Raw genomic sequence first — 57671 nt, 5'->3', positions numbered from 1 at the left:
GAAATCGTTGAATTCGCGTGCGGAATTCCGAACCTGCTCAAGACCGATTTCACCGATCAGGTCAGCAGCGGCATCGACGCCTGGAATCTACGGCAGCCGCTCGGTGTAGCCGTGGGTGTCACGCCGTTCAATTTCCCGATGGTGGTGCCATGCTGGATGTTTGTCATGGCGGCTGTGTGCGGCAACACGTTCGTACTCAAGCCCTCCGAGCGCACGCCGTCGGCATCGATTCGGCTTGCCGAGCTGTTCATCGAGGCGGGCGTGCCCAAAGGCGTATTCAATGTCGTGCATGGCGACAAGGTCGCCGTGGATGCGCTGATCGAGCACCCCGATGTGGCTGCGGTATCTGTTGTCGGCTCGACGCCGGTCGCCGAATACATCTACAGCGAAAGCGCAAAGCACGGCAAGCGCGTGCAGGCGCTGGGCAGTGCGAAGAACCATCTGGTCGTGATGCCCGACGCCAATCTCGATCAAGCCGTCGACGCGCTGATCGCCTCGGCGTATGGGTCAGCCGGCGAGCGCTGTATGGCGACTTCGGTCGCGGTGGCGGTAGGACGGATTGCCGATGAGCTGATCGAGCGCCTCGCGCCGCGCGTGCGCTCGCTCAGGATCGGCGGTGGCATGGAGCCCGATCTGGACATGGGGCCGCTCATCACCGCCGCGCATCGCACCAAGGTGTCAGGCTATATCGATGCGGGTGTCGCGGCGGGTGCCAAGCTTGTCGTTGATGGTCGCGGCTATACCGTGCCCCGCCATGAAGCGGGCTTCTTTCTCGGTGGCTCGCTCTTCGACGACGTATCGCGTGATATGAGCATCTATCGAGAAGAGATTTTCGGGCCGGTGCTGTCGGTTGTACGCGTGCCTGATCTCGCCAGTGCGATAGCGCTCGTCAATGCGCACGAACTGGGGAACTGTGTGTCGGTTTTCACATCCGATGGCGGCACGGCGCGGGCCTTCTCCCGGCAGATCAAGGCCGGCATGGTGGGCATCAACCTGCCGAGCCCGGTGCCGGTGGCGTGGCATTCGTTCGGAGGCTGGAAGCGATCGTTGTTCGGCGACCATCACGCGTACGGCCAGGAATCCGTACGCTTTTACACGCGCTACAAGAGCGTCATGCAGCGCTGGCCCAACTAACCGGCTAACCGGGTCAGGGCCTCTGACAGATACGGCGCCTTGGCTGCCGCAAATAAAGCGTCAGAGACATTTTGTTTCGGCCGCAAATGACGAAGGCGGCCGCAGCCGCCTTCGCATTGCAACGGATGACGCAGATCAGGCAGCGATTGCCTCAGCCATGTCGGGCACGACGTCGTCGCCGCACACATCACGCCATAGGTAATACATCGTTCCGAACATCACCATGAACATCCCCAGCATCAAGGCGATATAGAGCGGAACCAGCAGCACGAGTACCAGCCATGCGCCGACGAGCTTGCCGAGCAGGGTAAGCAGACCGGCCACGAGCAGGAAGGCAACTATCACGCCAATCCAGGCAAAGATGGCGCTGACTGCAAACACGAGCAGCGGCAGCACGTTCTTCACCGCGCCGATCAGGCCGTCGCCGATGGCGCCGAACACGTTGCTACGACCCAGGGCGATCTGGCCAAGGCTGATCGCGTAGAAACCCATGATCAAAAGGCCGAGCACCATGGATAGTGCGACTACGGTCCCGAAGCCGTTAGGCAACGCCGGCGGCGGTTGGTGGCTCGCTTGTGCAGCCAGTGCTTGTATATACCAGTCGGCAGTGCCGCCTCCCGTTGTCGCCACGAAGATCAATCCAATGATGGTGACGTAGACCACAGCCACCGCCAGTCCGTAGCCGATAAGGCGCAATGCTTCGCCTTGTCGGTAGGGCTTGAAGACGTCGAGTGCGCGGGTCGGTAGTCCACGCTCGGCGGCATCGACCAGCTGCAGATAGCCCGCGTAAAGCGGCACGAGCAGCAGACTGATCAGCATGGAGATCGCCATGATCGCGCCGAAGGTTACTGGGCTCGGCGGTGTGCCAGAGCTTGCCGCGTAAAACTGCATCGGTAGTGAGATCAGCGCCGGCAACAGGCACGCCACCACCAGGAAAGCCGCCCCTCCGAGCAACGGCTTCGGATGGCGGTAGCCCACGCTAAAGCCCTTCTTCAGCCAGCCGAAGCCGGCTGCCGGTCCATTGGATCGTGTCGTCATGTGTCGCTTCCCCGATGATCGGCGCCCCCGCGCCGTGAGGTCCCAGCATAGCGGGTAGCTGCCAGTGCTATCCATGTGCGCGAATTCTGGAGTATCGACAGCGTTACGACGCAGCGACCCTTCGGCTGACTCAGTGTGTTGCGACGCCAAGCGTCTTGCGGAAGAAAGCTAGAGCACTGGCGTTGATCCTCTGGTGCTCGGCGACGCGATCGACGCCCTGTGGATCCGTGCAAATGTCCCGTGCGTCCTTGGTGAGTTGCGGCGAGCATGGCGAGAGAAAAACGTAATGCCCCGCCTTGGGAATCATCGTGATGCCGGCGAGTGTCTTGATCAGGGGTGCAATGTGCAAAACGTTTTCCTGTGGCAGCAGCACCTGATCGTCTTGACCGTAATAGAGAAAAACCGGGTAATCGACGTGGGAGAGACCGACCTTGTCGAAAACCAGGCTCAATGGCGCCATGACGAAGGCGGCTTTCACGCGCGGATCGTCGGGCTTGCCCCAGTGATCAACGTTTGCTTGCAGCGCAGCGAGCGCCGCTGTCGCAGTCCCTTGGGATTGGAGTTTCTCCAGCAATCCGCAGTCCGGATCCTGGGGATGTCGTTTGCAATAGCCTACGTAGAGATCGAAGCGGGGTACCGCACCGACAACCATCAGCGCGGCATAGCCGCCCGCGGAAAAGCCGGCGACACCGATCCGGTTCGGATCAATCAGTGTCTTCCAGCGCGGATTGTTCAGCAGCTCGCTGATCGCGGCCTTCAGCTGGATAGGCCTGCCGTCCAGTACGGCTGCCGTTCCGACGCCGCTGGTGTCGTGGAAATTGTCCTTGGGGTGTTCCAGCGTCGCGACTACAAACCCGTGGCTCGCCAGGTAAACCGCGAGATCGTGATGGCCGAGGTCCGTCCCGCCATGGCCGTGCGAAATCACTACCAACGGCTTGGCGCTGGCGATTGGCGGTGCATCGGGCGTGGCATCCACTTCATATGGCCCGCGCGAAATGATCGTGGAAGGTTGCGAGGACGGATAGAACACGTAGCCGGGCGTGATACCGCCGTTGACCGGATCGTGAATCGTGATCGCTTGAAATCCGACACCGGTTACGGCCTGGGCGATGGCGACAACCGGCGCGAGGAGCAGTGCCAAAAAGAGCACGCGACTTACCAGCGAACAGCGTGAATGAAGATTCATGCGCTCTACCTGCCACGACGGGAGGCAAAATTGTAAACAGTAAGCGCGCCTTTATGGCGATTGGACGCTTACGGCCTGGCCGCGCGATGTGCCTTGCCGATGACAGCTACGGAGCACCTTGGTAGAGGTTGCGATCGGCAGCTCGTGGTGTAAGTGGTCTGTCGACTTCGCACGCCATTACTCCTGGCGAGCCTGCAGTTTTACGGTATCAATGCCATGTGCGCTTGCCGCCGGCGCTGGCGGGGTTCATCTCGACGCTCAAGGTGAAGGTGCGTTGTTCGTCCGGTCGCATGGCGCCGACGCCCACCAGCTTGCGCGCGATTTCCTCGCCGCGTTCGTTGCGGATGGTCAGCACCATGGAGTATTCCCAGGCGCCGCTGTCGGCGGGGTTGCGGAAGCTGCCTTCCACGCGCAGTGGCGTGGAAGCGGGCGCCGTCGTCGCGCTGGTCGGCTCGCTGAAGCGCAGCTTGTGGCGACAGGCGGGACACACGCCCGCACTTTCCAGGATGGTCTCCCGGCAGTGCGGACAAGTGCGCGTCGCCCCGGCCGTGCCCGGGGGAGTGGTGCTCACGAAACTGTGCCGTTGTGCCCGTTGGTCCTGTGGGCGTTGTTGCCGTCCTTGGTTTCGTCCCAGCCGAACTCGGCTTGGCCGCGCATGCGCGAACCCGCCGCCACGCTGAGTGATCCGGCCTTCAGGTCGCCGGTGAGTGCGCCGGTTTGCAGCAGTTCCACATGCACCGCGGATTCGATGTTGCCAATCAGTTCGCCGGCGATGGTGACCTTCTCGGCGCGCACGCTGCCGGTCACTTTGGCGTTGGGTTCGATGGTGAGGTCGCCGCGCACGTTGACGTCGCCCTTGAAGCTGCCGGCGATGCGCACATGGCCCGCACCTTCAATCTTGCCTTCGATGGTGATATCGGGCGCGATCAGCGATTCAGTCTTGGGCTTGCCCGGTGCGGATGTGACGGGTGCAGGCGTGGAATTGAAGGCGGGCTGCTGCACCGGCGTTTGCACTTCGGGCTTTGCTTCAGGGACGGCACGTGGCGTCAGGTCCATGGTTTCGCGCGTTTCGGTGGGGGTTTTGACGGGTTCTTTCCACAGGGCCATGGGGGCGCTCCGCTTCGCTCAGGGGGAAGCTGACCGTACCCCCAAACGCTCGAGATGAAAACCGTGTCAAATCAGAGTGGTTCAGGTTGGATCGGCAGAATTAACGTCAAGTTCTCAAAAATGATCAACAAAGGGAAGGAGGGCGCTTTTTACTCGCTCTCTTTGGCACGACGCGGGCCAGCGGTCTCTAGCCTTTGAGCGTGGAGGATGCAGTCATTCCGACATTGGCGGCAGGCCGTCCGATCGTGTAGAAAAGCGCACCGTGACCCCAGTTTCGCTGCGTTTCCGGAGAGCTGCCGATGAAGCTCGTTTCGCTGAAGTCCCTGACCGCGGGTGTGAGGGCCGCAACGGTTCTCATGTTGTGTCTGCTCCTGTCGGCATTCGCTGGCCCAGGGGCCGCACAGACAAAGGACGGCGACCGCAAAGGCGATTGCCGCATCGGGATTTACCAGCTGCGTGACGGCAGCGATGTCGACATCGGTTTGACCGACGGCGATCACCTGCGCTGGCGGCGCAAGGACGGTACGACCGGCGTGCTGACTGAAACGTCCAACGGGCAATGGATGAGCACGCTGGGCTGGACCACCCGCTCCGATGGCAAGCATGTGTCCTTCTCCGAATGCACCACGGGACAGATCGTTTTCGATGGTGTGCCAGGTCAGCGGATTGCACTCGACGTGACCGACACCGTGTTTCAAGGCGCCGGTGTGCGCCTGGCTGGCCGTCTGGTGATGCCCAAGGGTAAGGGCAGGGTGCCGATCGTGGTGTTGGTGCACGGGTCGGAGGATTTTTCGGCGCGCGATTTCTACGCGCTACAACGGCAACTGCCCACCGAAGGCATCGGGGTGTTCGTCTATGACAAGCGCGGCACCGGCGCTTCCAGCGGACGGTATTCGCAGAGCTACCTGCTACTGGCCGATGATGCGATCGCCGCGATGCACGAAGCGAAACGTCTCGCCGGAGACCGTGCTGGCAGGGTCGGCTATCAAGGGGGCAGCCAGGCAGGGTGGGTGGTACCGCTTGCCGCGAAGATCGAACCGGTGGACTTCGTCATCGTGGGCTTCGGCCTCGCCGTTTCACCGCTCGAAGAAGACCGCGAGGCGATTGCGCTGGATATGACGCGCCAAGGTTATGGCGCGGACGTGATGGCCAAGGCGATGAAGATCGCCGACGCCACCGCCAACATCATGCGCAGCGATTTCCGCGAAGGCTACGATCAGTTGGCTGCGCTACGTGCCCAATACGCGAGCGAACCCTGGTACAAGCATCTACACGGCGACTTCAGTTTTTATTTGCTCGACAACCCGGAAGCCGTCGTGCGTGAGAAAGGTCCCGCTCTGCTGGCCCACGTGCCGGCGGACTACGATCCGATGCCGGTGCTGCGTAACCTCGACACACCGCAACTATGGATACTTGGCGAGGACGACACCGAAGCCCCAAGTGCAGAAACGGCGCGACTCCTGTGCGGCTTGATCGGGCAAGGCCGGCCGATCACGCTGGTGATGTTTCCGCACGCCGACCACGGCATCTACGAGTACGAGACCGGTGCCGATGGCATGCGCTTGTCCACACGTAATCCGGACGGCTATTTCGCGATGATGCGCGATTTCATTCGCAATGGGCAGCTCGGAAATCACTACGGCGGCAGCACGATAATTAAAAACAACAAGAGTAGCTAAAGCTTCACCAAGGGCAGTGCAGTACGTATCCCGGTGTGACCGCGCAGCGCTGACACTCCTGCCGACGAATCAGTGAGCGAGCGCAAGGACGAGTCGCACCATTAGTCGTAGCCCAGAAGTTTCGGGCGAAAAAAAAGCCGGTCGCAAGTCCGGTTTTTTCATGGCTGTCAGGGCATCTTGAGGTCCGATCAATCAGCCTGCCGGTTATCCTTCGTGGCATGCATGCGTCGCACGCGCACCGTGCTACCTCCCCCGTAGGTCACGACATACGTGGAACCTTCATGCGTCTGCTTCGCCACCAGCACGGGGTCGGCCTGGATGGCTTTCTGCAGAGCGTCTTGGTGATATGCCGCCAAATCGCCACTCGGAATCAGCATCAGCGGGGGGCTGATTTGCTGAAAGCTGGTGAAGTGGCCGCCGCATTTCGTTGTATTGGGGTCGAACTTGAACCAGCCCTGGCCACAGCTCTGCCCGGATACATCCGGCAAACGCTTCAGCCAGAGGAAGTACTTGTTCTCATGAGTAATCCAGACGCGGTTGTGTCTCGTATTGTCCCCTCCGATGTCGTCAGCGCTCCAGAATCGAACCAGCGAAGCCTCGTGACAATCCGCGGATGCACACTCCTGCAATATCAGGTATTCGTTGTCCTGAAGATGGACAGGCTCGATGCTCAGGATGTCGTCCTTCACCAGCGCTTGCGCGGGAAACACCACGGATGGCATGCGTGGATCGAGCTTGAAATCGCCCGAAATCAGGTAGCCGCCGTGCTGGGACGAAAACGGTGGTGCAACGACGTTTACGGCAGGCAGAGTTGTTTGTGCCGAAGCGGCAAGACTCGCCAAGACCAAACCACTCGAGATCAGCGCGTGTTTCATCGAGCCTCCCAACCATAGGTGAAATGGGTCCTTCCTATGGATCACTGTACGGCATAAACCCCATGATCGGCTCAGCCCTGAGTTGCCGCCGTGCGGCATTTCGAAGAGAGGCGCAATGCCCGTTCTCCAAACAGGGGATGGGCGACAGGTAGGCCTTTGGTCATTTGGCCTGGACCAGCCAAGGCAATTGACGGAATTTCCCCAGCTTGAATGCTTTCCCTCACGTCCTACTCCTATGCTGAACCTGCTGGTGTCAAGTCCGCCATGGATTGCGACTTCAGCTGCTCATTTCAGATGAGACTGCGGCCCTGATTGCGTCTTTACGCTAACAGCAATTCCGTCTGAACCCGGCGCAGAAGCCAGCAAGAATCAGCGCAGCGGTTCTGCCGCCGTGTCACCTTTGCATGGGATGGGCTGGCCATCGTTGCCGATGACTTGGGTAAAGCTCGAGCCGCTGTGGTTGATGACGATGCCACCCTCGCACTGCTGGTTCCCGTCCAGCCGGTAGGTCGCCTGCACTCGTAGATCTTCCTGTTGCTGCCGGTTGGCGCGTATGACCTGCGCGGCCTGATACTGCCGAGCCTGCTCATCCACTTGCTGGTATGTGTTGGACAGGTCCTCACGCTGCTGCTTCAGATCGGCCGCCAGCTGTGCCTGGTATTGCTGTGCTTGAGCTTTGGCCTGTTGTGCCTCCCGCATGGCGGTGCGAGCGGAATCGCGTGTGATCTCATCGGCCTGGCGCGCTGCGAAGTACTGGGAAAGTCCATTCCAGGCAAACACTGCGACGACCAAGCCCGCTACCGCGGCACCGATTTTCCAGGACAACGGCATAGCCATTCGATCCAGTCCCCCAGCATGATTGTGGAAAGTCCCCAGCGTCCCCACCCCGACGCAACCCTGTCGCGAGTCGGTTGGCAGAGTCTAGCTGTGAATAGGGGGCAGGGACGATTCCGGACTCCGGCCGACGCTCGGTTTAGCCACCGATGCCTCTGGCAATCTGTGGCCTCAGACGCAGGCCACTGCTGCGGCAGACATCAATGTGCGAAAAGAGCCTCATGCGTCCACCGTGGAAGGTGACGCGGAGGTCGCGCAGGCACCCGCCAGCGGGGACATCGAAGGTCATCGAGGTCGGGCCGCCCTGCAGCGGCTGACCAAGGGCGATGTCGTGGAAGGCGTCGCCGTCGGCAGGCGCGATGGCGAGCGCGGTGATGCTGTCGAAGGTGGCGTTCACCAGATCGAAGTGCCGGGTGGAGGCGAGCCCTGAGTCAGCGTAGGCGGCGCGGGCCGATGGAACGAGCAGGTTGCCAAGCGCGATGGCAAACATGGCGATGAGGGCGGTGGCGCGGGTCGGGTTCATGGCTGTGCTCCGGCTGGGATGAGGTGCCGCCGGGTGCTCGCGCACACGGTCGGCACCGTGATATGGCCGGATGAGGGGCGACCTGCGAAAGCGATTCGGGACGAATCGTCGTAGCGCGGTGGCGAATCGTAGCTGCGTCGCGAATTGCTTTTCAGCGCCGTGCACTACGCCTACGATGGCCACTCCAACCTACGGGACATCCCGCGATGATGGTTCGCCTCGGCAATACGCAGATCGGTCTGTTCCGCTATCTCGGACTTTGGGGGGGCGTGGTATTGGTGTTTGCGCTGCAGGCGTTCATGCACGACGCGTTGAGCGGACATACCTGGTCAGCCTTCGATTACCTGCGCTGGTCGATCATCCAGTGGTACACCTGGGCGGCCTTGGCGCCGTTGGTGTTCCGGCTGGCCGCGAAGTATCCGATCCAGTCGCCGGTGCGCGTACGCGGTCTGGGTATGCAATTGCCGGCGAGTGTTTGCGTGACTCTGCTGGCCATTTTCATCGGCGCGTTTGTGTCGACGGCGTTCGAACCCAGTTCGTTTAGTGAGCAGCTCGGGCAATTTCTCGGCCAGCATTTCGCCACCGGCTTGCTGGCCTACTGGTCGCTGTTCACGATTCAGCAAGCCATGCAGTTTCATGCTGAAAAGACGCGCCGCGAGATTGAGGCGAGCCAGTTGGCGACCGAGCTTGCGCAGTCACGGTTGCGTGCACTGAAGTCGCAGCTACAGCCACATTTCCTGTTCAACACACTGCACGCGATCGCAACGTTGCTGGACGAGGACACCTTGTCGGCCGAAGACATGCTGCTGCGCCTGAGCGAGCTGCTGCGAGCATTTCTCGAGGACTACGACGGCCAGGAAATCAGCTTGCGGCGCGAGCTCGTGCTGCTGGATCTTTACCTCGGCATCCAGCGCATACGCTTCAAGGATCGCCTCACCACGCAGATCTACATTGCCCCGGACACGCTGGATTGCGCTGTACCGAGCCTGATCCTGCAGCCGATCGTGGAGAACGCCATAACCCACGGGATCAGCAAGCGCATAGGTGTGGACTGCATAGAAATCGAAAGCCGGCGCGAGGGCGACACCCTGTGCATCGATGTGCGCAACCGGAACAGCACACTGGAGGCTGGGCCTGCATCTGCGCCGGGGCATGGGATCGGGCTGTCGAATACCGAGCTGCGCCTGCGTGAACTGTATGGCAGCGTTGCTCAGGTGCGTCTGGATATGATCTGGCCGGATGGTGTGATCTGTCGGATTCGCCTGCCGTTCCGCGAGATCGAGGAAGCTGACGATGCGCCTGAGGTCGCTTCCGCGTGAGCATCGCCACGCTGGTCGTGGACGACGAGCCGATCGCGCGGCGTGCCATCGTGCGCCTGCTGCGCGACGATCCCGACATCGAGTTGCTGGCCGAGTGCGGTGATGGCGTGTCGGCGGTCGAGGCGATACGCAGCCAGTCGCCGGACCTGGTCTTTCTCGATATCCAGATGCCGGCCCTCAGTGGCATGGACGTGGTGGCGACGATTGGCGCGGAGCGCATGCCGGCGACCGTGTTTGTTACCGCCTTTGAGCAATACGCAGTGCGGGCGTTCGAGGCGAACGCGGTGGACTACCTAGTGAAGCCGTTCAGCCGGGAGCGTTTCGCGGACACGCTGCGACGAGTGAAAGCGCGGCTATCGAACGGCGAGGGCGTGGGCGGGGCGGCGTCAGTGCGGATCCTGCAGGCACTGGATGCCTTGCGCCAGCGCGACGACTACATCCAGCGCATTCCCGTGCGCATCGATGAGCACATCAGCTTTATCGACGTCGACGACGTGGTGTGGATCAAGGCCAGCGGCAATACCGTGCAGATCCACCTGGCCAACGGCGTCCACGAAATGCGCGAGACCATGAGTGCGATCTCCGCGCGTCTGGATCCGCGGCATTTCGCACGCGTCCATCGCTCGGCCATCATCAACGTACGCCGGATCCAGGCCATCCATCCATGGTTCAACGGCCACCATGTCGTCACGATGGATACCGGCCAGAAGTTGCGCATGAGCCGCTACCAGCACGAAACGTTTCTGAGGCTTGTTTCGGCACGTGGCGGGAAAACGGCGGAGTAGCAGACAAGGGAAAACTGAGGTTTTTTTATTCGAGATGACCGGTTTGCGTGGCGTGCTGCTGGAAGCGGCGTCGGATGCCCATAGGACAAAAGGCAAGTGCACTCTGACTGCGGTTTTGGCAAAGTAGTGGGAGTCACGAGCTACTTGCTCGATCTACCTGCCGGAGTCCCCCATGTCCCTTGCCTCTCTCGCTGGTTCGCCGGCCGGCACGCGCCGCACGCTTGCGCGTCTTGTCGTTGCCATATCACTGGCCCTCACTGCGGGTGCGGCATGCGCGCAGGAGGTGCGCGGCTCCCAGGCGCCGCCGCAGGACACGCCGTATCCGGGCACGATCGCGATTCATGTCGATGCTGGCGACCCTTCGCAGGGGATCTTTCAGGTGCACGAGACGATTCCGGTTGAAGCGGGCGCATTGACGTTGCTGTACCCGCAGTGGATTCCCGGCAACCATTCGCCGAGCGGTCCGATCGCCATGCTCGCGGGCGTGAAGCTCAGCGCTGGCGGCAAGCCGTTGGAGTGGACGCGTGACAAGTACGATGTGTATGCGTTTCATGTCGACGTGCCTGCGGGTGTCTCCAGCATCGACGCGGACTTCCAGTACCTGTCCGGTCGCACCGACGAGGGCTCGATCGAGATGACCGACAGCATGTTGGATCTCTCATGGAGCGAGATGTCGCTGTATCCGGCCGGGCACTATGCACGCGCCATCACGTTCGCACCCAGCGTAACGTTGCCGAAGGGCTGGCAGTTCGGCACCGCTCTGGAGCAGGCCTCGCAATCGGGCGATACCACCACGTTCAAGCCGGTGCCGTACAACACGCTGGTCGATTCGCCGATCTACGCGGGTCGCTACTTCAAGCGCGTCGATCTCAATCCCGGCGGCAAGGCGCCGGTGCATCTGGACATCGTCGCCGACGCGCCGAAGGATCTGGAGATGACGCCGCAGCAATTGCAGGTGCACCGCGCGCTGGTGACGCAAGCGGTCGCGCTCTTTGGCTCGCATCACTATGACCACTACGACTTCCTGTTTTCGCTGTCCGATCAATTGAGCGAGAACGGATTGGAGCACCATCAATCCAGCGAGGACGGTCTGGGTGCCGACTACTTCACTGACTGGAGCGACGGTGCGCCCGATCGCGATTTGCTGGCCCACGAGTACACGCATTCATGGAACGGCAAGTTCCGTCGTCCAGCCGATCTGTGGACGCCGAACTTCAACGTGCCGATGGGCGATTCGCTGCTGTGGGTGTACGAGGGACAGACGCAGTATTGGGGTTATGTGCTGACCGCGCGCGCCGGTATGTGGACGCCGCAGGAGTTCCGCGATGCGCTGGCCATGACCGCGGCCGACTATGACCGTAATCGTGTTGGCTTCGACTGGCGCACGATCCAGGACACCACCAACGATCCGACTGTCGCAGAACGCGCGGCCCTGCCGTATCGCAGCTGGCAGATGAGCGAGGAGTACTACAGCGCCGGGCAGATGCTGTGGCTGGCAGTGGACGGACGGATCCGCACACTGACGCACGACAGCAAGTCGCTGGATGATTTTGCGCGCGCGTTCTTCGGCGTCGACAACGGCAGCTTCGTCACCAAGACCTACACCTTAGACGACGTGGTGGCAGCGTTGAACGGCGTGGTGAAAGACGACTGGTCGACCTTCCTGCGCTCGCGCGTCGATGCGCACAAGCCGCCGCTGGATGGCCTCGAAGGGACTGGCTGGAAGCTGGTCTACACCGATCAGGAAAGTGCGTACCAGAAGCAGTACGACAGCCAGACGGAATCGGCCCGCCATCTCTACAACTTCACCTGGTCGATCGGCCTGACCATGAACAAGAAAGGCGAGATCAATGACGTGCGCTGGAAGGGCCCGGCATTCAAGGCCAGCATTAGCACCGGCGCGACGCTGGTCGCGGTGGACGGCCACGCATACACGAGCGACGTACTGCAGGATGCAATCACTGCGGCCAAGGGCGGCAACTCGCCGATCCAGCTGTTGCTGAAGTACCAGGGTGGATACAAGACCGTGTCGGTGGATTACCACGACGGTCTGCAGTATCCGCATCTGGTGCGTATCGAGGGCACGCCGGATTATCTGAGCCAGATCATCGCGGCGCGCAAGTAGGCCAAGTCGTTCGTGCGATCAGGACAGGTGTGCAGAGGGCGCTTCTTCGAAGAAGTGCCCTCTGCGTATTCGCACGTAGGTCGGGTTGAGCGCAGCGATGCCCAACAAGACTCCCCGACAACGGAACCGTTGGGCATCGCTTTGCTCACCCCAACCTACGAGGTTCTCGGCGGAGACTGGCGGTGGTGCGGAAGCCGGTTAGACTTCCCTTTCTTCATGTGTCTGATTCCCAGGCCAGTGCACTCTGACTCCGAATTTGGCAAAGTGGGCGAATCCTTGGTCCGTTCACCGGAGTCCCCCATGTCACTCGCCCCTCTCGCTGGCCTACCGGCTGGCACGCACCGCGCGCTTGCACGTCTTGTCGTCGCCATATCCCTGGCTCTCGCCGTAGGCGGCGTATGCGCGCAGGACGTTCGAGCCGATCAGGTGCCGCCGCCGCAGGACACGCCGTATCCCGGCACGATCGCGATTCACGTCGACGCCAGCGATACATCCCAGGGCATCTTTCGCGTGCAGGAGACGATTCCGGTCCAGGCAGGTGCGTTGACGCTGCTGTACCCGCAGTGGATTCCCGGTGCCCACTCGCCGATCGGCCCGGTCGCCATGCTCGCCGGTCTCAAGCTCAGTGCCAACGGCAAGGCGCTGAAGTGGAAGCGCGACGAGTACAACGTGTACGCGTTCCATCTCGACGTGCCCGCGGGAGTCTCCACGGTCGATGCGACATTCCAGTACCTGTCGAGCCGCGCCGACAACGGTGGGTTCGAGATCACCGACCGCATGATGGACATGGAATGGAGCAACGTGGCGTTGTATCCGGCCGGCTATTTTTCGCGCGGCATCACTTTCGCGCCCAGTGTGACGATGGCGCATGGCTGGCAGTTCGGCACCGCGCTTGAGACGGCTTCGCAATCGGGTGACACCACCACCTTCAAGCCGGTGACGTTCAACAACCTGGTCGATTCGCCGATCTACGCCGGCCAGTACTTCAAGCGGGTCGATCTGAATCCGGGCGGTGACGCGCCGGTGCATCTGGACATCGTCGCCGACGCACCCAAGTACCTGGAGATGACGCCCGAGCAGTTGAGCGTGCATCGCGCGCTGGTGACGCAGGCGGTAAAGCTGTTCGGCTCGCACCATTACGATCACTACGACTTCCTGTTCTCGTTGTCGGATCAGTTGGGTGCCAACGGGACGGAGCACCACCAGTCCAGCGAAGACGGCATGGGCCCTGACTACTTCACCGCCTGGAAGGACGCCGCGCCCGGCCGCGACCTGCTGGCGCATGAGTACACGCATTCCTGGAACGGAAAGTTCCGGCGTCCGGCCGATCTTTGGACTCCCAACTTCAACGTGCCGATGGGTGACTCGTTGCTGTGGGTGTATGAGGGACAGACGCAGTACTGGGGTTACGTGCTGACCGCGCGCGCCGGCATGTGGACAGCGCAGGATTTCCGCGATGCGCTGGCCATGACCGCCGCCAACTACGAGCGCAACCGCCAAGGCTTCCAGTGGCGCACGCTCGAAGACACCACCAATGATGCGACCGCCGCGCACCGTTCGAGCCTGCCGTATCGCAGCTGGCAGATGAGTGAGGATTACTACAGCGGCGGGCAGATGATGTGGCTTGAAGTGGATGCCAAGCTGCGCGCGCTGACGCATGACAGCAAGTCGCTGGATGATTTCGCGAAAGCGTTCTTCGGCGTCGACAATGGCAGCTACGTGACCAAGACCTACACCTTTGACGACGTGGTGGCGGCGCTGGACGGCGTGGCCAAATACGACTGGGCAAGCTTCCTGCGCGCACGCGTCGACACGCTCAATCCGCCGCTGCAGAACGGCCTCGCGGCCACGGGGTGGAAGCTGGTCTACACCGATCAGGAAAGCGCGTACGAGAAGCAGTACAACAGCAGACCAGAACCCTCCCGACACCTGTACAACTTCGCCTGGTCGATCGGTCTGACCATGACCGACAAGGGCCAGGTCAACGATGTGCGCTGGGACGGCCCGGCATTCAAGGCTGGCGTCAGCACTGGCGCCACCCTGGTCGCGGTGAACGGGCAGACCTATTCGAATGATGTGCTGAAGGCTGCGATAACGGCCGCCAAGGCCGGCAAGTCGCCGATTCAGCTGATGCTGAAGTACCAGGGCGGATTCAAGACCGTGGCGGTGGATTACCACGATGGCCTGCAATACCCGCATCTGGTGCGCATCGAGGGTACGCCGGATTACCTCAGCCAGATCATCGCAGCGCGCAAGTAACGAGGCTCGGCGGCGCGGTCACGATAACGATGCAGAGGGCGCTTTTCGAAGAAGCGCCCTCTGCATTTTGCGGGTCCTCGTCGGACCGGGTTACTTGCCGGCGCTGCCCTGTGGCTCGAGCGCCTTCACGGCATCGAGCGTCTCCTGCACGTGTTTCTCGGGGCTGAGGCTCGAATAGACATATGTGATTTTCCCCGACGGGGCGATCACGTACGAGGTACGGTCCGACCAGCCGGGCTTCAGCAACAGCAGCGCGTCATAGTCCTTGGCAATCTTCGCGCCCTCGTCGGCAGCGACCGGGAACTTGCCGCTGCAGTGGTCGGCCTCCTTCGAGAAAGCCGCCAGCTCGGAGAGATGGCCGGCGGTGACGCCGATCACGGTGGCATGCTGCGCCTTGAACTGGTCGATGGCCTCCGAGAACAGGTGCGCCTCGATGTTGCAGCCCGAGGTGTGCGGAGCGGGGAAGAAGTAGACCACCACCGGACCTTGCTTCAGGGCGTCCGCGAGCTTGAACGTGAATGGCTGGCCAGCGAGATAGGCTGGCGCGGAAAAGTCGGGCGCCTGTGTGCCTACTTTCAGCGCGGCGAATGCCGGCGAGGCGAAGGCGGCGGTACCGACGAGGGTGATGGCTGCAAACTTCAGCAATGACTTCATGGGCGTGGTTCCTGGGATGACCGGTCGATCAGCAGGTTTATACGCCAGAAGTGGATAGACGGATGCCACAATCGTAAAATGGCCCAACACACGGCTCAGCGCCGTGTCGCCAATACGCCGTCCAGCGCAAGCTGCGCCTTGAAACCAGCCTTCTCCAGCCGTTTTTCCACCTCGCGCGGAACATCGCGGCCGCTGGTGAGTTTGTTTGGGCTGCCGGTGTAGTGGAACAGGCGCCCGCCCCGGCGCAGCACGCGCGCCAGCTGCTCGTAGAACACCTGCGAGTAAAGTTCGCCGGCGATACCGAAGCGTGGTGGGTCGTGCAGCAGCGCGTCCACCGACGCGTCGGTGACCTGCGCTATCGCCTGTGACACGTCAGCATGGGAAAGCTGCAGGCGGCCGCCGTTGGCGGGCGCGTCCGGATCCGGCGACCACGGGTTGAGCGTGCGCAGCCACAGCACGTCGGCGTTCTTCTCGAGCGAGTGGATGTGCGCTGCACCCGCTTCCAGACAGCATGCCGCGAAGTAGCCCAGACCGCCGCAGGTATCGAACACGACCTTGCCGCGCGGGTCGATCAGCGCCACCTTGCGGCGAGCATCTTCGAACGGCGACTCCTTCGATGTGGGCAGCATCTTGATGCCGTCGATCTCGAAGGTGGGCGCGCCCCACTCGGTCGGCACCAGCTTGATCAGCGAACCCGAATAGCGAGACACCGGCGCAAACTCTTCGCCGTCCCAGACATAGATCGTGCGGTCTTTCAGTTTGTGCGGGTACGGATAGCGCTGGCCACGCCACTGCCAGATGTCCGTCTCCAGCGACGCGTTGCCGTTTGAGCGCCCCAGGTCCAGCGAGCCGGTCCATTCGCCTGCACCGGCGTCGTGTGCGGCCTGCAACGCCTCGGCGATGGGCTGCGTGAGCAGGGGGCCGGAATAGTGCGACACGGGGGCAATCTCCTGGGGAAGCGGGCATTGAACCGCGGCCGCTTGCCGCAATGCAACGAAGGGCGGCATCGTAACGCACTGGGGTAACAGAACGCGGCCAGGGGTCATCAAGCCCTTTTCGGTATCCATCCAGCTTACTCGGCGCGACACCCCTTTTTCGCGCAACGGCACAGGCCTATGCTGTGGGGACTGCGGCGAATGCCGCGTTGCTCCGGAGTTGTGCCATGACGAAGACGTTCATTCGGTGGGTACCGACGCTCCTGCTGGCGATTGCGCTGCCGATGGTCGCGCGAGCGGCAGATTCCGACAGTGGGGTATCAAAGCAGGTGGGTACGGCCAGCGCGCACGCCGGCATGGCGCTCGGCGCTGCGGATCTGAAGTTGGCGCATACGCATCTGCACCATGTCATCAACTGTCTGGTCGGCCCATCCGGCAAGGAGTTCGACGCGCAGGAAGAAGACCCCTGCAAAGGTATGGGCCAGGGAGCCATCGTCGATGCCAAGGGCGATGCGGCCAGTGAGTCCCGGTTGCACGCCGCGTTGGCCCAGGCCGAGCATGGTGTGAAGACCACGACGCTGGACGACGCGCACGCGGACGCACAGAAGGTCATGACGACGCTGCAAACGAAATAGTGGGGAGAGTCGGACCGAGGTAGTTAAGTCATCGGCCTCAGCAGTCGAGGCTGACGTGAGACGGGCCGCGACGCCAAGCCATGGACGAAAGGGAAGCTCGGCGCCCGGCCTCACTACCTCATTTCTTCGCATCTTTCGACGGTAAACGTCGAGAGCCCGCATGTGTTTGTGTCGCGGCGGGGCAGTCCTACGCCGATCTGGAAGCGCGCCCCCGTGCTTGTTCAACGAACTGCGCGGTGGCTTCCTTCTCCTCGCCAACGACGATTTGCAGCGCAACTGCAAGGCACCGGTGGGGCGCGCGGATCACTGGGCTGTATCTATAGAGTTGGTGGCGCCCACCGGGTGTCCATCGACGTCCACGCCCATCAGCTGGATGACATCGCACGATGTCATTTATGTCCGTGCGCCACGGTGCGCCGCAAAAAAACACATCAATCGCCATCTCATTGAAGATGCCCGAGAACAATTTTTCAGAATTGTCTCAGAGCCTTTCCGTGTGCCACTAGGCAATCTTGATCGCTCGCATGGATGTCCTCCTCGCGATAGACGGACGCGGCCTCCCTCGATAGCAAACGCATCGCCATAACTCCACGCAAACGGGGTGAATGCGATGAGCGGCAGCGGGCTATCGGGCAGCGCCGCAGTACGACACAACCCTGAGAAGCACTCATCTCCAGTCAAGGAATTCGACAATGAAGAAGACCCTTATTTCTGCAGCCCTCGTCGCCGTCATGGGCGTGGCAGCGTTCACCCCCAAGATCGCCGCCGCCGCCGATGGCACCATTACCTTCAACGGCAAGGTGACTGCCCAGACCTGCACCATCAACGGTAACGGCACCGCCTCCAATAACTTCGCCGTCACGCTGCCGACCGTGTCCGCAAGTGCGCTCTCGGCGACAGGTGCAGTCGCCGGTCGCACGCAGTTCAACATCGCGCTCTCTGCCTGTACGCCTGGCACCGGCAACGTGGTCACCAATTTCGAGCCGGGCCCGACGGTAGCTGCCGACGGTAACCTGACCAACCAGGCCACCGGCGGCGCCAGCAATGTGGAATTCCAGCTGCTGAATCCGGACCTGTCCGCCATCGTTGCGGGTGCGCCGGGCGCAACCCAGAACTCCAAGCCGGTTGGCCTGGTCGCGGGTGCTGCCACCTTGGCGTACTACAGCCAGTACTTCGCCACCGCGGCCGTCACGGCCGGCGGCGCGACCTCGACGGTGCAGTACGACATTACCTATCCGTAATGGATGGGCGGGACAGGCCTGACTCGTTTCAGGCCTTTCACCGCGGGGCCATGGATGGTCCCCAATCAATTAACCCGTATAGGCGTCCCCTCGACGGTGGATGAGCGGCACGCCTGTTCGCCACTAGCGGTGATTGTGTGGCGCGTCGCCGAATCGTAGCGAGCAGTGGCAATGAACTTCACAGGCAAAAAATCCGTTCTTGGTGTCTTGATGACTGCTGGCCTGATGCTGGCGACCCTGGTTAGTCCCATGCTGTGCCGCGCATCGGTGGTTATTTCCGGTACGCGTGTGATCTATCCGGCAGCGGAGAGCGAAGTCACCATCAAGCTGAGTAACGAAGGCGCCTCGCCGGCACTGACTCAGGTGTGGGTCGACAACGGTGACGCCAAAGCTTCACCGACATCGGCTGCCGTACCTTTCATAGTCACGCCGCCGTTGTCACGCATTGATCCGCACAAGGCACAGACGCTACGTATTCTCTACACCGGCGAATCGCTACCCCAGGACAAAGAGTCGGTCTTCTGGCTTGACGTGCTGGAGATTCCGCCAAAGGCAACCGGCGCCGACGCGGACGCCAACATGTTGCAACTCGCGTTTCGCTCGCGCATCAAACTGTTTTTTCGCCCCGGCAAACTGCAGGGCTCTGTGACAGAGGCGCCCGGCCAACTCGCGTGGCATGAGTCCAGCGAAGGTGGCAAGCCCGCCGTTTCCGTCACCAACCCGAGTGCCTATTACGTCACGGTGGCATCGTTTGATCTAGTCGACAACGCCGGCTTGGTGCTCGCCAAATCCGTCGACACCGACATGGTGGCCCCTGGTCAGAGCAAGGTGTTTCCCCTCTCCGCTGAGGTGAAGCGAACAGGAATTAAGGTTCGCTTCAACACCATCAACGATTACGGCGGCGAAGACCGCCACGAAGCCGTAGTGCAGTAAAGCCGCGCATCCCAGACCCCTCCACCCGTCGATCTACGAACCCGGGCGCTAGCCAGATCTCTCCTTGTGCAGGTGAGGCGCGGCAGCGACAGCGGTAAGCGCTTCGCAAATTCCTTACGGCGTGCCATGCCGTTTGATTCTCAGGGCACGGAAGTATGAATACCAAACATCCGGTGATCGCTGCATTGCGCCTAACTCCCCTGAGCGCTGTGCTGCTTGCACTTCTAGCGCATTCGCCCTTGGCTGCAGCCGCTTCTGCTGCGCCAGCGTCAGCGACGGCGGATGCCTCTGCAGGGCCGGCCGACGTGCAGTTCAACAGTCAGTTCCTGCACGGGCAGGACAGTACGCCAGCCGACATCAGTCGCTTCAATAAAGGCAACGTCGCGCTACCAGGTAGCTACCGCGCTGACTTGTACGTCAATGAGATCTGGCTGGGACGCGCCGAGATCACCTTGCGAGACACCGGCGACGGCACCGTGCAAGCCTGCTTCAACCATGACCTGCTCGAACGTGCCGGCGTTGATCTGTCGAAGTTGAGCGCCGAAGCCCAAGCAGCGCTGGCCGATGGCGCGTCGGGCAGCGCCTGCCACAGCCTGCCCGAGTGGGTGCCGGACGCCACCGCCACGTTCGACAACGGCGAGCAGCGGCTTGATGTCAGCGTTCCGCAAATTGCGCTCAATCGACAGGCTCGCGGCTATGTCGACCCCAAGTACTGGGACAATGGCCTGCCAGCCGTCACGTTGCAGTACAGCGGCAATATCTACCATTCCGACACGGTAGGCCATGCGTCCACACAGGCCTATATGGGTCTCCTTGCGGGTATCAATGTCGATGTGTGGCGTTTGCGTTACCAGAGCAACGTCACTCACGACCCGCTCGGCACGCATTACCAGAACATCCAGACGTATGTGCAGCGCACTCTCGCGCCGATCAAAAGCCAGCTAACCATCGGCGATACCTTTACCGACGGGCGCATCTTCGACAGCTATGGCATTCGCGGCGTCAATCTCGCCAGCGACGATCGCATGTACCCGGAATCCCAACGGGGCTATGCGCCCACTGTTCGCGGCATCGCCAACACAAACGCCAAGGTGCAGATTCGCCAGAACGGCAACATCATCTACGAAACCACGGTGGCGCCCGGCGCGTTCGAGATCAACGACCTCTACCCCACCGGTTACGGCGGCGACCTGGACGTGATCGTCACCGAGGCCGATGGCAGCGTGCATACTTCCGCGGTGCCGTATGCCTCGACGGTGGATGCTTTGCGTCCCGGCATGATGCGCTACGAGGCTGTAGCAGGCGAGTACAACAACGGCGCGCCCGGCAACGTCACGCCGTTCGTATCGCAGTTCACCCTGCAGCGCGGCCTTACCAATACGGTGACCGCTTACGGCGGCGTCATTCTCGCCGACCACTATGACTCGATACTTTTGGGCGCCGCCCTCAACACGCGGGCGGGCGCCTTCGGTTTGGACGTCTCGCAGGCAAACTCCCGCTTTCTGGACGAGCCCAACCGCAACGGCCACAGCGTGCGCCTGAGTTACTCCAAACTGGTGTCACCGACCAACACGAACATTTCGGTAGCCGCCTATCGCTATTCGTCCAGCGGTTATCTCAGCCTTCAGGACGCGGTTGCGCTGCGCGATGCAAGCTGGTTGCAGCAGCGCTCGCTGCCCAGCCAGTTCGGTTTACAGCCTGGGGAACAGGTCCTGCCCGGGCAAGTACCCAACTGGGCAGACCAGGTGATTGCGCTACAGCAGATGGGGGCACTCTACGGTACCCAGAAATCCCGCCTGCAGCTAAACATCAACCAGAACCTTGGCAACAGGTTCGGCTCGCTCTACGTCGCCGGCACCGCACAGAACTACTGGAACCGACGGGGCATCAACACTCAGTACCAGGCGGGCTACAACAACCAGTTCAAGTCCATTACTTATGGCTTGTCGATATCGCGCCAGTACGACATCACCTATAGCCGCTGGGACACCGTCTTGATGGCGAACGTCAATATACCGTTCGGTACGAGCCTGCATGCACCACGTTCCATGACGAGCTACCAGCATGATGCGCAATCGGGTGCCGATAGCATTCAGGAATCGGTAACCGGTGTCCTGGGCGCCGACAACGCATTCAGCTATGGCATCACCGCCGGCCGCTACGGCGCCGCCAACGGCAGTGGCAGCGGCAGCAGCAACAGCGGCGGTGCCAACGTCAGCTATCAGGCACCGTTCGCCACCGTTAGCGCCACGGCCAGCAAAGGAACCAGCTACGAGCAGCAGGGAGCTGGCATCACCGGCGGCATCGTGGCCTATGGTGAAGGTGTGTCGTTCACGCCCATCCTGGGTGAAACCATCGGCATTGTTGAGGCGAAGGATGCGGCCGGTGCGCGCCTCACCAATGCGAGCGGGTTGCGCGTGGACGGCACAGGCCATGCCGTGGTGGCCAATCTGGTGCCTTTCTCCGACAACGTGATCGAAATTGATCCCAAGGGTTTGCCGATTGGCGAGGAATTCAAGTCCACGACACAGCACATAGCGCCCACGGCAGGTGCTGTGGTGAGGGTGCATTTCGAGACGGATAACACCGGCCGCAGCGCCATTCTGCATGCGACACGCCCGGATGGTCAGCCGCTGCCGTTTGGTGCGGATGTCACAGACGGCGAGGGCAGCAGTATGGGCACGGTGGCCCAGGGTAACCGCGTCATTGTTCGGGGCCTGAAGGCGGACAGCGGCGAGCTTGTCGTGAAGTGGGGCGGAGCAACGAGCGAATCGTGTCGGCTGAGCTACAGCCTGCCTCCCGCGGATAAAGCCGTGGGCAGCATGGCGCGCCAAATGGTCGAAGCAGTGTGTCGCTGAGCATCACAGCGCGTGGCGCGTGCTTCAACGGACGGCACAAATAATTTACTGGGTCTGGTGACTTTATATGATCACGAATCAACGGCGGGTGCCTCGAATTCGCACTCCACCTTTCTATCGCGTACTGATGCAGTTCGTGATAGTCATCGGTGCCATCGTGTATGTGCCACATGCCAGGGCAACGTGCACGTTCACTACGCCATACACGCAACAGAACGCGGTTCTGGCCCTCCCCGGTAACATTACCGTGCCAAGAAATGCGGCAGTGGGAACAGTGCTGGCCACAGCGCAGGTTCCTGCAGGGGGCCCCACGACGAGTTCGGGTAGTTTTGCCAGTTGCACGTCACCGGGTAATGCGTACTGGTACTTCAACGGAAGCACGGCAGCCGCATCACCTTCCAACACGGCAAACACCAACATTGCCGGAATTGGTCTGCGTTTCTTTTTTCTGAACAACAACGGCCTGAGCTTTCAATTCTATCCGTCAAGTTATGGCCCATCGGGCGCATACGCGGGGCAATGGAACTGGTATACCGCCGGCAATGCATTCTTTGGTGTGCAGGTCGTGGTCACTGGTCCGGTTAGCGGCGGGCAGCTCAATGGGGCTGTGAATGCAACCATTACCCTCGATAGCCTACTCGTTACCAGCATCACGACAACGCCTTTCACCGTGACGGTGCTGAGTTGCATCACTCCGAACGTGACGGTGCCCATGGGCACGCACAACAAGTCTGAGCTGAAGGGTGTGGGGACAGGCACTGCTGCCGTTTCGTTCAATCTCAGTCTCAATAGCTGCCCGGCGGGAATGAACAACATCAAGTATGAGATCGATCCGGCAACGACCGTGGTGGGCAGTGCCACCAATGGCGTCGTAACGCTCGACGCTACCTCGACGGCTAGTGGAGTGGGTGTGCAGCTGCAAAATAACGCGGGTACCGCATTTCCCCTGGGGTCCCAGCAAACATTTAGTGGCTACAAGTCAACGACTGGCGGCAACTACACGATTCCTCTGAAGGCGCGCTACTACCAGACCGGCGCGACGGTAGGGCCGGGCACGGCCAATACGTCGATGACGTTTACCATGAACTATCAGTAGCGGGCTCGCGACCGCGGCTTTGACCGGCGCTGACTTGTTCGAACAAGAGCCGAGGGGCGTGCCCCTCGGCTTTCATTCCTGTGCGACTTCAACGTGCATCGATCGTGGTACTTAGTTTGACTCGGTGAACTGAATCGACGGTGTCGTTCCGCTCGAGGCGGTGCAGCTGCCCAGGTTCAGGTTGTTGGTTTCTCCGGTTGAGCCGGAATTCGCGGCGCACGTCGGTTTCGTGGTGCTTCCGTCACTTACCGCAACGTTGACCTTGATCGTCGAGCCGGAGTTGAACACCGCTTCCGATCCGCCCGCATTGCCAACGACATTGAACTCCGATTCGTCCCAGGCATTCGCCAGATCAAGCACGCTGTCCTTCGCACTGATTGTGTAGGCGGTGCTTCCATTGGTGAAGACCACCTTGTCGTTGCCACTGGCTGTGGCACTTCCCGAGAGCTTCAGATTCGCAAGCTGGGTAATCGGTACATCCGGTGCTGTGACGGCGGAACTGTTCTTGTAGCAATCACCGGCACCGTCGCTGCCAAATCCGCTCGGGCAGCTGTTACCGTAGCCGAGCAGCCAATACTGCATGAAAACGGCTGCCTGCCCCTGGGTCTGATAATCCGGGGAATAAATGAATTGCTGCCAGACCGTACAGCCCGAGTGGCTTTTGCAGGCTGCGGTGGTTGCGTTGTAGTTCGAATTGACCTGCAGCGTGTATTCATTCGGACCAAGGATGCCGCCGTCGCCGAACGCTGGAACACCTACGCTTTTTTCAGACGTGACACCCGTGACCGACGGAAAAGTTCCGACTGTGCTGCTGATCAGCCCGGAAACCTTGATGGCGTAGTCATCGCCATTGCCGGTGGTTTGCGAAGCGCCGGCCGTCTTGTTGACGCGTCGTGGCAGAGGATGGACGCGCGGTTGCACAACGGTGCAGTTGACCTGCTTCCACATGATGCTGGGATACGAGGCTTGAAAGCAGCCTTCCGTGGGTGTCTCGACACGTGCCATGTCTGAGCGCCAACTCTCCATGGCCTGCGCTTTTGCTTGATCGACGACCTCATCGACGGCGGGAGCGGCAAAAGCCGCAGGGAGCCACGCTGCACCAACGAGACTTGCAACGATGGCGATCCTGACCAAATGACGCGTGCCAAAAGCCTTATTCGACTGCATATTTTTCTCCAGTGGAAGCAATATGTTGTGGTCCCCGAACCTGGATTATCCAAGTCCATCGGCATACCCAAAACAAAAAACTGGATTCCCCGTCCTTGGTCGCTGTGCAATGGCGACTCCTCACGCTAGCACTATCGAGGCCCCTGGATAGCTGTAACTTATTCCGGGTTTTTCCGTATAAATGATCAAATGAATAGTCATTAGTGTGACCGGGGTCATTGAATCGCACTGACTGGCTCTTGCAACGTCAGTTGCGCAATACTCAAGACATGAACAGCTTCATACCAAGCCTTTGCTGCTTGTTGTTGATCGCAGGGGCACACGCCGCCGATATGCAGGCGCCTGCGGCGCGGACCATCGTGCTGGTGCGGCACGGCTATTACGTGCCGGATCCAGCCTTTGGCGATCAGCCGGGGCCGCATCTGGCGCCGATCGGCGTTGCGCAGGCGCAGTTGGTGGGTGCGCGCCTGGCAGGTCTGCCGACGCGTTTCGACGCAATGTATGTCAGCCCGGTGCAACGTGCGCGCGATACGGCGGCGATCATTGCCGCTGATTTCCCGGGGCGCCATTTCGAGGTGGTCAACGACCTCGCCGAATGCACGCCACCCACTCGACGGGCTGAGGTAATGGCCCATGAAAAGCCGCAAGATCTGTCGGCCTGTCAAGCTCAGCTCGACCGGGTCTTCGTCCATTACTTCAAACATGCCATGGGCAGCGAGCGCACTGACCTGTTCGTCTGCCACGGCAACGTGATCCGCTACCTGGTCACGCGCGCGCTCGGCGTCGACCCCAAGGCGTGGCTGGAAATGTCGGTCGGCAATGCCAGCATCACCGAGATCCGTGTCGAGGCCAACGGCAGCTTCAAGGTCATCTCCGTTGGGGATGTCGGCCATCTGCCGCCCAGCATGCATACGGGGGCAACCGGCGACAGCGAACGCAGCCTGGCTATCCCTCTGTTGCCCGAGCATTGATTTCTTTGCCCTGAAAATGGACGCTCGCCGATAACCCTGGGCGATAGGGCCGCTGCAATTCCCGATCGCAGTCGCCGAGCGCGCCCGGTGCGGTCAAGGCCAAAGCCGATAAGGTGCACTCTAATAACCCTTATCCCGCTCGTGGTGCCTGCGAACCCCCAAAGGGGGCTAGGGCAGGAGGCGCTTTTCAACAGCGAAGCAGGCCATCCAGCAGCTTCGGGTTTCTTGAGGGGCAAGGGCGCTGGGTTATTCGCTTCGCACACCCCTCCGGGGCCGCTCTTCGAGCGTTCTACGCACTTTGCGCTTGTCCTTTCTTCGCAGGAATGACGAGCAAAGAGCGGCTTTTCTACGTTCCCTGTGGCTCTGGTCGCGTTGCCCTGCACGTAACCTTGAGCCGCTCCGATTCGAAATGCATCGGTGGAGGCTGGAGTTCGCCTTGCGGACCCCAATCTATGCACGATCCCATCCCATCGGATGATGTTGTCGGCCGGGATTTAATGACCGTTTCACAGCGGTACCGTTGCCTGAAGCAGGAGTAGCCCATGAACACGTACAGCAAGAACCCAGATGCCATTGCGAAGCTCTCGCCGGAGCAATATCGCGTTACCCAGCAGAGCGCCACCGAGCGGCCCGGGACCGGTGAATATCTGGACAACGAGGAGCCGGGCATCTACGTCGACATCGTGTCGGGTGAGCCGCTGTTTGCTTCGTCTGACAAATTCGAATCAGGCTGCGGTTGGCCGAGTTTTACCAAGCCGATCGAACCGGCCAATGTGAACGAATTGAAAGACGGCACACACGGCATGATCCGCACCGAGGTGCGTTCGGCGCACGGTGACAGCCATCTCGGACACGTTTTCCCTGACGGTCCGCGGGATCGTGGCGGGCTGCGCTACTGCATCAACTCGGCATCGCTGCGCTTCATCCACCGCGATGCCATGGAGGCCGAGGGTTACGGGGCTTATCTGAATCAGGTGGAGGATGTGCGATGAGCAACGAACGTGCAGTGTTGGCGGGCGGCTGCTTCTGGGGCGTGCAGGATCTGCTGCGCCGGTATCCCGGCGTGATCTCCACCCGTGTGGGCTACACCGGCGGCGACGTGCCCAACGCGACTTACCGCCATCACGGCAGCCATGCGGAGGGCATCGAAATCATCTTCGATCCTTCGAAGTTGAGCTATCGCTCGCTGCTGGAATTCTTCTTCCAGATCCACGATCCGTCCACCCTGAACCAGCAGGGTAACGATCGTGGAAGCGCGTATCGCTCGGCGATTTTCTATACCTCCGAGGAACAGAAGGAGATTGCCGAAGACACCATCGCCGACGTCGATGCCTCAGGCCTGTGGCCCGGCAAGGTAGTGACGGAAGTGGCGCCGGCCGGCGACTTCTGGGAAGCCGAGCCCGAGCATCAGGACTATCTTGAGCACTATCCGAGCGGCTATACCTGCCACTTCGTCCGACCCGGCTGGAAGCTGCCTCATCGTGTAACGGGGGGGTAATTGCCGGCGGCTAGCGGGTTTCTGCTATGAACAGAACAGTTGCCGAGACGTACTCTTTCGCGCCCGGCTCGTCATATTTCGGCTTGCAGATGGGTCGCTTGGATAAGTCGCATTAATTCTTGTAAAGCGGAATGGGTGGTCCCATCGTGGGGTCGAAAGTCACATAGGCGGCTAGATCCGCGGTTGCCTGTCCGAATTCGAATTGCTGAGGACGGCCATGCTTGGGTGACCATCGGTAAATGCGTAACGTGCATTGATTGGCAACGATCATAAACGCGGCGAAGTATCGCTGGCCATACTTTGGCAAAAAGCTGATGCCTGCCGAGCAGAACCCCTCACGTCCGTAAGGCCTGCCCTGATATTTCCTGTAAAGAGAAATACGCTGATTCGTGGGCACCTGAATCACGTCGTTGAATGGTGGAAGCTCATGGCAATCATGGGGGGCTTGGCACATAACCAGCGCCTCTTTTGCCATTTCTGGCGACAGCCTGACGTCGGCCAGTGGCACGTCCGGTGCAGGTTTGTAGACGGAAAATTCAGCGCAGGCGGCTAGTGAAACGATCAGCGCGACGAGTGCAGATACCTGGGTGAGTCGTTTCATGACCCAAGTCCAACGCGAAGCCCTGTTTCCGGGAAATTGAAACGCACGAGTACCTGGACGCACCATGGCGACCATGATCGACCATTCTTTAGCCACAGAAACTCCCCTTGGTATCGTCACTCCTTTGCACAGCGCGCATGGTTGCGCAAATCACGCAACGCATTGGGTCGGTTCATGACGATTGGATTCCCCTGGGAAGTAATCATGCATGCCCACTGTCTTTGCGTCTAGGGTGAGAGCGCTCGAAGGTTTTCAGTGGCCATTCGATCTTCGGGCATACTGGAGTGGCTCTTGAGGCCAGTGGGTTCGAAGACATTGCTTCTGGCAGAAAGTGTCTGCGCTCCGATTGCGACCATCAACCAAAAACAAGTCGGTCGATTCATGCCGAGAGGTGACCCCTGATCATCGAAGACACCATGGACCGGTTGCTGGCCCCATGCATCGTTGGGCGCAGCAGCTCGCACTTCACCCGTCTCGTGCGCATGTTCGCACTGGAGCTTGGTGTGGCCTGCGAGTTCGCTCCGGTCTACGATCTGTCATCGCTGGACGCACGCGACTACGCCGGAAATCCCGCGCTCAAGCTGCCCGTGCTGAAGATGGGAGATGTGACGATCTTCGGTGCCGAGAACATCTGCCGCGCGCTTGCAGAACTCACATCGGAGCATCGACGCATCATCTGGCCGGAGGATGGGCGCGGCGTGCAGGCGCGCAATGCGCAGGAGCTCGTCTGGCATGCCATGCAGGCGCAGGTGCAGCTTGGTTTTGGTACGCAGATCGCGAAGCTGCCGGTGGACAGCGTCTACTTCGTGAAGGCCGCTGCCGGGATGCGGAACGCGCTGGAATGGCTTGATGAAAAGGTGAACGAGGTCATCGACGATATGCCGCCGCATGACATCAGCTTGCTGGAGGCATCGTTGTTTTGCCTCATCGAGCATGTGGAATTTCGGGCGACGATTTCTCTGGCGCCGTATGGCCGTCTGACGGCGTTCGCACTCGCCTTCGGCCAACGGGCATCGGCGCAGCAAACGCCGTTCGTGTTTGATTTGCCGCCCGCTGGCTAAAAGTTGGTGTGAACAGAACGCTGCCATTATTCCGGCGAAGGTCGGAATTCAGTGCTTTGGCGCCTTCTCGAAAACATTGGGCTATTCGCTTCGCGCGCCCCTCCGGGGCCACTCTTCGAGCGTTCAGCCCATCCGCCTTTCGCCGGAATCGCCTGCTCAGAGTATCCGTGGAGGCCGCTTGACGCACCACAGTTCTGGATCAGCACGAGGTGCCGAGACAGAACGCGGTTCACGCTTATGGGTAAGCCAGGCGGTTCTGATCGCCTTCAAGGTCGCTCAATGCCATGACGCCGCCGTCTCCTTTGCAAAATCCCGGTATGAGCGCGGCGCGTGGCCCAGGATGCCGGTCATGATTTCTATGGCACCGGGCGTCGGCAGCATGCCGTCGCTGTGGAAGCGCGCCAGCATCAGGCGGAGGTCGTAGGCGGACCACGATGGCGCGCGACTCGCCATGTTTTTCTCGAAGCCGGGCAGGTCGTTGCCGGCGTAGTTCACGGGTTTGCCCAGCGTGGTTGACCAGATCCCAGCGGCGTCCCGGCCGGTGAGCGTGTCGGGACCAACCAGCTCGATTACTTCGCGTGGCAGCGGCGTGCTGGCCTGCTGGCGGCGCAGCAGCGAAGCTACTGCGATCTCGGCGACGTCGCGTGTATCGACCATCGCCACGCCGAGGTCGCCGATCGGCATCGGGTAGACGCCGTGTTGCAGCAGCACGTCCTTCATCATCACGTCGTTCTGCATGAAGTAGGACGGCCGCAGCACGGTGGCCGGCAGGTTGAGCTGTTCGATCGCGCGCTCCACCGTGTACTTGCCGCTGAAATGCGGCACGTCGGTGAACAAATCGCTGTTGTGCACCGAGAAATAGACGATGCGCTGGATGCCGGCCTCGCGCGCCAGCCCCAGCGTGATCAGCGCCTGGGTGACTTCATCGGTGACCGCGGCGTTAAGCAGGAACAGCGTGTCGACGCCTTTCAGTGCTGCGCGCATCGACTCAACGTCGGTCATTTCGCCGACGACCGCGCGCACACCTTTCGGGAAGTTCGCTTTGTCGGGGTTGCGGGTGAGGCCATGCACGGTCGCGCCTCGCGCGACCAGACCGTTGACGACCTGGCTGCCGATGGCGCCGGTGCTACCCGTGACGAGAATGCTCATGTCGTTACTCCTTCATCTTGGTGGGAACAGGTTTCGGTGCAGTGCCCAGTTAATTTGGCCGTTTCACCAAGGGAACGAAAGCCGTAGAATCGGGACTGGTCGTCTCAGATATGGAACACCTATGGACCTGGAAGCACTCGCCGACTTCAACGCGGTGGCCAGCCACGGTGGCTTTGGTCGAGCCAGTCGGGCCACGGGTCGCCCCAAGGCTTCGCTGTCACGCCGCGTGCGGCAGCTGGAGGATTCGCTGGGCATGCTGCTGATCGAGCGGGGCGCACACACGTTGCGGCTGACCGAAGAAGGCGCCGCACTGCACGAGCAGACCGCCGCGCTGCTCGGCCGCATCGACGACATCAAGGAAGCGCTGATGGGCGATGTCGGGTTGCCGCACGGCAGGCTACGGGTGAACGCACCGGTGCTTTTCGCGCAACGCGGGCTGGGCCGCATCGCAGCGCGATACGCGGCCACGTTTCCCAAAGTGCAACTGGAAATCACCGCCGACGACCGCTTCATCGATCCATTGGTGGAGGGCTACGACCTGGTCATCCGCGCCAACCCGAAACCCACCACCGAGTTGGCCGGTCGCTGCTTTCTGCGCGATGAGCTGATCGTCGCCGCACATCCGTCGATCGTCAGGCCGGAACCGGGCAGCGATGCCGAGCCGGTGCCGGCGGTGTTACTTCTGGGCACGCCCGAAGACGCACCGTGGAACCTGATCCATGCTGGAGGTGTGATGACCCTGCGCATCCGGCCGGCGCTGCGCCTGTCGTCGATGACGATGGTGCTGGACGCCGCGCTCGATGGTGCTGGTGCCGCGATGATGCCGCGCTCGCTGGTGCAGGCCGACGTGGATGCCGGGCGCCTCACGGTGTGGGGCACGGCTGCACAACGCAGCATCGAAGTGTGGGCTCTGTATCCGCCACACCGTCACGTCAGTCGAAAAGTATCCGCCTTCATCCGCATGCTCACCGAGCAGTTCGTCGATGGCTCACCGGATGGTTTTCAGTCGCTGGAGCGGTCAAAGATCTGAGTAATGGACGCCCGTTTCATCGGAGGCGTGGACGTCCATCCCTGCGCTAAGCAAAGCGAGGGTCAGGTCGTAGTTTTGGAAACTTTGCGTTGTGCTCGTGCCCGTGCAATCTGCTCCACACGACTCACGAGGTGCCGCGTCCCCGCGGTTTGATGTAGCGCAGCTGCTCCATCATCTGTTCGTGCCGTTCTCGCCGCTGTTGATCCTGCGCTGCGAGCAACATCTGTCGCCGGGTCATGTGCACCGGGGGCTGTTCGGAGGCTTCCTTCGGTCGATGGACGATGTGGGCGATGACGCCCGGCCATGTGCTCACATGCCATATCGAATGGGAGCGGGATACGTCTTGGTTGTTCATGGCGAAGACCTCGACCACAGATCAGGAGCTGTCAGGGAGCCGAACTATTGCTGGATGGACGATCAGGCTGCACTCTCGACTGTTAGCCGGGTGTGACGTCCAGGATATGGAATCCGAAAAGCACGAACAGCGAAAAGCCAGGGCGCAACTGGCTGAGGCTCCATGGCTGAGCTGACCCTGTTTTGGCTTGCGCCAGCCTGTACGGAGGACAAAGATTTTCGTCGAATCTGACATCGCTGAAGCGCATAGTGCGGTTTCTTGCGCGCCACCGACCTTCTTGGTCGACCCTGTCGATCCAGTCCATTCCCGTTCGTCGTTTCCAGGAACAGCCGCCCGGCATCAGCCGCGACGCATCCTCACCAACGCAGGAGCCACCATCATGCAGTTCATTCCGTATCTCGACTTTGACGGCCAGTGCCGTGAAGCGTTCGACTTCTATGCCACAGTCTTCAACGGCAAGATCACCATGCGCATGACATTCGGCGAATCGCCCATGGCCAGTGAGGTGCCGCCCGAGGCGCACGATCGTGTCATGCATTCACAACTGGACTGTGCCGGCGGCATCCTGATGGGCGCCGATGGGCCGCCGCACAGTGTATCCAGAAGGAGCTGCGTAAGTCTTCCGATCGACACGCCCGCCGAAGCCGAGCGCATCTTCAGCGCGCTGGCGGAAGGTGGCGAAGTGCAGATGCCGATCCAGGAAACGTTTTGGGCCACACGCTTCGGCATGCTGACGGATCGCTACGGCAAGGCATGGATGGTCAACTGCGCGAAGCCCGCATGAAGGTTTTTGTTTCCACGGCGAACGTTTGAGCATGAATCGCCATCGCGCGCGGAAATAAGTTCTGACGAACATGTCGATCCTGGCAGCTCCCATTCGTTGCATCGGTAGCCGCGGGGTCTTCAGGATGCGCAATCGTCCGGCGCCCGGTCCGGAACAACCACTTCAGGAGTAAGTCGATGCGATTCCTTTCAATGGTCAGGATCAACGAGAACAGCGGTCTTCAGCCTAGCGAGAAGCTGATGAGCGATATGGGCAAGTTGCTGGAAGAAGTGAAACAGGCCGGAGTGATGCTCGACACCGCGGGACTCAAGCCGACCTCGGAAGGCGTGCGCGTACGGCTTGCTCACGGAAAGATCAGCGTGATCGACGGCCCGTTCACCGAGACAAAGGAAGTGATCGGCGGTTACGCGATGATGGAAACGAAGTCGATGGAAGAGGCCATCCATTGGACCAAACGCTTTCTGATGGTCCACGGCGACGAATGGGACATCAGTTGCGAAGTGCGCCAGCTGGACGAACACCGCTAGAGCGTGGATGCGGCCATGGAGACAGCTGCCTTCGTATGGCTCGCGCCATAGCTGCAATGTAGCGCTGGCATTGAAATCGGATGCGACTGGCTGGCTGGATTCAACCAGGTTGATCAGGTCGGTGGCCATGCAGGCCGCCGGCCTGATCAACAGATGCATCAGCCGGGGTACTGGAGTTTCGGATACCAGTCAGTACCACGTCCTTCGGGGGTGGCGTCGAGGATGGTCCACAGCGGCATCAGGTCGGGTGCGCCGCGCGCATCCTGGCCGGGATCGGCGGAGTCGAAGCCCATCTCACCGCTCCAGAAATGGCGGATGGTCCCGTCGCGGCGGGTGAATACGGTGAATGCGGCGTCATCGCCACCGTCCCTACCGATGCCGTGGTAGTCGCGGCTGAAGTTGCCGTTCGTATCGGAATACAAGTTGAGGTCGCGCCAGCCGCGTTCCTTCTTGAACGCGACGAGGCGATCGATCGGCGAGCGTGCGACCACGGCCAGCGCGACGCGCTGCCCGACGTCGCGTGCTTCGCCATCCCATGCACTCAGCAGCGACGTGCACATCGGGCAGGGACGCTCGCGCTGTGGGCCGAACATGTAGCTGTAGACGACAAGGGTCTGCTTGTCGCCGAACAGGCCGGCTAGATCGAGCGGCCCGTGTTCACCTTCGAACCGGTAGTCGCCAGTTACCTCGCCGCCGGGTGGAAGTGCGCGACGTTGTTCAGCAACGCGTTCGATGTGCCGACGCAGTTCGATTTCCTCGATGAACAGCGCATTGCGCGCGCGGCGGTAGTCGTCACTTTCATTCGGGAATCGCATGTCATTGCGCTGTGCAAATTCGGCGGCGGGAACGAGGGTAGGGGCGTGCGTCATGGTCGGACTCCTTTGGGCGGCAGATCAATCGCGATTGGGTGCGCCTAGTGGGAAAAGCGAACGATAAGGCCGTGCTTCGTCAACAGCGCGTGCAAACGATGGGCGTGCCAGCAGCCGTTGCCGGTAGGCGATCACGTGCGGGAACGATGAGTCGATGCGATGCGTCCAGTCGGCATAGAACAGGAAGGGCGCTGCGCCGCAATCGGCGAGGGTGAAGCTGTCACCGGCCGCCCATTCGCGCCCGGCCATGTGATCGTCGAGCCAGCCGTAGGCGATGTCGAGCATCGCGCGTGCATCGGAGACGCCGCGCGGGTCGCGCTCTGCTTCTGGCCGCAGGCTGTCGACCACGATCTTCTGCTGCGGTGTCGAGACGTAGTTGTCGAAGAAGCGGTCCATGCTGCGAACCTCGAGCGCGGCGCGGGCATCCTTGGGCAGCAGTGGCACCGGCCCCGGGTGGTACAGGTCGAGGTACTCGATGATGATGCTCGCCTCGGTGACCGTGCGGCCGGCGTCCACCAGTACGGGAAAGCGCTTCAGCGGCCACAGCGCTGCCAGCTCTTCCCACATCTGCGGTTGCTCGTGCGACAGCAGGCACCATTCGAACGGCGTGTCGTTTTCGTACAGCGCGACCAGGGCCTTCTGGCAGTAGGAGGAGAGCGGGTGTGCGTATAGCTTCAAGGTCATCGTGCGGCTCCGTCGAGGTGGTGGGGCTTTTCCTAATGACGAACGAGACGAGGCGAAATAGACAGCCACCCTCGACGTACTGCCGAAGGGTCTCGTTGCTGCGACCTGCCTGGCGGAGCTGAAGCGCGCGACCGCACTATTGCGATAATCTCCGCAGGCCACCCGGAATGCTGCACCAGCCAGCGGCAAGGCACAACGACCTGACAAGGAAGGATCTTCATGCTTTCTCGCACGTTAAGGATCACGGCCGTGACACTGCTGGTCATCGCCGTTGCAGGGGCACTTTTCATCAACGCGGTCGCCGGCAAGGCGCTTACCATCGCCACCAACTCGGTGAGTCGTTCGCTTTGTGATGCGGCCTTCCTGTCGCACGTTGACCCCGACCGCATGTTTGCGCAAGAGCAGTTGCCGAATATGCGCAGCATTGGATGGGCGCTGCACTATCACGTGGATCATGAGAAACAGGAGGTGCGCAGTGCGGTGCTTGGCGCCTATGGCGCGCGTGCTGTCTATCGTGAGGGTCTTGGATGCGTGCTGGTGCATGGGGATGCTGCGCTGCCCGAGTCGGCGGGTTTCAAGGCCCAGCCCATGACCAGTGCCTTCGCCGAACCGGTGGTGGTTCCCACTGATCCGAGATTGCGTCAGGCGCTCGACCGCGCGTTTGCCGAGCCCGACCCGGCACAGCCGCGACTGACCAAGGGCATCGTCGTGCTGCACGACGGCAAGATCATTGCGGAACGCTATGCGTCGGGTTACGGGCCCGACACCCTCATCTGGGGTCACTCGCTATCGAAGTCGATCACCAACGCGTTGATCGGCATCCTGGTGAGGCAGGGCAAGCTACGCCTGGATCAGACCGCTCCCGTGGCCGCGTGGGCGTCACTGGACGATCCGCATCACGCGATGACTATCGACCAGCTTCTGCGCATGGATAGTGGCCTGCCATTCGATGAAACCGACGGCCCGGTCAATCCCATGTCGCGCATGTTTTTCCTGGAGAACGACATGGCCCGCTATGCGGCGACAGTGCCGCTGGTGCATGCGCCAGGCACAGCTTGGGCTTATAGCAACGTCGGCTATGTGTTGCTTGCCCGCATCGCGGCCGATGCGGCAGGCGACGGCGGTGCGGTGGACGCGGAGCGCTTCGTGCGTGATCAACTGTTTGCACCGCTGGGTATGCGCAGTGCCGTTTTCGAAACCGATCTTGCCGGCACGCCCGTCGGCTCAAGCCATGTCTACGCATCGGCACGCGACTTTGCTCGATTCGGGCAGCTTTATCTCGACGATGGCGTGGTCAACGGACGTCGCATCCTGCCCGAAGGTTGGGTGGCCTACAGTCACTCGCAAACCCTCAAGACCGGCTATGGAGCAGGTTTCTGGACCAATCTGGTGAACGAAGGCAGCGTGCCTGTGTGGGGTGCGCCGTGGGGCATCCCGCAAGCGCCGAAAGACATGTTCTACGCCCGCGGCGCCATGGGCCAGTACGTCATCATCGTGCCGTCGGAGCATCTGGTGATCGCGCGCCTGGGTATCAGCCAGCACGGCGGCACCGGCATCGGCGATCTTATTGCCGCGGTCATCAGCGCACTTCATCACCCGACACAGCAGTGATCGAAAATTCCGGTGACGTACCGAACATCGGTTTGATCGAGCGCGTTCCAACGACCACTGCTGACACGATGGTGTCAGCAGTCCATGGCCAGACTTCGCACAACCTTGCCGCCGAGTATGAGCATGTCTTCATCGAGCATCACCCTGTACGCCAGTCGCGCCGGTTTCGGTATAACCGACACCAGCCCGTTCGTGATCAAGACCGAAGTGCAGTTGAAGATGGCTGGCTTGGCCTATGACCGGGCATCAGCCATTCCACCGCAGGCGCCGAATGGCAAGCTGCCTTTCATCAACGATCACGATGAAGTGGTGAGCGACTCCACCTTTATCCGCGCGCATATCGAGCAGAAATACGAAGTGGATCTGGACGAGGGTCTGGATACGCGTAAGCGTGCGGAATCCTGGGCGATCGAGCGGTTGCTCGAAGATCATCTCTACTTCGCCATGGTCTGGTTCCGCTGGATCGACCCCGAAAATTTCGCCAAGGGACCGGCGCATTTCGCCGACAGCGCGCCCGAAGCGGATCGCGCGCAACTGCGTCATGACTTGCAGGCACGCAAGGCCGTCGAGCTACATGCGCAGGGGCTGGGCCGAAAGACGCCCCCGCAAATCGCCGAGCTGGGAAAGCGCTCGATCGATGCACTGTCGCAGTTGCTCGGCGACAAGTCCTACTTCATGGGTGATTCGCCCAGCGGCGTCGACGCTACCGCTTTCGGAGTGCTCGCCGCGGTACTGACGCCGTTCTTCGACACACCGCTACGCCAGGCAGCGGAAAGGCATCCGAATCTTGCCGCCTACGTCGATCGCATGATGCGCCGTTATTACCCCGAGCATGCGTGGAATCCATAACGGCCAGTGAAAGCAGCCGGTTTCTCAACACCCTGTGAAAAGTCCCGCTCATAGTGAGAATGTTCTCTCAGCGAGCCATCCATAGCGACGTGAACGGTCAGTTCCGTTTTGCTGATGAAGCAGGCGCCGGCTGCGAGCGCATCAGCGCTCTCTGGATGAACTGGTGCACGTCGTCTTTCGACACCAGGCCGCGGTGCCTGGTGTCGATGGCATCGAAGTTCTTGACGATGAAGGGGACGTGCCCGGCCTTGGCTTCATCCTTGCTGAGCAGGCCGTCGTGATTCGCATCGGCGGCGTCGAAATTGATATCCAGTGTTCGAACGCTTTCGGTGATACCAGAGAGCCCACTCTGTGCGATGGCTGGCATCGGCAAGACAGCGTAAGCCGCGAATGCAAGTGCAATGAGGATTACACGAGGCATGACATTCTCCGCAGGGAACCTGATCCTACGATAGCCCATCCCCTCATGAAATGGCTGGTTCCTGTAGCGCCAACGGGTTGACGCCGGCCGGGTCGCGCGCGAGCAGCACGGCTGCCGCGAAATTCCAGATCAGTTGTGCCAGCAGCACGCTGAGCAGGGAGGTCATGCTCATATTCGTTGCTGAACCGAATATCAGGGCGACGACCAGTGTGCTCGACAGCATGCCGACGACACCAGCCACCTGGTTGAATCCTTGTTCCCGCACAAGTGCGATGGACCATGCCAGCGTCCCGACGGCTTGCAGGATCCAGCCCAGCTTTGCCATGTCATTGAGCGCCACGCCAGCATAGTGAATCAGGTTGTACGCGAAGGCGACGCGTTCGGGAGCGGCGTGGATAGCATCTACCGCTATGTGTGTGACGATGAAGCCATCCGTGATCGTTGCGCCGATCATGGCGGCGCAGCCGATAAGGTAGGTCGTCAGACCGAGCAGTATCAGTGGTCGGCGTAGACCCAGTCGTCGTGCGAGGGTCGCATAGCCGAACGCGAAAGCGCACACGCTGGCGATAGCCACGGCATGTACGACCTCTTTCAACAGCTGCAGTCTGGCGATGCCCTGCAGAATCTCCAGCGGATTGCTGCCGCCGCCGCTGTGATCTAGCGCGACGAAGAGGGTCGAGATGACGGCGGCGGAAGCGATGACAATACCCGCGGTGCGGGTGCGTTGGATGGGTTGGTCGGTGAAGGTTGCGGCATCCTGGAGCATGGGAATCATTCCTCTGCGGTCGTGCACGGCGGGTGTCGTCATGCTGGCCGACACGCTAGCGACCGCGTCTTTGGGGAATGTCTTGGCAGGGTAAAGATTTGCAAGCGGTACGTTGGAGTCGCTGCAGGCAGAACGGTGATGCAATCCTGCTTCTACATAAAACTTTACATGGCGCTTGTCAGGCCTGAACTTGCGCACGCCACGCTGCATCTGACCGCGCATCAACCACGCGGCGATCCCAACACTTCCCATGCAGGTGGCAGCTATGAAAAGCACAAAAACAATGGCGTTGTCCGCAACTTCATCCCGTGGCCCGAACTGGAAAGCAATCGCGTTGCGAAGCTTCGCGTTGACCGCCGCGATCGCCGTGGGTACGACGGCGGTGTATCTGACGGCGGTACCGTCTGCGCGTGCAACCACCACGAACTCCACTACCGAAGCCAGCGGCTCCTTTTTTCAGCAGATGCATGGTGGTGCGCATTCGCATGAAGAGATGCACGCGCATTTCGACAAAGTACTGACCGAAGCCGGAGCCAGTGATGCGCAGAAGCAGCAGATCCAAGCCATCATGAAGCAGGCGATGGATACCGAGCATGCCGACATGCAGAACTACCACGCATCCGTTGGGCGCTTGAAGACGCTGCTCACCGCCAATCCGATCGACGATGCGGCTGTTGCAACGCTGCGTGCCGAACAGGATCGTCTGGCGCTGGCAGCCAGTCGCGGCCTGTCGGACACCGCGGTCGCGGTTGCCCGGGTGCTGACACCCTCGCAGCGTGTGAAACTAGGGGCGGAGATTGACCAGATGATGGACTCGCACATGGCGCATCATCACGCCATGTGATGTCTCGCTCTATGATTCGCAGCTGCCCTCATGCCGTGATGGCAGCTGCATTCGCCAACCAGTGAGCCGACCGGTGTCCCAACGCATCCTGATCATCGACGACGACGAACGCCTTTGCGGGATGCTGGAACAGTATCTTTCGCAAAGCGGCTACCAGGTGACCTCCCGGCATACCGCCAGCGACGGGTTGGCCGAACAGCGGCGCTCGATGCCAGACGCGATCATCCTCGACCTGATGCTGCCCGATGCGAACGGCCTGGACGTATGCACCCAGCTGCGCGAATCCAGTGGCGTGCCCATCATCATGCTTACTGCACGGGGCGAGGCCACCGATCGTGTGGTCGGCCTGGAGCTGGGCGCAGACGACTACCTGCCCAAACCGTTCGATCCGCGCGAACTGCTCGCCAGACTGCGCACTGTTCTGCGTCGAGGCACGGCCCTGATCAACCCGATCCTGCGCTTCGGTCGACTGGAGATCGACCGGGAAGCGCGCCAGGTTCGGCTGGATGGGGAGTGCCGCAACCTGACCGGTTACCAATTCGACATCCTGCTGGCGCTGGCTGAACGTGCTGGTCGCGTGGTCAGTCGAAACCAGTTGCTGGATTGTGTGGCGGGTCGCGCGATGGACGCGTTTGACCGCACCATCGACGTGCATATTTCCAATATTCGCGCCGCGATCGAGGATCATCCCAAGCAACCCAAGCGGATCCTCACGCTGCGCGGTGTCGGCTATCTGTTCACCCGCGTGCAGGACGATGAGGCGTCGCTGTGATCCAGCGTCTATACATGCGGATCTATCTGACCACGCTTGCGTCTTTGGCGGTGGTGGTCATCCTCAGCGCGCTGCTATGGCAATTTACGGCCGAGCGATCGGCCGACGCGGACCACGACCGTTTCATGGGGGCGCTGGTCAGCAGAGCACTCCCGCCAGACGACGATGCCGCTACGCTGCAGACGTCGCTGGCCGCGCTGGTGGTTCCCCCGACTGAGGGTCTCGCGCTGTATGACCGTCATGGAGTGCGCCTGGCCGGCGCGGGCAATCAGACCGGGATCAATGGCCCGGCCATGACCGCGCCGACCATGCCAATCCACGCCAATGCCATATTGCGGATCATCCGGCTCGACGATGGCCGTGTGGTCGTCGCCCGCATGCATACGTCTTCGCTGAATCTTCATCTCGGCGGACTTGCGTTGCTCGCCTTGATTGCGCTCGCCGTTGCGCTGGGCACCTATCCGGTGGTGCGTCGTCTGACTCGGCGACTCGAGGAGCTGGCCGGCGATGTGGATCGCTTCGGCGGCGGCGACTTGGCGGTACGTTCCCCGGTTTCCGGTCAGGATGAAGTGTCGGGCCTGGCCACCAGTTTCAACGCGATGGCCGACCGTGTCGCAAAACTGCTCGAGGCGCACAGCCGCATGCTGGTCAACGCCTCGCATGAATTGCGCTCGCCACTGGCGCGCGTGCGACTTGCGCTGGAGCTTTACGAGACCGCGCCGCGTGCTGAGTTGTTGCAGGGCATGCGCCAGGATTGCGCAGAAATCAGCGAACAGATCGAGGAGATTCTGCTGGCCAGCAAACTGGAAACGGTAGATATCGCGCTGCCAAGGGATACGCTGGATCTCGCCGTGTTGGTGGCGGAAGAGTGCTCGCGACTCGATATCGCATTCGAGATCGTTCCCGCCGAAGTTCGCGGCGACGGGCGGCTATTGCGACGGCTGATACGCAACCTGCTCGAAAATGCCTTGAAATATGGTGGCCACGGCGTGGATGCGCGTCTTGCCCTGGACAATCAAGGCAACCGCATCCTGCAGGTGAGCGATCGCGGGCCGGGCATCACCGAAGCCGAGCGCGAACGCATTTTCGAGCCGTTCTATCGCCCCGCAAACACGGCAGAGACCGGCAATGGCTGGGGGCTTGGACTGGCGCTGGTCAGGCAGATCGCCAGTCACCATCACGGCAGTATCAGCTGTTTGCCGCGAATAGACGGTGGCTGCGTCTTCGAACTGATGTTGCCTTTACCCGGCGAAGCGAGCTGAATCATCGTCTCCGGCGAAAGCAAATCAGTGCTTTTGTGGCGAAGGTTTGAGATCGCGCAACTTCACGCTGTCGAGCAGATCCAGCCCCTTTCGGTCGATCCTGACCAGCGCCTGATTGCGGAAGCGGGCCAGCAGGCGGCTGACGGTTTCTGTTGCCAGCCCCAGATGGTTGCCGATGTCGGCGCGTGACATGGGTAACGGCAGGCGCTCCGTCGGCAGACCAAGCGCTGCTCGGCGATCGCGCAGATCGATCAGGAACCTGGCCATGCGTTCTTCTGCTGGATGGTCGCCACTATAAAGTTGAGATTGGCGGAGCTGACGGCTCAGCACCTGCATCAGATGCCATTGCACGTCGGTCTGGCGATGGGCGAGTTGGCGGATGGCGGCGAACGGAAACTTGCAGAACCGGGTCTTGCCCAGCACCACGACGGCGCTGTCGTATTGATCCTGGCAGACGGCATCCAGCCCGATGACTTCGCCGGGCAGGTGGAAGGCCAGTACCTTTTCGCGGCCGACGATGTCCACCATCACGGTTTTGGCCATGCCTGTCTGCACCGCGTAGAGCGCGCGAACCGGGGTCGAGGGGCGATACAGATATTCGCCGTTGCGCAACGGCCCAGTGCGTTCGACGAGGTGGCGCAGACCGGAGAGCTCCGGCTTGCCGAAACCGCCCGCCTCGCAACCCGTCACGTAAGCGCAGCCGACGCAAAAGCCAGGCGGCGAGGTATGCGCTGGGGGCGAAGTTTCCGAAGCAAGGGTCGCCTGCATGGCGGGGTTCCTGGATATCCATTTCATTGAAATGAGCGGCAGGCCATGATCCTCCCTGGTGGTATCCGGAGAACATTGATGCGCGGTTTTGCCGCACAGGCCTGAGCGGGATCCTGCAGCGCCACATCGCGATGATTTCTTGCCGGAAGCCCTACAGAAATTGCCGTTGCTGCCGATGTATCCCGTGAGTCATCTCGACCAAGGGGATATTTGCCCGCATGAGCCACCATAAACATCAATCGAAGCTGTCGAGCAGCCGCGTGGACTGGAGCGATCCGCACCTGGAGTCTTTGCTGCAGAAAACCGAGAGCTGGAAGCTCGATAACCGGGGCACCTATTCGCCACTGGAGGTGCAGATCCATATTGGCTGGGGCGCCGCCACTGGCAAGACCGCGTTGCTGGTGTGGGAGCGCGATCAGGTGATGGTGCTGGAAACCCGCTTTCCGCTTACCCCTGGCGAGCATATCCGCGTGGACTGTCACCTGGGTGACAGCGTCCGCACCGTGTGGGGCATGGTCATCGAGGAACGCCCAGGGCATCGCACCGAAGATCGGGCCAACGGCGTCCATGTGAATTGGCTGCACCTGCGCTGACGGTGAGCAGTAAACGTGATCAGGGTTCCTCGACCAGACCCGCCCTCAACGCCCGATCCTGATCGCTGAAGATCGCCATCGCCGTGCGCATGCGCAGAAAACCCAGTTTCCGGTGGAAGCCTTCCTTTCCCGGATTGGCATACAGGATGATCTTGCGATGTCCTGCGGAGAGCTGCTTGAGCGTGGTGATGATGGCCTTGCCCAGCCCCACGCCCTGGTGGTCGGGATGAATTGCGATATCGCACAGGTAGGCGCAGTCGATACCGTCAGCGAGGGCTCGACCAGCGCCGATCAGATGGCCGTCGTCATAAACGAAGCATTTGTAGCGACTGTTGGAGAACACGATCTTCAGGTCCTGTGGCCTCTTGTCTCCTGGCGGCGCCATCCGGTAGAGCTCCGACAACTCGTCCCAGTCGACGGATTCCTGCTCAAAGATCCACTGCATTCTTCCGTCCTCCATAGCGTAGTTGCGACAGTGATTCTCGGCGAAAACCGGGAGACCCTCGCCTGTGGGAGTGACTTCAATCGCGATGACACAAGCCGGGGTCAAGCCAATCGCGACTGAATTCGCTCCCACAAGAGCCACGGTGGCTCGTAGGTTGGGTGAGTGCGGTGAGCCCCGACATTGCCTCAACCCGTAGGTTGGGGTGAGCGCAGCGAAGCCCAACATTGCCTCGGCCTCCCTGCACAGACGTGGGGCTTCGCTTCGCTCACCCCAACCTACATAGCCAATGAAGGCTAGCCGCCGATCGACGCTGCGAAGCCGCGCAGGAAATCGCCCAGCTGTGTGCGTATGGCCTCGTCCCGCAATTCGCCGTGCTCGTCGAAGGCCAGGTGGGCGCGCGAAACCATCAGGCGACCACCCGACCAGTTCCGCGTACCGAGCGCCTTCAGCACAGGCAGCCATGCGTTCTGCGAAAGGATGGTGCCGAAGCCACCGGGCGATGCGCCGATCACTGCGAACGGCCGATGGCCGAAGACGCGCGGAATGTCGGCCGGCGGTCGCGACAGCCAGTCGATCGCGTTCTTGAACACGCCGGGTATGCCGTTGTTGTACTCCGGCGTCACTAGCAGCACGCCATCGCTCGCGACGATACGTTCCTTCAGATCGGCGACCGGCGCTGGCAGTCCTTCGCGCTGTTCCAGGTCGCCGTCGTAAAGGGGTATGTCGTGCAATGTGGCGGCATCCAGCGTGACCCCGGTATCGACCAGGGTCTGTGCTGCGCGCAGCAACGCAGAGTTGTAGGACTGCGCACGCAGGCTTCCGGAAATGCCTAGGATCTTGATCATGCACGATCTCCCACAAGGGCCGATGGGTCTGCTGCCCCGGCCTCCAGGCGCGTGGCGATGCGCACCTCACCGGTCAGCACCTTGTGGATCGGACACGCGTTCGCGATTTGCAGCAGGCGTTCGCGCTGATCGTCGGTCAACGTTCCCTGCAGGGTGATCGCGCGTGTGATGTCGCTGCCCGCAGCGGGCTCGCCATCGGGATTGAAGCGCAATTCGACCTCGACGGCAGCCAGCGGCCATTGCTTGCGCGACGCATACATCTGCAGGGTGATGACGGTGCACGCCCCCAGCGCCGAAAGCAGCAAGCGCGTGGGCGAGGGGCCTGTGTTCGCACCGCCTGTCTCGGGCGGCTCATCGGCCAACCACGTATGCCCGAGGTCATCCGTCAGCGTCACCGTGAATGGAGTAGGGCTGCTGGTTGCGCGGACAGTGGATGTTGTCATGGAAGTGTTATCCCGATGCATGTTCGTACCATCTTCGCTCCATTTGCGTTTGCATGCCAAAAGCAATCACTGGATCGCCCCGACGCACTTTGCGGCAGCACGATTCCCTGCCGTTTCATCAATGCCAGCACATGCCAGCCAATTCAATGAAGTGGTATGGAGTGATTCGGCGGTCGATGAAGGGATGTTTGCAGCCGCGTAAGTGCAGTTTGAATTGAGCGTTTCCGGCGCGGCCGTCACCGCATCGCACGAGGGCGTCGTGAAAGCGGGATCGATCCACGGTGCCGTTGCCGTTGCAGCTTCAGCGTGACGGACCATGCCAGACGCCGTGACTGGCGCGCGTGACGCCTGATCGCATTCCTTCATGCCAGCAAAGCGATCAGTACAGCCAGCTGAATGATCTTCAGTAGATGCGGCGCCCGCAGATCTAGACGATCGATGCAGGACGTGAACGTCCGAAAAGGATTCCCTGGCCATTTTGAGAATCGTCTGATCCTTTTCCACGGCGCCACGTGCATCGCGCGTTTCGCCGGCTGTTAGGTCATAGCGAATGCACGCATTTTCAGAGCTTTCTCATGGTGGGAGCCGGTGCGCAACCGGAAAATTAACACAGCAAAACTTGGTCACTTTGTGTGCGCCAAGTCCCTATTACACGTAGTCCATTCCCCTACCCCTGCAGCAAGCGCCTCGTTGACGAGGCAGGAAAAATCATGAACCACATCTATCGTGTCATTTGGAACTCGGCCACCCAGTCATGGGCAGCGGTATCGGAACTGGACTCCGCCAAGGGCAAGTCATCCACTCGCGGCAAGAGCGCCTCAACAGGCAAGTCATTCATGCTGAAAGCGATGGTCTTCGCTCTGGTGGCGGCGCTCACGTGCAGTGCGAGCGTTTCCCTGTTCGCGCAGACCGTCCCGGGGGCCAATACGTATGACGGCAATGCGAACAACGGCACCATGGGTAATGGTACGCAAGGCGGAGGTACCTCGGGCGGCACCGTGATCAACTCGTTCTATGGTGGCGCCCAGGCCAACATGCAGTCCCAAAAGGCCTATGGCTACAACTTTACGTCCGCAAGCAACCCGGAAATGGTTGGCGCGTCATGGGCCGAGGCGAATACTTGCGGCGCGGTGAATGGCAGTTCCAGTTGTCAGATTTATTGGGGCGCCGTTTATGGGGTGTCGAAATCCGCGACAACAGGTCTTTTGACGCCCGTTGAAAACCATGCCGCCGCGATCTACAACTTCAATACGGGCACTGTGTCGAACGTCGATACGATCATGACGGGTATCGCACCGGGCCGGATCAGCGTGAAGTCGAATGACGTGGTGAACGGCTCCGAGTTGTACTCGAATGCCGTCAACACCGCTGCAGCGTTGGGCGGCGCCTCGGCCGTGAGTGCGGATGGCAAGGGCACGATCAGTGCGCCCAGCTATGCGTTGAGCGTGGCAAATGCAATTGATGGCACCACGGGTGCGGCTACTGACGTCGGCAAGGGCTTTGCGAAAGTCGACGCAGCCTTGGGCATTCTCCAGGCCAGCGGCAGTCTGGTGCAGCAGGCTGCGCCCGGCGCAAACATCACGGTGGCAGCTGCTACGGATGGCGCCGCGGTCGACATGACCGGCACGGCGGGCACCCGCACGGTGACGGGCGTGACAGCCGGTGCGCTGAATGCGACGAGCGTGGACGCGGTGAACGGTTCGCAGCTGTACGCGACCAACCAGCAGGTTTCCACCAACACCACCAACATCGCCACCAACACCACGAATATCGCGGGCAACACGTCGGCCATCACCAACCTGACCAACAACATCAACAGCGGTACCGTGGGTCTGGTGCAGCAGGCGGCGCCCGGCGCGAACATCACGGTGGCATCTGCTACGGATGGCGCCGTGGTCGACATGACCGGCACGGCGGGCACCCGCACGGTGACGGGCTTGACGGCGGGCAATCTGAGCGCGAGCAGCGTGGACGCAGTGAACGGTTCGCAGCTGTACGCGACCAACCAGCAGGTTTCCACCAACACCACGAACATCGCCACCAACACCACGAACATCGCTGGCAACACGTCGGATATCACCAACCTGACCAACAACATCAACAGCGGTACCGTGGGTCTGGTGCAGCAGGCGGCGCCCGGCGCGAACATCACAGTCGCAGCTGCTACGGATGGCACCCTGGTCGACATGACCGGCACGGCGGGTACCCGCACGGTGACGGGCGTGACGGCCGGTGCGTTGAATGCGACGAGCGTGGACGCGGTGAACGGCTCGCAGCTGTTCGCAACCAATCAGCAGGTTTCAACCAACACCACGAACATCGCTGGCAACACGTCGGATATCACCAACCTGACCAACAACATCAATAGCGGTACCGTGGGTCTGGTGCAGCAGGCGGCACCCGGCGCGAACATCACGGTGGCAGCTTCTACCGATGGCACCGTGGTCGACATGACTGGCACGGCGGGCACCCGCACGGTGACGGGCGTAACGGCCGGTGCGGTTAACGCGGCCAGCGTGGATGCCATCAACGGTACGCAACTGTTTGGCGTAAGTCAGTCGATTGCGAACGTTATCGGCGGCGGTTCGGTCGTGAATAACGACGGTACGATCACGAACCCGACCTATAACGTGGGCGGCACTACGGTGAATACCATCGGCGGCGCGATAACCAACATCGACGGTCGCGTAACAGCGAATACGACCGACATCACCAACCTGACGACCAATATCAACAACGGTTCGACGGGTCTGGTGCTACAGGATCCGGCCACGGGAGACATTACGGTGGCGGCTGCTCTGGATGGCAACGTGGTCAATATGAGTGGCACAGCGGGCGCCCGCACGATAACCGGCGTGGCGGCTGGTGCGCTGAATGCGAGGAGCGTGGACGCGGTGAACGGCTCGCAGCTGTATGCGACCAACCAGCAGGTTTCCATCAACACGACGAATATCGCGGGCAACACGTCGGCTATCAGCAACCTGACCAACAACATCAACAGCGGCACCGTGGGTCTGGTGCAGCAGGCGGCACCCGGTGCGAACATCACGGTGGCAGCTGCTACGGACGGCACCGTGGTCGACATGACTGGCACGGCGGGCACCCGCACGGTCACGGGTGTGACGGCCGGTGCGCTGAATGCAACGAGCGTGGACGCGGTGAACGGTTCGCAGTTGTACGCGACCAACCAGCAGGTGGCCGCCAATACCAGCAGCATCAACAATATTCAGTCAGACATCAGCAATATCAGCCATGGCAATGTGGGTGCGTTCCAGGTCAGCGCGGATCGTAGCGGTAGCGCACCGGTCGCCAACGGCAAGAACTCGGCGGCTGGTGGCGCCAATGCCGCAGCATCCGGTGCCAACAGTGTAGCCGTGGGCAACGACAGTACCGCCAGTGGCACCAGCAGCACCGCTGTGGGCAGCGGTGCGAAAGCGACGGGCGCCAATAGTGTGGCGATCGGTGCCGGCTCAGTGGCAAGCAAGGCCAACACAGTGTCGGTTGGTTCAGCCGGTAGCGAGCGTCAGATTGCCAACGTGGCGGCCGGTGTGCAGCAGACCGACGCCGTAAACGTCTCCCAGCTTACCGGTGTCGCGAATGCTATGGGCGGCGGTGCCACGATCAACAGTGCGGGCAATGTGGTTGCTCCGACTTACAACGTGGGCGGCAACACTTACAACAATGTTGGCGACGCGTTGGGCAATCTGGATAGCCATCTGAATGACAACTTCAATCAGCTCAGCAACAAGATCGACCAGAATGCCCAGCAGGCCAATCGCGGCATTGCCGGAGCGGCTGCACTTGTAATGACCACTCCGTACATGCCGGGTCGCACGACGCTCAATGCCGGTTTGGCGAGCTATCGCGGTGAATCGGCGCTCGGTGTCGGTGTGTCGCGCTGGAGCTCAGACGGTCGGATAAACCTCAATGCGGGTATTTCCGAGGCGCTTCATGACCAGCCGATCTTCCGTGTTGGCGTCGGCGTGGTGCTGGGCGACTAAGGACAGTGCCAACAGTGAGAGCGCGTGGGCAGACCCATGCCCTCTCGTTGGCCGGAGAGAATCCATGAAATTATCAGTAATGTCCGTGGCGTTGGTCAGCCTGCTGGCTGGCTGCGCAAGTCATCAGGCGCGAGATAGCCTCAACGTGCAAGACCCGACCGTACTTCAGTCAGGTTTTGGTACACAACAAAGTGTGGAAGCGGGAGCGCCGACCACGGAGTGGTTGGCCAGATACCAGGGCATGTATGCCAAGACCATGTTGCCGGAGCTGGAGCAGCGCCTGCGCGAGTTGAGCTCCGACGCTTCAGCGTACGACGGCGCGAAGGCGGCGTGCTGGATCAGTGCGGCCAGGGAAGAGTACAAATCCGGCAACCAATGGGGCTTTGTGCCAGAGGCGATGGGTGAAGCCGACCGGTTGCTGAGCGGCCTGGAGCGCAAGCAGGTGTTATCTGCGGACAACCCGAAGTTGCGCACGGTGTCGGAAGTTCGTCCTGATCTGTGGGCGAAGATCGGCGCGGAAAAGAAGAAGGCGGATGCCAAGAAGGATTGCGACGAACCCGAGCGGATTCTCGCGTGTGGCGTAGTTCAGTTGATGCATGCAGGGCACGAAGCCTGGCGGCGCAGTTTCGACCAGTCGGAAAAGCGTGTCGACACACTGATCGATGACATGAGCGGAATCGACGCGAAGATCGCCAGATGCCCTCGGCCGGTGGTTGAGGCGAACGAGCCCATGACTGGCAACCCTACCATCCGAATGATCAAGGCTGACGCCTTGTTCCATTTCGATCGCGGCGATGAAGCGGGCATGCTGCCGGACGGCAAGGATGCGTTGGACAGGCTGGCGAACGAGCTTGAGCAACACGGTGACGTGAAAAACATCGAGTTGGTGGGCTATGCAGACCGCCTGGGCACGCCATCGCACAACGATGGCTTGTCCACAAAGCGCGCGGACACGGTACGCCGCTATCTGCAAATGCATGGGCTTGGCGAAGTGCCCATGCGTTCACATGGCGAAGGTTCGCGTGACCCACTCGTTCAGTGCAATGACACCAACCGCACTGCACTGATCGATTGTCTGGCACCGGATCGTCGCGTCGAATTGCTCATCTACGCAGATAGCAATGTCGGGAAGGTGCAGGGTGGCAAGCTGTGAGCGAATGCAAACACTTACCCCCATCACGCCATTGAACTGAGTTGCCATGGAGCTGCGGCATAACCCCATGGGTTATGCCGCAGGACGGGCAAGATTGCCTAAAACATGGATGGCGGCAATCGCGGCACTCGGCGCAACGCCTGGTGCTGTCAGCAAGCCTCTCTCCAGAGACTTCAAAGATTTCACACCAGACCGCAGTGGCTGGTCGATTTCGAAGTCGCCACCACTCAACGCCGCGCCATGGCGACGTCAGGAAAACATGCCGTGCTCGCGTGCATAGGCATAGACTTCAAGGTCACTCTTGAGTCCAAGCTTGCTCATGGCGTCCATCTTCTGACGACTTATCGTCTTGACGCTTCGGTTGAGCTGAGTGGCGATCTGCGACACGGTGAGCCCGGAGGCGAACAGCCTCAGTACTTCCGTTTCGCGCGCTGAAAGCCCGGTGTGCTCAGTTGATGACTCGCCCACTCGGGTCGCTTCAAGCGGGGCCTTGATCGCGGCACTTATATATTCCCGGCCATGGGATACCGCCTGAATGGCCAGTGTGAGTTCGGTCAACGCGTCGGACTTGTTCAAAAGCCCGCGAACCCCGGTGGCGAGAATCGAGCGCAGAACGCCGATGTTGCTCATCATGGTGAGTACGATGACGGGGAGCTTGGGCCAGCGCCGATTCAATTGATTGAGCATGTTCAGCCCATCGGCAACTTGTCCGCCGGGCATGTTGAAATCGGTGAGTATCAGATCGCAGGTTTCGTCATCGAGCGCCTTGAACAATTCGTCCGGCGAACTCGCTTCGGCGACGACGGACGCGCTGGTCGCATTCTCGATCAGCAAGCGGACACCGCTGCGAACGATAGGGTGGTCATCGGCCAGAATGATGCGCAATGTCACGGTGTTCGGTCCCTCCAGCCCACGATAGTCATAGCGTAGCCGATCCCTGACGGCAAGCGGGAAACGGCCATAGTCTGTTCAAGCTTGAGACGATTCTGATGGAAGGGTAAAAGGGGTCCAAATAGGCTGGGTCTCTCCCTCTGCCCATTGTGATGCTCAGGCGACACATGAACCCGAAGATTACCGTTCATTCCATCGTCCCACCGGCTTTCAGGGCCTGTGGGCGAGAAGGTCAATCGCGGCGGTTGTCCGGCCCGCGCGTGTTCTGTGTTGCAATCGTCTTGCTCTGTCTCGTGTTCACGGTGGCGCGGGCACAAGAAGGTCGCGCCGTTGAACTCACCCCCGAGGAATTGACCTGGCGCAACGAGCACCCTGTCGTCAATGTCGGTGTGTTCAGTGGCGATCATCTGCCTGCCGAAACCTGGGTAGCTGGGCGTCCGGAAGGGTTGGGCGTCGACTACGCCAGCTTGCTGGCCGGGCGCGTTGGGCTGAGGCTGGAGTTCCATCCCTATGCAGATTGGGCGGCGGTGGCGTATGCCGACCCGGCCCAGCCAGCAACCTACGATTTGCTGCTTGGGCAACTGGCGACCCAGGACGGCCGTGCCCGATTCGACTTTCTGCAGCCCTATGAGGCAGCTCGCCTGATCCTGGTCGCCCGCAAAGGCGATGTGCAAATTCGCAATGCGGGCGATCTTGACCATGCACGTATTGCCATCGAGCGATCTTTCCACGCCATTGTCTCCATCTTGTCAGCCCGGTTTCCGCGGGCGACGCTGGTCTTTGCTGTCGACGGGCGTCAGGCGATGGAGATGGTGGCCGCGGGTCAGGCCGATGCCTATATCGGCACAAGCGCCTCGCGAACACAGTCATTGCTGAGCCAGCGCGACACCGACGACCTCAAGATGTTGTCACCGCTGGACACCCCTCCGATCGATATGGGGCTGGCCGTGCCACGCGATCGAAGCATGCTGCTGCAGTTGCTGCGCAAGGCCGAGACGACGGTGACGCCGCAGGAGCTCGCCCAGCTGCGTTCGCGTTGGGGCTTGCTGGACAGTGTGAGCGCACCACTACCGCTCGCTGCTGGCCTGAGCGAGCAGGAGCGCGCCTGGTTGAGCACGCTGCAACCGCTGCGCCTGGGGTTTGAAGTCGATCGGCATCCGTATACGTTCATCAATGGTGAGGGCAGGTTCGATGGTCTGGCGGCGGACTATGTCGGGATCCTGCAACACGAACTCGGGCTGCGTCTGCAATTTGTTCCCGCCGAGGACCTGAGCAGCCTGCAACGCATGGTGCGTGCGAGGGAGGTTGACATGGTGGCAGCCACCATGCCGGAAGACTTCAGCAGCCACGACATCATCCTGAGCCGCCCCTATGCGCACTTTCCCGAAGTGATCGTGGCGAGGCTGCACGGTCCACCGATCGCCGGTCCCGAAGATCTCGCCGGGCGTTCGGTCGCCGTGCGCGAGGAGGCCGGCCTGCTGCCACGATTGAAGATGCTGCTGCCGCATAGCAACCTGCTGCCGGTGGGAAGCAATGAGGCGGGTCTGCAACTGGTCGCTTCGCGCAAAGCCGACGCCTATATCGGCACGTTGCCGGCGATCGATCCGCTGATTCGTGATCGCTATGCGGCAACGCTGCGGGTGGTGGGTCCGGCTGGCGTGGATCAAGACTTCACGATGGGCATCAATAGCGAATACGCGAAGCTGATGCCGTTGATTGATCGCGTGCTCGCCAACGTGACGGAGGCAAAGAGTCAGAGCATTCGCAGTCGCTGGTTGACCAGCGAGTACCGATATGGAGTGCCCTTGTCATGGGTTATGGCAGGCCTCCTCATCTCGGCGTTGGTGCTTGGATTCATCGGCTTTGCTTATTCGCGACTGCGCCTCCTCATGCGTGCGCGTGCCATCGCCGAGCGCGAGCTGGCGGCGCAACTGGCCTTCCAGCAGGCGCTGCTCGAGACGATCCCCTATCCAGTCTTTGTAAAGGATGCCGAAGGCCGATATCTCGCCATAAACCATGCGTACGAGGCGATGTTCGGCTGTTCGCGCGCCGACCTGATCGGCCATACGCCGGCGCAGACCCGGCACGTGCAGGGGATCGATGCCGAGGCCATGCGTGAGGTTGATCTGGGGGTGCTGAGCAGCGGCCACACCCTTCGCCGGGAGCTGCGCCTAAGCTTGGCCAACCGTGATGGCGAAGCACGGGATGTGCTGCTCTGGCTGCACCCCTTTTCGACGGGGCCGGGTGAACGCGCCTGCCTGCTGGGAGCGCTGGTGGACGTGAGTGACATCCGCGATGCCGAGGCCCGCGCGCGTGCCTCGGAACAACGCTTGATCGACACCAACGACAGCTTGCCCGGCGTCATCCTGCGAACTTACATCGACAAGAATGGCAGTCGCAGCTATGCCCACGTCAGCGGACAGACTGCAGCATTGTTCGGCATGACCCATCAGCAGATTCTCAGTGGCGCCGCCCTTCCGCTGGATGCGGCACTCCCTGAAGATCAGCCGCAGGTCCTGCAAGTCATCCAGACGATGATTGACAGTAGGGCCGCCGGCATCTCGGAATTTCGTACGCGCGTCCAAGGGAAGATCCGCTGGATACGTGCTTCTGGCGGCGTGCCGCGCGCCGAGGCGGATGGCGGTTTGTCGTGGAGCGTCTATTGCGATGACGTCAGCGTCGAGAAGGAGCAGGCGAATGCGTTGACCGAGGCCAAGGCGATCGCCGAAGCTGCCGTCGCGTCGAAGAGTGTGTTCCTGGCGATGATGAGTCATGAGATCCGCACGCCGATGGCCGGTGTGCTGGGGCTGGTCGAGCTATTGGCGCAGACCCGGCTCGATCGCGAGCAGGAACACATGCTTGGCATGGTGCAGGATTCGGCAGGGGCACTGCTGCAGATCCTCGACGATGTCCTGGATTTTTCGCGCATCGAGTCGGGACGACTGGAGCTCGAAGCGCGTCCATTCGACCTGCGCGCACTGGCCGACGGCGTGGTCGGACTGTTCGCTGCACTGGCACATGAAAAAGGCGTCCGTCTCTATTCGCCCATGGACTGGCGACTGGCGGGCGAATATATCGGGGATGCTGTACGTATACGCCAGGTCATCACCAATCTACTCAGCAATGCGTTGAAGTTCACCGAGAAAGGACACGTTGAATTACGCATCGAATTGCTGGGCGAGGAATCGGTCGGGCAGCGGCTACGTATTTCCGTCATTGATACGGGCATCGGTATATCGGCCGAACAGCTTAGCCGGCTATTCCAGCCATTCACGCAAGCCGAAGCATCGACCACTCGACGCTTCGGCGGCACCGGGCTCGGCCTGACCATCTGCCATCGGCTGGCGACGTTGATGGGCGGCGAGATCCGTCTGGTCAGTTCACCCGGGCTGGGCACACAGGCGATGTTCCAGTTTACGTTGCCGGTGGCTCGCGCTTTGCAAACGCGGACAACCATTACCGGGAAAACAGTGCTTCTGTGTACGCACGACCCGATGCTCGAGCGGGAGCTATCAAACACACTTTCAGCGTTGGGCCTGAATCTGGTCGAGGCCGATCCCGAAGATCTCATCGACTTCGATGCGAATGACATTGACCTGTTTGTCGTCGATACCGACATCGTGAAGGCTGGGTTGCTGCCTGCGGGCGCGCGCTGCATACGGCTGGTGGATTCGCCCGATCCTCGTGGGTTCTCGGTCGAAGAGGACAGCGTCATCCTGTGCGGCAACCCCTTGCTCTGGCGATCTGCGGTGGACGCCTGCCATGCAGCGCTGGGCTTGGCGATGCCCGAATCCAGGGAGAGCCTGCCTATCGAATCGGCGCAATACGACGCACGCATTCTCGTCGCCGAAGATCATCCCATCGGTCGCGCGGTCATCTCGCGCCAGCTGGTACGTCTTGGCTATGCACATGTGGTGGTCGGCGACGGAGAGCAGGCCCTGGCTGCGATGGTCGAGGGCAACTACGACTTGTTGATTACTGACTGTCATATGCCCATCCTTGACGGCTATGCATTGACGCAGCGCATTCGAATCGCCGAGCTCGAAGGCGAGAAACATCTCCCGATCATCGCTTTGTCGGCCAGTGCATTGCCCGAACAGGTTCAGCGTTGCCAGGATGCCGGCATGGATGACTTTCTGGCCAAACCGGTCCAGCTGGATGAGCTGCGAGCCAAATTGGCCGTCTATCTGCAACCGGCGTCACATCAGCAGACGCCGCCGGCGTCGTCTCATGCCAGGTCGCATGCTAGTCAGCTTTCCCAGCTGACGGATCTGTTTGGCTCGGCCAAAAGGGTGCAGGAAGTGCTGTGGGGGCTACTGGATACCAGTCGACAGGATATGGCCGATCTGGATAAGGCGGTTCTGGCTGGAGACATGCAGAAGCAACGAGACCTGGTGCATCGTATCGACGGTTCACTGTGCATGCTTGGCGATGGTTGGGGCCGGATCGATGCAACACGGGATGATGTGGTCCAGCAACGAATCGCGCTGCTGTGCCGGATTGACGCACTGGAAACGTTTGTGCGCGAGATGGAGAAGGGTAGCTTGAGTGATGACGTGCGAGCCTGATTCTCAGGCTGCGTGAATCACGGCTCGCGCCAGTTAGCCAAGTGGAAGCTGGTATTGGGCGGGCTGACCTCTGATCGTTCCACTCCGGTACCGTCAGCAGCGCACTCCTTACTGGGGCCAGGCCGAAAAGTGAGCCTGGTCTTCCTTTTGCGCCATGCTGCCATGGACCGCAACATGCCTGTCATCTGGATTGCCTAGGGTGGCCAGATGACAAACGCAATTCATCCTTGCGGGCGGCATGCCGCCTGCTGCCGTAGCGGCGCCACGCCGAATCAAGCCGACCAGAGCTGCCGGCTGTGACGGTCTCACGTCGTCGTTTTCTGTGCGGGGCTGGCAGCCTGATCGGAGCGTATGCGCTCACAGATGCGCTGCGTCTGGCGTCGGCGAGCACGATGCCGATGGCCATGCCCACGCGCATGGCGATGCCGACACTGGCAGCACCCAAGGTACCGTTGCTCAATCCGACGTCGCTGACCCGCTTTGTCGATCCACTGCCGGTGCCGCCGATCGCGCGTGCCGCCGGAAAGCGCTCACACCCCGCTTATCCCGGGCAGATGTTGCCGTACTACCGGATGGAAATGCGCGCGTTCAATGCACGCCTGCACCGTGACCTTCCGCCGACGACATTGTGGGGATATGACGGTCTTTCACCGGGCCCGACGTTCGAGACCGTGCGTGGCGAACCCCTGCTGGTCGAATGGGTCAATGCGTTGCCGACACGGCACTTCCTGCCGATCGATCACAACCTGCATGGCGCTGAGGCGTCAAAGCCCGCCGTGCGGGCCGTGACGCATGTTCATGGCGCACGCGTGCCCGCAGGCAGCGACGGTTGGCCGGAGGATTGGTACGTTTCCGGCCATTCGGCACTCTCTCATTATCCCGGCGCGCAGGATGCGGCCACGCTGTGGTATCACGATCATGCGATGGGTATCACCCGGCTCAATATGTATGCCGGGTTGTTCGGCGCCTTCATCGTTCGCGACGCCGATGAACAGGCGCTTGGCCTGCCATCGGGCGATTTCGATCTGCCGCTGATCCTGTGTGATCGTCTGATCGCGAAAGACGGCCAGCTCTACTACCCGGTTTCGGACGATCCGTCGGCACCATGGGTATCGGAATGCCGTGGCAATGCCGTGTTGTGCAACGGCAAACTCTTTCCTTATCTTGAGGTCGAGCCGCGGCGCTATCGGCTGCGTCTGATCAATGTGGCCAATACGAGCTTCTTCGATCTCTCCCTGTCAAATGGACGTCCATTCCAACAGATCGGCAGCGACCAGGGGCTGCTGACCGCTCCGTTGGAGCGCTCGCGCATCGAGCTGTATCCGGCCGAGCGTGCTGACGTGATTGTGGATTTCAGTGGCATGGACGGGCAGGCGATCCAGCTGCGCCAGCAGTCCGAGGCGATTCTGGAATTTCGCGTGCGCGACCGGGGGCGTCCCGATACCTCGATACTTCCGGCAACCCTGCGGCCGGTGCCGCGCATCGACCCCGCCAGCGCAGTGCGCGATCGCATGCTGACGCTGGGCGAGCAGGACGATGCCGGCGGCAATCCCATGATGATGTTGCTCGGCGGCAAGATGTGGTCGGATCCGATCACCGAAAATCCGCGGCAGAACAGCATCGAGACCTGGAGCTTTGTCAACATCACCGGCGACTCGCATCCCATCCATCTGCACCTGGTGCGCTTTCAGGTGATCGATCGGCGACCGTTCGACCTGTTCGCGTGGAACGCCCACCGCGTCGTCAAATACACCGGCCCCGCGCAACCACCGCCGTTGCATGAGGCGGGCTGGAAGGACACCGTGCGCGCCGATCCCGGCATGGTCACGCGCATAGCGATGCGGTTCGAGGGCGAGCCCGGGCGCTACGTGTGGCATTGCCACTACCTCGAGCATGAAGACAACGAAATGATGCGTCCGTATCAGCTGCTGCCGGCTTAGGGAGTTCGCGCCGGGCGATGACTGCCCTGCTGCCGTTGCCTGGAAGCAGGGCACGGCTGTTGCGCGCTTCGCGTACAAGATCAAAAGCTTCACCCCCTCCCAACCTCCCCCTGCAAGCAGGGGGAGGGGCAAAGAGCTGCAGATGTGCTCCCTCCCCTGCTTGCAGGGGAGGGTTGGGGTGGGGTCGCTCTTCGCGATGAGCATCATCCACAGGCGCTCGGCTCTGCCTCGCCCATTTCACCTTTGTGAGCCAGCGCACAGGATCCAGCGTTGTCGCAGCACTGTCACGCTGGGCTGGCTCGCTGTCGTGTCCTTGCCAACGTTGCGTCATCTGTGCGGACCAGACTGCCGGTGGTCTGCAGGACCCAGTCGCTTGCAGGCCAAGAATCAGGGGGAACACTCGATTGCAGCCTTCACAGGATTTCTGCAGGAGATTCAATCATGTCCAAAGAAATAATCCGTTCGCGATTTAGATCGATCGCCATCGGCGTGCTCGCTGCCGGACTTGCCGGCGTCGTGAGCGCCCAGAGCAGCACACCACCCGACAAGGACGCCACCTTCCGCCAGAACCTGCCGACCGCCGGCACCCATAGTCGCAACACACCGCCCGGTGGCATTGTCGTGTTGCACAATCCCGGCATCGGCGACGACCGCAGCGGCAACACGCGTACTCCGATCAAGCATGTGATTCTGCTGATTGGCGAGAACCGCACTTTCGACCACGTTTTTGCCACCTATACGCCGCCGGCGGGGCAGAGCGTGCACAACCTGTTGTCGGAAGGCATCGTCAACGCGGATGGTACGCCGGGCCCGAATGTTGCTGCGGCACGCCAGTGGCAGGCGTCGAACACCAGCACCTTCGCGGTTGCCCCCAAGCACACCACGCCGTATGCGCTCTTGCCCTCAATGAACACGGGCGGCGCGCCGACGCAGGCGTTTTTCTCGTCGGCCGCAGAAGCGCAGGCCATCGAACCGGCGTTGCCGACAGCTAACTATGTGCAGCTCGCCGAGGGCGGCACCGGTCTGCCGAACGACGTCGTCGATACACGCTTCCCCATCCAGTTGGCCAATGCGCCGGTCGATATGCATGCTTCGATCAGCTACAACGATTACGCCAACAGCCCGGTGCATCGCTTCTTCCAGATGTGGCAGCAGCTCGACTGCAGTGCCCAGGCGGCTACGCGAAAGAATCCGAGCGGCTGCCGCAACGATCTGTTCCCGTGGGTAGAGACCACCATTGGTGCCGGCAACGACGGCAAAGCGCAACCGGCCGGCTTTACCGACCAGAGCACGGGCGAGGGCGCAACCTCGATGCAGTTCCTCAACATCGCCAAGGGCGACGCACCGTACCTTGCGGAGCTTGCCCGGACCTATGCTCTGAGCGACAACTTCCACCAGTCGGTGATGGGTGGCACGGGTGCCAATCACATCATGCTCGGCTTCGGCAGCCCGATCTATTACGCCGACGGGCAGGGCAATCCGGCGGTGCCGCCGACCAACCAGATCGAAAATCCGAACACCCAGCTGGGTACCAACAACTGGTACGTGCAGGATGGCTACGGCGGCGGGTCCTACGTCAACTGCGCA

52 protein-coding genes (2 of these 52 cut by a window edge) are annotated in these 57671 nt (G+C 61.1%); 29 read left to right on the top strand and 23 right to left on the bottom strand.

Annotated elements, in window-relative coordinates; all coding sequences use genetic code 11:
- Positions 1-1134, top strand: the 3' portion of a protein-coding gene (locus tag HDE77_RS14840) for a CoA-acylating methylmalonate-semialdehyde dehydrogenase (RefSeq protein WP_184418475.1). The gene continues 348 nt to the left of window position 1, outside the view; the window shows 1134 of its 1482 coding nt (coding positions 349-1482); the start codon falls outside the window, past its left edge; it ends in the stop codon at positions 1132-1134.
- Positions 1135-1269: 135 nt separating this feature from the next.
- Here HDE77_RS14840 and HDE77_RS14835 read toward each other — a convergent pair whose 3' ends face one another.
- The 4 genes from HDE77_RS14835 to HDE77_RS14820 form a co-directional block, all read right to left on the bottom strand.
- Positions 1270-2172 (bottom strand): hypothetical protein, encoded by a 903-nt coding sequence (locus HDE77_RS14835; RefSeq protein ID WP_184418473.1) that lies wholly within the window; start codon positions 2170-2172, stop codon positions 1270-1272.
- 130 nt (positions 2173-2302) lie between these two features.
- Positions 2303-3358 (bottom strand): prolyl oligopeptidase family serine peptidase, encoded by a 1056-nt coding sequence (locus tag HDE77_RS14830; protein ID WP_184418471.1) that lies wholly within the window; start codon positions 3356-3358, stop codon positions 2303-2305.
- A 208-nt stretch (positions 3359-3566) separates the two neighbouring features.
- On the bottom strand, positions 3567-3929 hold the full coding sequence (locus HDE77_RS14825; RefSeq protein ID WP_184418469.1) for a hypothetical protein: 363 nt from the start codon (positions 3927-3929) through the stop codon (positions 3567-3569).
- Complete coding sequence (locus HDE77_RS14820) at positions 3926-4465, bottom strand: polymer-forming cytoskeletal protein (protein ID WP_184418467.1); 540 nt, start codon at positions 4463-4465, stop codon at positions 3926-3928. The genes HDE77_RS14825 and HDE77_RS14820 overlap by 4 nt, the downstream gene beginning before the upstream one ends.
- Before the next feature lie 356 nt (positions 4466-4821).
- Here HDE77_RS14820 and HDE77_RS14815 point away from each other — a divergent pair, with 356 nt between their 5' ends.
- Positions 4822-6144: an alpha/beta hydrolase gene (locus HDE77_RS14815; protein ID WP_184418465.1), complete on the top strand. Its 1323-nt coding sequence runs from the start codon at positions 4822-4824 to the stop codon at positions 6142-6144.
- A gap of 188 nt (positions 6145-6332) precedes the next feature.
- Here the strand turns inward: HDE77_RS14815 and HDE77_RS14810 are convergent, their stop codons facing one another.
- From HDE77_RS14810 to HDE77_RS14800, 3 genes are all read right to left on the bottom strand, one after another.
- Complete coding sequence (locus HDE77_RS14810; protein ID WP_184418463.1) at positions 6333-7019, bottom strand: hypothetical protein; 687 nt, start codon at positions 7017-7019, stop codon at positions 6333-6335.
- Between the two features lie 369 nt (positions 7020-7388).
- A complete protein-coding gene (locus HDE77_RS14805; RefSeq protein ID WP_184418461.1) occupies positions 7389-7856 on the bottom strand; it encodes a hypothetical protein in 468 nt (155 codons plus the stop codon).
- 136 nt (positions 7857-7992) lie between these two features.
- A complete protein-coding gene (locus HDE77_RS14800; RefSeq protein ID WP_184418459.1) occupies positions 7993-8376 on the bottom strand; it encodes a hypothetical protein in 384 nt (127 codons plus the stop codon).
- Between the two features lie 206 nt (positions 8377-8582).
- Here HDE77_RS14800 and HDE77_RS14795 point away from each other — a divergent pair, with 206 nt between their 5' ends.
- The 4 genes from HDE77_RS14795 (at position 8583) to HDE77_RS14780 (ending at position 14864) form a co-directional block, all read left to right on the top strand.
- Entirely contained in the window at positions 8583-9695 is a 1113-nt protein-coding gene (locus HDE77_RS14795; RefSeq protein ID WP_184418457.1) for a histidine kinase, read from the top strand.
- Entirely contained in the window at positions 9692-10480 is a 789-nt protein-coding gene (locus HDE77_RS14790) for a LytTR family DNA-binding domain-containing protein (protein WP_184418455.1), read from the top strand. Before HDE77_RS14795 ends, HDE77_RS14790 begins: the two co-directional genes overlap by 4 nt.
- 172 nt (positions 10481-10652) lie before the next feature.
- The gene (locus HDE77_RS14785) at positions 10653-12605 is read left to right on the top strand and encodes a M61 family metallopeptidase (protein ID WP_184418453.1); all 1953 of its coding nucleotides are present in this window, start codon (positions 10653-10655) and stop codon (positions 12603-12605) included.
- A gap of 300 nt (positions 12606-12905) precedes the next feature.
- Positions 12906-14864, top strand: coding sequence for a M61 family metallopeptidase (locus HDE77_RS14780; protein ID WP_184418452.1), 1959 nt, complete (start codon positions 12906-12908; stop codon positions 14862-14864).
- A gap of 90 nt (positions 14865-14954) precedes the next feature.
- Here the strand turns inward: HDE77_RS14780 and HDE77_RS14775 are convergent, their stop codons facing one another.
- Both HDE77_RS14775 and HDE77_RS14770 read right to left on the bottom strand, forming a co-directional pair.
- Entirely contained in the window at positions 14955-15518 is a 564-nt protein-coding gene (locus HDE77_RS14775; RefSeq protein ID WP_184418450.1) for a peroxiredoxin, read from the bottom strand.
- A 95-nt stretch (positions 15519-15613) separates the two neighbouring features.
- The gene (locus HDE77_RS14770) at positions 15614-16525 is read right to left on the bottom strand and encodes an MnmC family methyltransferase (RefSeq protein WP_184418535.1); all 912 of its coding nucleotides are present in this window, start codon (positions 16523-16525) and stop codon (positions 15614-15616) included.
- Positions 16526-16680: 155 nt separating this feature from the next.
- On the opposite strand from HDE77_RS14770, the gene HDE77_RS14765 reads away from it, so the two are divergent.
- The 5 genes from HDE77_RS14765 (at position 16681) to HDE77_RS20325 (ending at position 23216) form a co-directional block, all read left to right on the top strand.
- Positions 16681-17088, top strand: coding sequence for a hypothetical protein (locus tag HDE77_RS14765; protein WP_184418448.1), 408 nt, complete (start codon positions 16681-16683; stop codon positions 17086-17088).
- Positions 17089-17780: 692 nt separating this feature from the next.
- The gene (locus HDE77_RS14760; RefSeq protein ID WP_184418446.1) at positions 17781-18329 is read left to right on the top strand and encodes a fimbrial protein; all 549 of its coding nucleotides are present in this window, start codon (positions 17781-17783) and stop codon (positions 18327-18329) included.
- Positions 18330-18500: 171 nt separating this feature from the next.
- On the top strand, positions 18501-19262 hold the full coding sequence (locus tag HDE77_RS14755) for a fimbria/pilus periplasmic chaperone (protein WP_184418444.1): 762 nt from the start codon (positions 18501-18503) through the stop codon (positions 19260-19262).
- Between the two features lie 155 nt (positions 19263-19417).
- Positions 19418-22120 (top strand): fimbria/pilus outer membrane usher protein, encoded by a 2703-nt coding sequence (locus tag HDE77_RS14750; RefSeq protein WP_184418442.1) that lies wholly within the window; start codon positions 19418-19420, stop codon positions 22118-22120.
- Positions 22121-22187: 67 nt separating this feature from the next.
- Entirely contained in the window at positions 22188-23216 is a 1029-nt protein-coding gene (locus HDE77_RS20325) for a fimbrial protein (protein WP_255482744.1), read from the top strand.
- Positions 23217-23327: 111 nt separating this feature from the next.
- Here HDE77_RS20325 and HDE77_RS14740 read toward each other — a convergent pair whose 3' ends face one another.
- On the bottom strand, positions 23328-24221 hold the full coding sequence (locus tag HDE77_RS14740) for a hypothetical protein (protein ID WP_255482743.1): 894 nt from the start codon (positions 24219-24221) through the stop codon (positions 23328-23330).
- Positions 24222-24652: 431 nt separating this feature from the next.
- Between HDE77_RS14740 and HDE77_RS14735 the strand changes: the two genes are divergently transcribed.
- From HDE77_RS14735 to msrA, 3 genes are all read left to right on the top strand, one after another.
- Complete coding sequence (locus HDE77_RS14735) at positions 24653-25354, top strand: histidine phosphatase family protein (protein ID WP_184418440.1); 702 nt, start codon at positions 24653-24655, stop codon at positions 25352-25354.
- Between the two features lie 542 nt (positions 25355-25896).
- Entirely contained in the window at positions 25897-26346 is a 450-nt protein-coding gene (gene msrB, locus HDE77_RS14730) for a peptide-methionine (R)-S-oxide reductase MsrB (RefSeq protein WP_184418438.1), read from the top strand.
- Positions 26343-26852, top strand: a complete 510-nt coding sequence (gene msrA / locus HDE77_RS14725; protein ID WP_184418436.1) for a peptide-methionine (S)-S-oxide reductase MsrA — start codon at positions 26343-26345, stop codon at positions 26850-26852. The genes msrB and msrA overlap by 4 nt, the downstream gene beginning before the upstream one ends.
- A gap of 112 nt (positions 26853-26964) precedes the next feature.
- Here the strand turns inward: msrA and HDE77_RS14720 are convergent, their stop codons facing one another.
- On the bottom strand, positions 26965-27453 hold the full coding sequence (locus tag HDE77_RS14720) for a hypothetical protein (RefSeq protein ID WP_184418434.1): 489 nt from the start codon (positions 27451-27453) through the stop codon (positions 26965-26967).
- A 416-nt stretch (positions 27454-27869) separates the two neighbouring features.
- Between HDE77_RS14720 and HDE77_RS14715 the strand changes: the two genes are divergently transcribed.
- Positions 27870-28514 carry a glutathione S-transferase N-terminal domain-containing protein gene (locus tag HDE77_RS14715; RefSeq protein ID WP_184418432.1) on the top strand — a complete coding sequence of 215 codons (645 nt, stop codon included), beginning with the start codon at positions 27870-27872 and terminating at the stop codon, positions 28512-28514.
- A gap of 276 nt (positions 28515-28790) precedes the next feature.
- Here the strand turns inward: HDE77_RS14715 and HDE77_RS14710 are convergent, their stop codons facing one another.
- A complete protein-coding gene (locus tag HDE77_RS14710) occupies positions 28791-29663 on the bottom strand; it encodes an NmrA/HSCARG family protein (protein ID WP_184418430.1) in 873 nt (290 codons plus the stop codon).
- Between the two features lie 121 nt (positions 29664-29784).
- On the opposite strand from HDE77_RS14710, the gene HDE77_RS14705 reads away from it, so the two are divergent.
- A complete protein-coding gene (locus HDE77_RS14705) occupies positions 29785-30693 on the top strand; it encodes a LysR family transcriptional regulator (RefSeq protein WP_184418428.1) in 909 nt (302 codons plus the stop codon).
- A gap of 124 nt (positions 30694-30817) precedes the next feature.
- Here the strand turns inward: HDE77_RS14705 and HDE77_RS14700 are convergent, their stop codons facing one another.
- Complete coding sequence (locus HDE77_RS14700) at positions 30818-31048, bottom strand: hypothetical protein (protein WP_184418427.1); 231 nt, start codon at positions 31046-31048, stop codon at positions 30818-30820.
- A gap of 379 nt (positions 31049-31427) precedes the next feature.
- On the opposite strand from HDE77_RS14700, the gene HDE77_RS14695 reads away from it, so the two are divergent.
- Together HDE77_RS14695 and HDE77_RS14690 are read left to right on the top strand one after the other, a co-directional pair.
- A complete protein-coding gene (locus HDE77_RS14695; RefSeq protein WP_184418424.1) occupies positions 31428-31832 on the top strand; it encodes a VOC family protein in 405 nt (134 codons plus the stop codon).
- Positions 31833-32008: 176 nt separating this feature from the next.
- Complete coding sequence (locus HDE77_RS14690) at positions 32009-32359, top strand: YciI family protein (RefSeq protein WP_184418422.1); 351 nt, start codon at positions 32009-32011, stop codon at positions 32357-32359.
- 158 nt (positions 32360-32517) lie between these two features.
- Here the strand turns inward: HDE77_RS14690 and HDE77_RS14685 are convergent, their stop codons facing one another.
- Both HDE77_RS14685 and HDE77_RS14680 read right to left on the bottom strand, forming a co-directional pair.
- A complete protein-coding gene (locus HDE77_RS14685; RefSeq protein WP_184418420.1) occupies positions 32518-33228 on the bottom strand; it encodes a DUF899 family protein in 711 nt (236 codons plus the stop codon).
- Positions 33229-33252: 24 nt separating this feature from the next.
- On the bottom strand, positions 33253-33912 hold the full coding sequence (locus HDE77_RS14680) for a glutathione S-transferase family protein (protein ID WP_184418417.1): 660 nt from the start codon (positions 33910-33912) through the stop codon (positions 33253-33255).
- 249 nt (positions 33913-34161) lie between these two features.
- Here HDE77_RS14680 and HDE77_RS14675 point away from each other — a divergent pair, with 249 nt between their 5' ends.
- Positions 34162-35523 (top strand): serine hydrolase, encoded by a 1362-nt coding sequence (locus tag HDE77_RS14675; RefSeq protein WP_343206125.1) that lies wholly within the window; start codon positions 34162-34164, stop codon positions 35521-35523.
- Positions 35524-35646: 123 nt separating this feature from the next.
- Positions 35647-36372, top strand: a complete 726-nt coding sequence (locus HDE77_RS14670; RefSeq protein ID WP_184418413.1) for a glutathione S-transferase family protein — start codon at positions 35647-35649, stop codon at positions 36370-36372.
- 97 nt (positions 36373-36469) lie between these two features.
- On the opposite strand, the gene HDE77_RS14665 is transcribed toward HDE77_RS14670, so the two are convergent.
- Both HDE77_RS14665 and HDE77_RS14660 read right to left on the bottom strand, forming a co-directional pair.
- The gene (locus HDE77_RS14665; protein ID WP_255482742.1) at positions 36470-36739 is read right to left on the bottom strand and encodes an EF-hand domain-containing protein; all 270 of its coding nucleotides are present in this window, start codon (positions 36737-36739) and stop codon (positions 36470-36472) included.
- A 97-nt stretch (positions 36740-36836) separates the two neighbouring features.
- A complete protein-coding gene (locus HDE77_RS14660) occupies positions 36837-37769 on the bottom strand; it encodes a hypothetical protein (RefSeq protein WP_184418409.1) in 933 nt (310 codons plus the stop codon).
- A 55-nt stretch (positions 37770-37824) separates the two neighbouring features.
- On the opposite strand from HDE77_RS14660, the gene HDE77_RS14655 reads away from it, so the two are divergent.
- The 3 genes from HDE77_RS14655 (at position 37825) to HDE77_RS14645 (ending at position 40437) form a co-directional block, all read left to right on the top strand.
- The gene (locus HDE77_RS14655) at positions 37825-38403 is read left to right on the top strand and encodes a Spy/CpxP family protein refolding chaperone (protein ID WP_184418407.1); all 579 of its coding nucleotides are present in this window, start codon (positions 37825-37827) and stop codon (positions 38401-38403) included.
- 73 nt (positions 38404-38476) lie between these two features.
- Entirely contained in the window at positions 38477-39175 is a 699-nt protein-coding gene (locus HDE77_RS14650; RefSeq protein WP_184418405.1) for a response regulator transcription factor, read from the top strand.
- A complete protein-coding gene (locus HDE77_RS14645) occupies positions 39172-40437 on the top strand; it encodes a HAMP domain-containing sensor histidine kinase (protein ID WP_184418403.1) in 1266 nt (421 codons plus the stop codon). Before HDE77_RS14650 ends, HDE77_RS14645 begins: the two co-directional genes overlap by 4 nt.
- Positions 40438-40461: 24 nt before the next feature.
- Here HDE77_RS14645 and HDE77_RS14640 read toward each other — a convergent pair whose 3' ends face one another.
- Complete coding sequence (locus tag HDE77_RS14640; RefSeq protein ID WP_184418401.1) at positions 40462-41205, bottom strand: helix-turn-helix domain-containing protein; 744 nt, start codon at positions 41203-41205, stop codon at positions 40462-40464.
- A gap of 218 nt (positions 41206-41423) precedes the next feature.
- Between HDE77_RS14640 and HDE77_RS14635 the strand changes: the two genes are divergently transcribed.
- Entirely contained in the window at positions 41424-41798 is a 375-nt protein-coding gene (locus HDE77_RS14635; RefSeq protein ID WP_184418399.1) for a hypothetical protein, read from the top strand.
- 19 nt (positions 41799-41817) lie between these two features.
- On the opposite strand, the gene HDE77_RS14630 is transcribed toward HDE77_RS14635, so the two are convergent.
- From HDE77_RS14630 to HDE77_RS14615, 4 genes are all read right to left on the bottom strand, one after another.
- The gene (locus tag HDE77_RS14630; protein WP_184418397.1) at positions 41818-42243 is read right to left on the bottom strand and encodes a GNAT family N-acetyltransferase; all 426 of its coding nucleotides are present in this window, start codon (positions 42241-42243) and stop codon (positions 41818-41820) included.
- Positions 42244-42536: 293 nt separating this feature from the next.
- Positions 42537-43088 carry an NADPH-dependent FMN reductase gene (locus tag HDE77_RS14625; RefSeq protein WP_184418395.1) on the bottom strand — a complete coding sequence of 184 codons (552 nt, stop codon included), beginning with the start codon at positions 43086-43088 and terminating at the stop codon, positions 42537-42539.
- A complete protein-coding gene (locus HDE77_RS14620; protein ID WP_184418393.1) occupies positions 43085-43531 on the bottom strand; it encodes an OsmC family protein in 447 nt (148 codons plus the stop codon). The genes HDE77_RS14625 and HDE77_RS14620 overlap by 4 nt, the downstream gene beginning before the upstream one ends.
- 66 nt (positions 43532-43597) lie before the next feature.
- Complete coding sequence (locus tag HDE77_RS14615) at positions 43598-44035, bottom strand: hypothetical protein (protein ID WP_184418392.1); 438 nt, start codon at positions 44033-44035, stop codon at positions 43598-43600.
- A gap of 206 nt (positions 44036-44241) precedes the next feature.
- On the opposite strand from HDE77_RS14615, the gene HDE77_RS14610 reads away from it, so the two are divergent.
- Both HDE77_RS14610 and HDE77_RS14605 read left to right on the top strand, forming a co-directional pair.
- Positions 44242-47532, top strand: a complete 3291-nt coding sequence (locus HDE77_RS14610; protein WP_184418390.1) for an ESPR-type extended signal peptide-containing protein — start codon at positions 44242-44244, stop codon at positions 47530-47532.
- 64 nt (positions 47533-47596) lie between these two features.
- Positions 47597-48685: an OmpA family protein gene (locus HDE77_RS14605; RefSeq protein ID WP_184418388.1), complete on the top strand. Its 1089-nt coding sequence runs from the start codon at positions 47597-47599 to the stop codon at positions 48683-48685.
- Positions 48686-48934: 249 nt separating this feature from the next.
- Here HDE77_RS14605 and HDE77_RS14600 read toward each other — a convergent pair whose 3' ends face one another.
- Positions 48935-49576 (bottom strand): response regulator transcription factor, encoded by a 642-nt coding sequence (locus HDE77_RS14600; protein WP_184418386.1) that lies wholly within the window; start codon positions 49574-49576, stop codon positions 48935-48937.
- Positions 49577-49743: 167 nt separating this feature from the next.
- Here HDE77_RS14600 and HDE77_RS14595 point away from each other — a divergent pair, with 167 nt between their 5' ends.
- The 3 genes from HDE77_RS14595 to HDE77_RS14585 form a co-directional block, all read left to right on the top strand.
- Complete coding sequence (locus HDE77_RS14595; RefSeq protein WP_184418384.1) at positions 49744-54144, top strand: transporter substrate-binding domain-containing protein; 4401 nt, start codon at positions 49744-49746, stop codon at positions 54142-54144.
- A gap of 398 nt (positions 54145-54542) precedes the next feature.
- A complete protein-coding gene (locus HDE77_RS14590) occupies positions 54543-56084 on the top strand; it encodes a multicopper oxidase domain-containing protein (RefSeq protein WP_255482741.1) in 1542 nt (513 codons plus the stop codon).
- A gap of 441 nt (positions 56085-56525) precedes the next feature.
- Positions 56526-57671, top strand: partial view of an alkaline phosphatase family protein gene (locus HDE77_RS14585; protein ID WP_184418382.1) — the 5' portion only. Its footprint extends 876 nt past the window's final position; 1146 of the gene's 2022 nt are visible here — the first part of the coding sequence; the start codon lies at positions 56526-56528; its stop codon lies off the right edge, out of view.

The sequence above is a fragment of the Rhodanobacter sp. MP7CTX1 genome, assembly GCF_014205795.1.
GTDB lineage: Bacteria > Pseudomonadota > Gammaproteobacteria > Xanthomonadales > Rhodanobacteraceae > Rhodanobacter.
The sequence above is the reverse complement of the archived record's forward strand: the minus strand, read 5'-3'. Positions and strand labels throughout refer to the sequence as shown.

Excerpts from the sequence above, each read along its gene's own strand:
- HDE77_RS14690 (WP_184418422.1), top strand. The coding sequence starts at position 32,009 with ATGCGATTCCTTTCAATGGTCAGGATCAACGAGAACAGCGGTCTTCAG.
- HDE77_RS14680 (WP_184418417.1), bottom strand. The coding sequence starts at position 33,912 with ATGACCTTGAAGCTATACGCACACCCGCTCTCCTCCTACTGCCAGAAG.
- HDE77_RS14635 (WP_184418399.1), top strand. The coding sequence starts at position 41,424 with ATGAGCCACCATAAACATCAATCGAAGCTGTCGAGCAGCCGCGTGGAC.
- HDE77_RS20325 (WP_255482744.1), top strand. The coding sequence starts at position 22,188 with ATGATCACGAATCAACGGCGGGTGCCTCGAATTCGCACTCCACCTTTC.
- HDE77_RS14685 (WP_184418420.1), bottom strand. The coding sequence starts at position 33,228 with ATGACGCACGCCCCTACCCTCGTTCCCGCCGCCGAATTTGCACAGCGC.
- HDE77_RS14835 (WP_184418473.1), bottom strand. The coding sequence starts at position 2,172 with ATGACGACACGATCCAATGGACCGGCAGCCGGCTTCGGCTGGCTGAAG.
- HDE77_RS14610 (WP_184418390.1), top strand. The coding sequence starts at position 44,242 with ATGAACCACATCTATCGTGTCATTTGGAACTCGGCCACCCAGTCATGG.
- HDE77_RS14595 (WP_184418384.1), top strand. The coding sequence starts at position 49,744 with ATGAACCCGAAGATTACCGTTCATTCCATCGTCCCACCGGCTTTCAGG.
- HDE77_RS14705 (WP_184418428.1), top strand. The coding sequence starts at position 29,785 with ATGGACCTGGAAGCACTCGCCGACTTCAACGCGGTGGCCAGCCACGGT.
- HDE77_RS14795 (WP_184418457.1), top strand. The coding sequence starts at position 8,583 with ATGATGGTTCGCCTCGGCAATACGCAGATCGGTCTGTTCCGCTATCTC.
- HDE77_RS14670 (WP_184418413.1), top strand. The coding sequence starts at position 35,647 with ATGTCTTCATCGAGCATCACCCTGTACGCCAGTCGCGCCGGTTTCGGT.
- HDE77_RS14640 (WP_184418401.1), bottom strand. The coding sequence starts at position 41,205 with ATGCAGGCGACCCTTGCTTCGGAAACTTCGCCCCCAGCGCATACCTCG.
- HDE77_RS14785 (WP_184418453.1), top strand. The coding sequence starts at position 10,653 with ATGTCCCTTGCCTCTCTCGCTGGTTCGCCGGCCGGCACGCGCCGCACG.
- HDE77_RS14735 (WP_184418440.1), top strand. The coding sequence starts at position 24,653 with ATGAACAGCTTCATACCAAGCCTTTGCTGCTTGTTGTTGATCGCAGGG.
- HDE77_RS14710 (WP_184418430.1), bottom strand. The coding sequence starts at position 29,663 with ATGAGCATTCTCGTCACGGGTAGCACCGGCGCCATCGGCAGCCAGGTC.
- HDE77_RS14830 (WP_184418471.1), bottom strand. The coding sequence starts at position 3,358 with ATGAATCTTCATTCACGCTGTTCGCTGGTAAGTCGCGTGCTCTTTTTG.
- HDE77_RS14605 (WP_184418388.1), top strand. The coding sequence starts at position 47,597 with ATGAAATTATCAGTAATGTCCGTGGCGTTGGTCAGCCTGCTGGCTGGC.
- HDE77_RS14820 (WP_184418467.1), bottom strand. The coding sequence starts at position 4,465 with ATGGCCCTGTGGAAAGAACCCGTCAAAACCCCCACCGAAACGCGCGAA.
- HDE77_RS14720 (WP_184418434.1), bottom strand. The coding sequence starts at position 27,453 with ATGAAACGACTCACCCAGGTATCTGCACTCGTCGCGCTGATCGTTTCA.
- HDE77_RS14780 (WP_184418452.1), top strand. The coding sequence starts at position 12,906 with ATGTCACTCGCCCCTCTCGCTGGCCTACCGGCTGGCACGCACCGCGCG.
- HDE77_RS14800 (WP_184418459.1), bottom strand. The coding sequence starts at position 8,376 with ATGAACCCGACCCGCGCCACCGCCCTCATCGCCATGTTTGCCATCGCG.
- HDE77_RS14750 (WP_184418442.1), top strand. The coding sequence starts at position 19,418 with ATGAATACCAAACATCCGGTGATCGCTGCATTGCGCCTAACTCCCCTG.
- HDE77_RS14755 (WP_184418444.1), top strand. The coding sequence starts at position 18,501 with ATGAACTTCACAGGCAAAAAATCCGTTCTTGGTGTCTTGATGACTGCT.
- HDE77_RS14625 (WP_184418395.1), bottom strand. The coding sequence starts at position 43,088 with ATGATCAAGATCCTAGGCATTTCCGGAAGCCTGCGTGCGCAGTCCTAC.
- HDE77_RS14760 (WP_184418446.1), top strand. The coding sequence starts at position 17,781 with ATGAAGAAGACCCTTATTTCTGCAGCCCTCGTCGCCGTCATGGGCGTG.
- HDE77_RS14590 (WP_255482741.1), top strand. The coding sequence starts at position 54,543 with ATGGCCATGCCCACGCGCATGGCGATGCCGACACTGGCAGCACCCAAG.
- HDE77_RS14630 (WP_184418397.1), bottom strand. The coding sequence starts at position 42,243 with ATGCAGTGGATCTTTGAGCAGGAATCCGTCGACTGGGACGAGTTGTCG.
- HDE77_RS14770 (WP_184418535.1), bottom strand. The coding sequence starts at position 16,525 with ATGCCGCCCTTCGTTGCATTGCGGCAAGCGGCCGCGGTTCAATGCCCG.
- HDE77_RS14695 (WP_184418424.1), top strand. The coding sequence starts at position 31,428 with ATGCAGTTCATTCCGTATCTCGACTTTGACGGCCAGTGCCGTGAAGCG.
- HDE77_RS14655 (WP_184418407.1), top strand. The coding sequence starts at position 37,825 with ATGAAAAGCACAAAAACAATGGCGTTGTCCGCAACTTCATCCCGTGGC.
- HDE77_RS14810 (WP_184418463.1), bottom strand. The coding sequence starts at position 7,019 with ATGAAACACGCGCTGATCTCGAGTGGTTTGGTCTTGGCGAGTCTTGCC.
- HDE77_RS14815 (WP_184418465.1), top strand. The coding sequence starts at position 4,822 with ATGTTGTGTCTGCTCCTGTCGGCATTCGCTGGCCCAGGGGCCGCACAG.
- HDE77_RS14740 (WP_255482743.1), bottom strand. The coding sequence starts at position 24,221 with ATGGCACGTGTCGAGACACCCACGGAAGGCTGCTTTCAAGCCTCGTAT.
- msrA (WP_184418436.1), top strand. The coding sequence starts at position 26,343 with ATGAGCAACGAACGTGCAGTGTTGGCGGGCGGCTGCTTCTGGGGCGTG.
- msrB (WP_184418438.1), top strand. The coding sequence starts at position 25,897 with ATGAACACGTACAGCAAGAACCCAGATGCCATTGCGAAGCTCTCGCCG.
- HDE77_RS14700 (WP_184418427.1), bottom strand. The coding sequence starts at position 31,048 with ATGAACAACCAAGACGTATCCCGCTCCCATTCGATATGGCATGTGAGC.
- HDE77_RS14665 (WP_255482742.1), bottom strand. The coding sequence starts at position 36,739 with ATGCCAGCCATCGCACAGAGTGGGCTCTCTGGTATCACCGAAAGCGTT.
- HDE77_RS14765 (WP_184418448.1), top strand. The coding sequence starts at position 16,681 with ATGACGAAGACGTTCATTCGGTGGGTACCGACGCTCCTGCTGGCGATT.
- HDE77_RS14620 (WP_184418393.1), bottom strand. The coding sequence starts at position 43,531 with ATGACAACATCCACTGTCCGCGCAACCAGCAGCCCTACTCCATTCACG.
- HDE77_RS14715 (WP_184418432.1), top strand. The coding sequence starts at position 27,870 with ATGGACCGGTTGCTGGCCCCATGCATCGTTGGGCGCAGCAGCTCGCAC.
- HDE77_RS14805 (WP_184418461.1), bottom strand. The coding sequence starts at position 7,856 with ATGGCTATGCCGTTGTCCTGGAAAATCGGTGCCGCGGTAGCGGGCTTG.
- HDE77_RS14660 (WP_184418409.1), bottom strand. The coding sequence starts at position 37,769 with ATGCAGCGTGGCGTGCGCAAGTTCAGGCCTGACAAGCGCCATGTAAAG.
- HDE77_RS14775 (WP_184418450.1), bottom strand. The coding sequence starts at position 15,518 with ATGAAGTCATTGCTGAAGTTTGCAGCCATCACCCTCGTCGGTACCGCC.